Genomic DNA, 42,896 nt, shown 5'->3' with positions numbered 1-42,896 from the left:
CCTCTCCCACTGAACGCGGGCGAGGGGGAGCCAACAAATCGAAAAGCCACGCGCCCGTGGCCCTACTTGGCATCACCACCAATCGAAAAGCCCCTCGCCCATCGGATGGGAGAGGGGTTGGGGTGAGGGGATCAATCAGTCGTTAACACAATGAACCATTACAACTAAACCACTAAATGCGCTTTACAAAGCTACATTAAGGAGTATTCAACGATGAATGAAGCTGTGATTGTTGCTGGTGCGCGAACCGCCGTCGGCAAATCCAAGCGCGGGATGTTTCGCAATAGTCGGCCTGACGATTTGGCAGCGGCAGCGATTAAAGCTGTGGTTGAACAAGCTCCAGGCCTCGACCCACGCGAAATCGAAGATTTGATTTTGGGTTGCGCGATGCCTGAGGGCGAGCAAGGCTTGAATATTGCACGGATTGCCGCGCTGCGCGCTGGCTTGCCAATTGATGTGCCAGCCCAAACCGTCAATCGTTTTTGTGCTTCGGGCTTGCAAACGATTGCCCTCGGCGCAGAACGGATTATGGCAGGTGGCGCTGATGTGATTATCGCTGGCGGCGCTGAATCGATGAGTATGGTGCCAATGTCGGGCAATAAATTTGCCCCCAACCCATGGATGGCCGAGCACTATCCAGAAATTTACATCAACATGGGTCTGACCGCCGAAAACGTCGCCCGTAAATTCAACATCAGTCGCGAAGATGCAGATGCTTTTTCGTATCGCTCGCACATGAAAGCAATCGATGCAATTCAAGCAGGCCGCTTTGCTGATGAAATCGTGCCGGTTGATGTTGAGTTTGCCGAAGCTGAAGCAGGCGGCGCGATCAAGCGCAGCAATGCGACGGTCAAGGTCGATGAAGGCCCACGCCGCGACACCAGCTTGGAAGGCTTGGCCAAATTGCGGCCTGTGTTCCATGTCAAAGGCACAGTAACCGCTGGCAATTCATCGCAGACCAGCGATGGTGCTGCAGCAGTGCTGTTGATGAACCGCCAAAAAGCTGATGAACTTGGCCTCAAACCTTTGGCGCGCTTTATTGGCTTTGCAGTTGGTGGCGTTGGCCCAGAAGTTATGGGTATTGGACCAGTCGTGGCGATTCCCAAGGTTTTGAAAAAGACCGGCTTGAATCTGAGCGACATCGATTTGATCGAATTAAACGAAGCTTTTGGTGCACAAGCTTTGGCAGTGATTCGCGAGCTTGGGATCGACGAAAACAAAACCAACGTCAATGGTGGCGCAATCGCCTTAGGCCATCCACTCGGCTGTACCGGTGCAAAACTGACCGTTCAAATCATCAATGAACTTCGTCGCCGCAATGGCCGCTATGGTATGGTAACGATGTGCGTTGGTGGTGGCATGGGCGCTGCGGGCATTTTCGAGTTGTTGTAAGGCCTGAAACCACGAAGGACACGAAGAGCACTAAGTACGATTAACCAAATCTTCGTGAAACTTCGTGTCTTCGTGGTTAAAACAAGCCTAAAACTCCAACTCACGATAGCCAACTTGGCAGGGTGTACCAAAACTATAGGCTACCCGCCGCTGAGTCAATTCATACAAACCAGACCAAAGCGTGCTCGAAAACTCTTTATGACAACAGACCGGAATCTGATGATCGCTCATGGCTTGGGCGGTTTGCAGCCAAGGATCGCCCTGTTCATGACCGACAGCAGCACATAAAAAAGCTTCGCGCGCCTTGGAATCACTCAGCGGGCGACGGCCTTGCAACGGAATCAAATCGGGATAATTGAAGTGGTTGGTGGTTGCCAACAGCGTATCCGATTCTAAAACGCCGATTGGCTGGCCAGGATAGCACTCTAAACGGGCAAAATGGCCATGACGATCAGCAACAGTGTAGTTAAAGGATGAAAGCTGGGGCAATTCGCGAAACAAGCTAATTACTTCGGCGGTGCTGGTACATAAATCTAAAGCCAAACGCGGCAGCAGATGAAACGGCACGCCGGGCTGCAAATGCTCCTGCCGATCGGCCATAACTTTGTGCAAACCAACAAACAAGCCATGTTCGTTGATGCCATCGTAGCGACCGCCTACCAAGCCACCGTTCATACCAATATGCTTATAGCCGTAGCTGCTGTTGGTCGCAAGCAAATCGCGGGTTGGCATATTGATATAAAAATCATAATTGCGCCCAACGAATACTTGGCCGCTGGAATGTTGCCAGGCCATTGCTGAACAGGCTTGAGGCAAGGCTGCAGCCCGCAAAAACAAACTTCGTTCTGCTGGTGCATCAAACGCAGCAGCAAACGTCGCCAATTCATCCCACAAGGCCGAATGAGTATGCCGAATAATCGCCGCACATTCAGCCAAAAAAGCCAAATCATGCTCCCACGAGCTTGAGCGAAACGGCGATTTAACCCGTTGTAGCATACTCGCCAAATAGCGCCCAATCTCGCTTGGCAAGCCAATTAATTGCAGAAAACGATACATAGCAAGTATGAAGGATGAATTATGAAGGATGAATCGATACTGGACACATACATAGTTTAGCATGAAACGGATAAATTATGAGCCTCTTGAAATTTTATATCAAGCAAAAATATGTGTGTAGGCTATAATTCATCCCTCATCCTTCATAATTCATCCTTTTCTTCATCCTTAATCCCTCATACTTCATCCTTAATTTTAGGAGGTTTCCCCAATGGAACTCAACGAAGAGCTACGCATGTTGCGTGAAACCGTTCGCGATTTCGCCGTCAAGGAAATTAAGCCGATTGCTCGCGAGGTAGACGAAGCAGAGCGTGTGCCATTCGAAACGATTCGCAAAGCTGGCAGTTTAGGCTTGCTCGGTATTCCCTTCCCCGAGGAATTCGGCGGTGCTGACGCTGGGATCGTCGGCTATTGTATTTTGCAAGAAGAAATTAACCGCTATTGCGCCTCAACGGGCACAATTATTGGTGCACACGCTCAGCTATGTGGGATGTCGATTTTTCTTTCGGGCAACGATGAGCAAAAATCACGCTACCTCAGCAAACTCAATGAAGGCAAATTATTGGGTGCTTGGGCGCTCACCGAGCCAAATGCAGGCTCCGATGCTGCCAGCATTACCACCACCGCAACCCAAGATGGCGACGATTGGGTCATCAACGGCGGCAAAATGTGGATCACCAATGGCTCGTTTGCCGATGTGATTGTCGTGTTTGCTTCGACCAATCGCGAGCGCGGCGCACGCGGCGGCATCACGGCGTTTATTGTCGAAAAAGATTTCGCAGGCTTCAAAGTTGGCAAAGTCGAAGAAAAAATGGGCTTGCGCGCTTCGCATACCGCCTCGATTTTCTTTGAAAATTGCCGCGTACCAGCCAAAAACGTGCTTGGCGAAGTTGGGGCAGGCTTTGGCGTTGCTATGAAAACCCTCGATATTGGGCGCTGTGGCTTGGGCGCAAGTGCGCTTGGCTCGGCCAAAGAAGCCTACGATTTGGCCTTGCACTACAGCATTGAACGCCAACAATTTGGCCGCCCAATCGCCGATTTCCAAGCAATTCAGATTAAGCTCGCTGAAATGCGCACCAAAATCTATGCAATGGAGCAAATGGTTTATCACTGCGCGGCCTTGGTTGATGCCAAAAAACCAGCCACACTTGAATCATCGATGGTCAAGTTGTTCTGCACCGAAGCAGCTTCGCAAATTATCGACGAAGCAATTCAAATTTACGGCGGGATGGGCTTTAGCCGCGAAGTACCGCTCGAACGTATGTATCGCGATGCGCGGGTAACGCGGATTTTTGAAGGCACCAACGAAATTCAAAAATATGTGATTGCTGGTGAAGAACTCAAAAAACTGGGCCATAAAATCAAGATGTAGTAACGAAGCTTGTTGCTTGTAACGCTACAATGCCACCATGAATTAAACCATGGTGGCATTCTGTATTTAAACAAGTGAGTATAAGTATGGGTCAAAGATGGCAGTTGGGCTATGGATTACTATTTGTGCTGCTGGCTGGCTGTGGCGAAACTGCCAGCGTTGCATTTGCCGATCTTTGCCAGCAAGCCAATAATGGCCAGTACGTAAGAACGGAAGGCTATCTAGTGGTTGGTTCGTCTATTTTTTGCTCGAATATTGGAGCCAGCCAAATCCAATGTGAGCTTGAGTTTGTTGATGATCTGCGCAACGCCAAGCAGATTGCAGTGATGATAAATGAAGGGACTGGTAAGAATCAAATCGTAGTGCCAGAGAATTATAGCGCGGAGACCATTGTCATTCACGATGATTCGGGAGCGATTATCAAGCTCGGCGAAAAAGTACAGCTTGCTGGCGAAATAGTAATTAATAAAACAAATGTTTGCTTAATCGATACGAAAACGATCAAACGCTTACCATAATCAACGAACCAATGCCCAAATCAGTTGTTTATTGCAATCGTAGCTTGAAAAGTTATGATTTTTTGAGTTTGCTGCAACATTTGCTAACAAAGTCCGTAGATATATCCGAGCAGAAGCGAGTTCAGCAATGAATTTTCGCACTTACCCGCGCCATGGTTTTTGGCGCGGTAGTATTTTAAAGCACGTGATGCTTAACCAAGGCCGCAACTACGGCCAAAACCAGCGTTTCGGCAATTTCGCAGAGCGCGCCATAGGTATCGCCAGTGAGGCCGCCAAGTGAGCGCACCATCCAGCGGGCAATAATAATCGTTGCCACAATTACCACGCCAAAAATCAAGCCAGCCCACCACCAGAGCAAGCCAGCAGCAACCAAACCAGCGCAGATTGTCGCCCACCAAAAATCGCTGCGCCGCGTATGATCGTGGAATGTGCGCCCAAGCCCACCCTCAGCAGCAGGCGGAAACCAAAAAATGCCAATAATATCGACCCAACGGCCAAGCGTTGGCGCAACAATCAACGCCCGCCACGCAAGATCGCCACAGCCAAGCACAAATAGCCATTTCAGTAGCAAAATACTGATCAGCGCAATTGCCCCCATCGTGCCAATGCGGCTATCTTTCATAATTTCGAGTTTGCGCTCACGCGAACGCCAGCTAAACAGCGCATCGGCACTATCGGCAATGCCATCTAAATGCAAGCCGCTGGTGATTGCACCCCAGGTTAAAATTGCACACAAACTGCCAGTTGTTGCGCCCCACAGCCAAGTCGCGCCAAACCATGTTGCCGCCACCAAGCCACCAATCAGTGTGCCCGCCAAAGGAAAAGCGACCATCGAACGCACAAGCGCTTGTTCGCTCATTGCTGGTTTTCCAGGCACAGGCAAGATGGTGAGAAAGCGCAAGGCTTCGGCTAGGTGTTTAATCACCGTATCTCCTTGGTTAAACAGCAACGCAAGGCTTTATCGAACAACGATAAAACCTTGCGTCAAACAAAAACCTTAGGCTACTTCTTCGGAAACTGCGACGGGCAGCGCATTGCTGGCATAGGTACAATCCGGGTAGCGAGTGCACGAATAGAATGTTCGACCACCACGAGCACGTTTGGCAACCACTTTGCCCTCGCCACATTGCGGGCAAGTCGGCGCATCGTTGGGCGTTAGGCGCACAATCGAGCGGCAGGTTGGGTAGCCAGTACACGACAAGAATGGCCCGAATTTGCCCTCTTTTTGCACCATTGGACGATTACATTTGGGGCATTTTTCTTCGGTTGGCTTGGGCGGCGGAATTACCACAAAATCTTTGCCTTGAGCGCGCACCTTGCGAATGCCTTTGCAGGTTGGGTAGTTGTTACAGGCCAAGAACGGGCCAAAGCGACCTTTTTTGAGGCTCATTGGGTTGCCACATTCTGGGCAGGTAGTGTTGCCGAAGATTTCGGGCTGGGTGGCAATATGAATTCCACCTTCGCCATCACGCTCCAAATCGCCAGTCCAACTACATTCTGGATATTGCGAACAAGCCAAGAACTCGCCATTACGGCCCCATTTAATCACCAAATGATTGCTACATTGGGGACATGGCAGCTCGGTTTTGATTTCTTCGCGCTTGACATTGCGCATCTCGGTTTCGGCAGCATGCAAGCGCACAGCAAACGGATCGTAGAATTCGCGCAGCACAGGCACCCAACGGCGCTGGCCCTCGGCAATATCATCAAGCCGCTGTTCCATATCCGAGGTAAAGTTGTAATCGACAATATCTTTGAAGTGCTCAACCAGCAAATCGGTCACCACGCGGCCCAAGGTCGTTGGCATCAATTTCTTTTCAACCAACTCAACATACTCGCGAGCAACAATCGTCGAGATGGTTGGGGCGTAGGTTGATGGGCGGCCAATGCCTTCGCTTTCCATCTGCTTGACCAAGGTTGCCTCGGTATAGCGCGGCGGTGGCGTAGTAAAGTGTTGCTCGCCAAATAAATCGTGCAAATCGAGGGCTTGGCCTTCGTTGAGTTGCGGCAACAAAGCCTCTTTGTCTTCGTCCTCGTCACCTTCATCAAGGCTCACGTTATAGACCGCCAAGAAGCCATTGAATTTGAGCACCGAGCCAGTTGCGCGAAAGGTAAATGGCGCGCCAGCAGCGGTTTTGATGCCAACTCCAGCGCCAATATCGATGCTCGTGCTATCAAAAATTGCTGCTGCCATCTGCGAAGCCATAAAGCGCTTCCAAATCAAATCGTATAAGCGCAGCTCATCGCGGCCAATCGTGGCTTTTAATTGATCAGGTCGGCGCATAACGCTGGTTGGGCGAATTGCTTCGTGAGCTTCTTGTGCGCCTTTGGCCTTAGTTTTATAGATATTGGGTTTGGCTGGCGCATATTCTTTGCCATACAGCTCAGTAATTAAGCTGCGAGCCTCGTTTTGCGCATCGACCGCAACGTTGGTCGAGTCGGTACGCATATAGGTAATCAAGCCGACCGTGCCATCCTTGCCGCCAACATCAACCCCTTCATAGAGCTTTTGAGCCACTTGCATGGTGCGTTTGGAGCTAAAGCCAAGCTTGCGGCTGGCCTCTTGTTGCAAGGTACTGGTGATAAATGGTGGCGAAGGCGAGCGGCGTTTATCTTTACGCGTAATCGCCCCAACAATATAATTTGCGCCTTCCAAGGCATTCAACACAGCATCAGCATCGTCTTTGCTGGGAATCGCAAATTTATCGAGCTTTTTGCCATTGCGGGCGTGGAGAATTGCGCGAAAAATATCGTTTTTAGCCAGCTTTTTCAAGCCAGTTGGCGATAAATCGGCTTCGATCGTCCAATATTCTTTGGGTTCAAAGCCTTCGATTTCGCGTTCGCGCTCGACGACCATGCGCACAGCAACCGATTGAACGCGGCCTGCTGAAAGCCCACGCCGTACTTTGGCCCACAAAATTGGCGAAATTTTATAGCCAACTAAGCGATCGAGCACCCGCCGCGCTTGTTGGGCATCGACCAAGTTCGCATCGATTTCGCGGGGATTGCGAATTGCGCTTTGGATCGCTTCCTTGGTAATTTCATTAAAGGTAATCCGATAGACTGGCTTGCGTTTGCCAATATTGGCTGCCTGCAAAATATGCCAAGCAATTGCTTCGCCTTCGCGGTCGTGGTCGGTTGCGAGGTAAATTGCAGAAGCAGCTTTGATTTCGCGTTTCAAGTCGGCAATGAGCTTATCTTTGCCCGCGCTAATTTCATAGACCGGGGTAAAATCATTGTCAATATCAATGCCAATTTTACTCTTGGGCAAATCGCGCACATGGCCCATGCTCGCGGTGACGCGATAGCCAGCGCCCAGATATTTTTGAATCGTTTTTGCTTTAGCTGGCGACTCAACAATCACCAATTTAGTATCCATAGGGTTTTTCCTTAAAAGTTCACACTGTGCCACCAACCGACGCATTCGAAACGCGGCGAATCAGTTCAAAGTTGACGTGTACTGGAGCAGCGTCGCTTAGGTGGCCTCGTTGAGGCACGAGCGGGAATTCGTGCGGCGTGAAGTACAGTGCCACAACTATCCACTTCTGTCAATATAGCGCATAGCGAAAGTATGAAGGATGAGGGATGAAGGATGAAAGCCGATAACCCAACGCCCGATCCCCGATCCCCAGACCCTGGTCCCTACAATTTGCCTTCTGCCTTTTGCCTTTTACCTTCATGCTTATGTTCTATGTGTATTGGATCATTCCCTCACCCCCAGCCCCTCGCCCACTGAACGCGGGCGAGGGGAGCACCGGTTTTTACCGACGCGTTGCGCAAGAACCACGATGTTAAAGCCCCTCGCCCGCCGCGTGGGAGAGGGGTTGGGGTGAGGGGATCAAGCTGCCTTTAACGCAATGAACCAGTACACATAGCCGATAGCCCAACGCCCGATCCCCAATCCCTGATCCCTGATCCTTACAATTTGACTTTTGATTTTTGACTTTTACCTTCATGCTTATGTTCTCTGTTCTCTGTTCTATGCTCTCTGTTCTTTTTTGATTTTTGCCTTTTGCCTTCTGACTTTCGCCTTGCATTGCCTTGAGCTACAATAATCGGCTATAATCCATCTAGAAACATTGCTGTACTTCGCTATGCTCACTCCCTAATCTCAACCGCGATCGATCCAACCTCCAATTCGCTAGGCTTGCAATGAGGATTCACTATGAAAGAAGTTGTCTGTATCACGCTCGGTCGTTCGCGGCGTGACTTTAGCTTTACAACAACGCTGTTGGGCGAAGAAATACGGGTGCGCCGCATTGGAGCCGATGGCGATGTCGAACGGGTCAAGCAGTTGATTCGCGAGCACGATGGCAAGGTCGATGCAATTGCGCTTGGTGGGGTGATTGCTGATTTTCGGGTTGGCAAGGCCAGCTATCAACACAACCAAGCTTATACGATTGTCAATCAAGCTCGCACCACCCCCACCGCCGACGGCGTGCTACTCAAATCGACGCTCGAACGCTGGACGGTTGCCCAAGCTGTGGCCCGCGAGCCTGGCCGCTTCAATTATCGGCGGGTTTTGGTTTTTTCGGGCATCGAACGCTATTCCTTGGCCGAATCGCTGAGCAACTATAACGTCGATTTACGCTTTGCCGACCCCAAGGTGCATTATGGTTTGCCGTTTACGCTTAGCTCGCTGAGCCAATTGGAGCGCTACGCCAAATTTGCCATGCCCGATTTGGCCAAAAAGCCTTATCGGCGGATTCACCCAATTGGCAAGGGCGCAACCCACGATAGCCGACTGGAAAAAGATTGCGCATGGGCCGATGTGTTGGCTGGTGATTTTGCCTTCATTCGGCGTTACGCTCCCCAAGATTTGCGTGGCCGCACGATTTTGACCGACGATCCCTCGCCTGCTGAGATTGAAGATTTGCGCCAACGCGGAGCACATACCTTAATTACGCTTACGCCAAAAATTAGCGAAGAGCATCCGTTTGTTTCGGCAGATGTGCTTGAGGCCATGATTTTGGCCGTAACTGGCAAGCGCGAGCTTGATGAAGCAACCGTTTTGCAAATTACCGCCGATGCCAATTGGGAACCGCACATTCAGCGCCTGACCAACGATGAAGAATTAGAAAAATTTGCCTTTGTGATTCACCCGCTCTCGACCAAATTTATCTATAAAGATCCGCGCTTCAAAGTGCTCAAATATGTGCCGCAGCGCTTGGTCGAACGCGCTATGGCCCATTTGCCACCAATGTATCTTTCGAAGATGAAGGGCATCAAATCGACGGGCACGGGCAAAGAGATTGAGGGCATTTTGCTGACCTTGGGCGCTACGCCACGCGAATTAATGCGCCGCCCAACGGCATTTACCTATCGCCGCTTGATCAAAGCAGCGCGCATGGCCGAACGCATGGGCGCAAAGCTGATGGGATTGGGCGCATTTACCTCGGTGGTTGGCGATGCAGGCATCACAGTGGCCCAAAAATCCGATATTGGGATTACCTCGGGCAACTCGCTGACCGTCGCCGCAACCCTTGAAGCCGCCAAACAAGCAGTTATTCTGATGGGCGGGCGGGTTGATCAAGGCACTGCTGTCGTGATTGGGGCAACTGGCTCGATTGGCGCGGTTTGCTCGCGCTTGCTGGCCCAAGCCATTGGCGATGTGGTGCTCATTGCACCACGGCCTGAGCGCTTGATTGCCTTGAAAAAGCAAATTGAGGCCGAAACGCCCAACGCCAAAGTGACGATTGCCACCAAAGCTGATGATTATGTTGGCAGCGCCGACTTAATTGTTACTACCACGACCGCCCTCAATACCAAAATTGTCGATATTGAACGCCTAAAACCTGGCGCGGTGGTCTGCGATGTGGCCCGTCCACCAGACATCAAAGAAGAAGATGCAGCCAAACGCCCAGATGTGTTGGTGATCGAATCGGGCGAAATTACTTTGCCCGGCGAGGTTGATTTTGGCTTTGATATTGGCTTGCCAGCAGGCACGGCCTATGCTTGTCTCTCGGAGACAGCACTCTTGGCGCTTGATGGCAAGTTCGACGATTACACCCTTGGCCGCAACATCGAAATGGATCGCGTCAAGGAAATGTATCGTTTATTCAAAAAGCATGGGCTTAAATTAGCTGGTTTGCGCACCTTCGACGAGTATGTAACGCCCGAAATGGTGGCTGAAAAACGCCGTTTGGCCGATCAGCGGCGCAGAGATTTGGGCTTGCCAGTAACCACCGAGGCAGAAACCCTAACCAGCGAAATGCCACTCGAAGTTGGTGGCAGCAGATAACGACCGTCAACGGCGTAGGCATTGAGCTTGCGCCGTTGCTTTTTTCGCTGTAACACTCGCTGGCTAGCAGCGTATGGGTTTTGCTTGAAACAAGCATCTACTAGCGAGAGATTGATGATGCAAGCATGTACCTATTGTGGCGGCAATGTCCCCGACGATTGGGAAGAGTGTATAACCTGCGGCTGGCTGCGCGATGGCTCGTTGGCGCTGCCGCTTGAGCCTGCCAAATGTCCCTATTGCGGCGATGAAGTACCTGAAGATTGGGAAGAATGCCCAAGCTGTGGCTGGCTCCGTGATGGCTCGTTGGGAATAGCCCTGCCAGAACCGCCACCGCCAAGCGTGCGCCAATTAATCTGCTTGCGCTGTCAGGCCCAAATGACCTTTTTGGGCTTCAAGCAATTTCGCGAAAGCTCAAACTCGATGGATATTTTGCAAGGTCGCTTTGGCTCGTTTCGCCACGATTATCAAATTTTGGAATTACATGGCTGTGGCTATTGTGGCTATGCAGAATTGGCCTTGCCGCATATTGGTAGCTAAGGTTCGTTCACCCCAACCCCTCTAACGTGGCATGGGCAAGTGACTTTAATGCGGTGGTTTTGGCCTGATTCTTTAAATCGCCAATCGTGTTCCCCCTCGCCCGCGTTCAGTGGGTGAGGGGGCTAGGGGGTGAGGGAATTGCAACAGTGTAGTTATTGTGGCGCTGACGTTGCTGACAATTGGGAAGAGTGTACAACTTGTGGCTGGCTGCGCGATGGCTCGTTGGCCTTGGCTAGCCCAATTGGCGAGCGCCAAGTCGACTGCTTGCGCTGCGAGACGGCGCTTGAATTTCGTGGCGTAAAGTATTTCCACGAAGGTTTATCCTTAACTGGAGCCTTGGTGGGCGCAGTTGGCAACTTCATCAAGCGCGAACGGCTGGAAATGTATGTTTGCCCGCAGTGTGGCCGCTGCGAATTATTTGAGCCTGAGCTAGGCCGCTAACGCAACAATCGACAGCTTGCGGCGTATAAACCCATAGCGAACCACAACAGGAGGAACTACTATGGGCTTATTTGATGGATTAATGGGCAACGCTTCGGAAGTCGATCCGCAGGCAGCGCAACGCGATTTTGCCCAACTACTGGCGTGGGGCGAACAAGTTCAACGAGCCTATCAACTCATTCGCGATTTCTTTATTTTTACCGATAAACGCTTGATTTTGGTCGATAAACAGGGCATTACTGGCAGCAAAGTTGAATATCATTCGATTCCCTATCGCAGTATCACCCACTTTAGCATCGAAACCGCTGGCCATTTTGATCTCGATGCCGAGTTGAAAATTTGGATTTCGGGCAATCCTGTGCCGATTCAAAAACAATTCAATAGCCGCATCAATATTTATCAGTTGCAAGCTGTTTTGGCTGCCTTTGTTGCTCGTTAAATAAAAATAGCTCGCATGAAAAAATCATGCGAGCTGTATTTTAATTTATTCGGCGTGAAACTCCAATACATACAAGCCATAGTTAAAATCGCTGACATAGACATATTGATCGCGCACTTGCACGCCCCACAAATTGACACTTGGCGAATTGCCGTTTGGCCACGCCGCAACCTCTTTTGGCTGGCTAGGATCGCTAATATCGAGCATGCGCAAGCCATCGCGATACCACGAAGCATACAAATATTGGCCTTGAACCTCGGAATTATGCACAGTTGGGTTGGTAGCACGCTTCGCATCAATTGAATTTGGCGTGTTATAACGGCCAATTTCAACTGGCTTGCTCGGATCGCTCAGATCAAAGAATTGAATTGCCCCGCCACCATCAAAATACTGTTCGATTGTTGCCTTAGCCTCAGGTTGGCTCAGCAAGGCCGCAGCGGTCGTGCTGCTCAGCAAATACATCGGCAGATTAAAATCAGTGATCAAATCAACATCATCACCAAATGCTAACTCCTGATAAGGCTTGTTGGCGTAGATCAACAAGCCTGCTGCCTTGCCATTTTGAGCCACGATAAACTTACGCTCAATCGAACAGCCCGCCATTTCGATCAATACAAAGCGACCAGCAAAATCGGGATAGTCGGCCTTCGGATCGCATGCTTGCTCAAGCACCACAAACTCGGTACTCAAGGGAGCAGCAAGCTTTTCACCAAAAGGCAACGAATGGGCGTAAGCTGGCTCGGCAAGTGCTGGGTGGCTAATTTTGACTTGGGCCTTGCTAAAATCTTCGTTATTCAAGGCCAAGAATTGCCCGTCATTCCAATCGACAACCGAGTGAGCATCGCCCTCGGCGAGCGCTGGATAGGGCGTTTGGCCAAGGTAGACTGGTTGGGTCGGGTCTTGAATATCCAAGATAATCACGCCTGCATCCCAATATGAGAGATAGGCGCGTTGGCTATTGCTGCTGGCCCGCACGCTATGCAAAAAGATTCCAGGAAAATTACCACGCGCTAGGTCGGCATAATCAAGCATTTGCCAATCAGGCTTTTGATCAATGCCCCAGCGGCTGAGCTTAGTTGGTTTGCTTGGCGTGCTCAAATCGACAATCCACAATTCAGCCCGATGTTCAACTCTAGGGGTTGAGCCAAACAAGTTGTTGGTTGGCGCTGCAAGCAAGGCCAAGGCTTGGCCACTTGCGTTAACGGTCAGATCAAGCTCATGCACGCCGAGGGTGGTTGCAAAACGAGCCAATTCGACTGGTTTGCTTGGATCGGTAATATCCAAAATTTGAATGCCTGGCTTGGTTTCGCCGCTGCACGGCTGCATGCCCACAATTGCAATATCCTGCTCGCCAATCCGCGCCATATCCATATCTTCGAGCGACACATTTTTGACCACCGGCGAGTAGCCAGCAACTTCTGGCTGGCGCGGATCGCTCACATCAATTATGGTAATCCGATTTTCGAGTTGGCATGAACCTGGCTGCATGCCCAACAAAATCAAATCGTTGTAAAGCGTAAGATCGGCGTGACGACCCTCGGTCGGCGGCTTGAGCCGCAATCCGCCAACTTGCTCAAAGTGCGGGCCGCTGATAATTGGCGTTGCGGTGGCAGCTGGACGCGGCGTTTTAGTCGGATTTTGATTTGGACTATCTTTATCACTGCGTGTTGGCAGCACAGTTGGTTTATTGGCAAGCTCAGTTGGCGTAGCAGGAGTGGCATTTTGGCTGGCGCAGGCAGCGATCAAGCTTAGGCAGACTGCCAAACCAAAGCAGCGCGATAGACGTTGAAACAACATTTGTTCTCCTCTCAGCATAGTTTTTATGCGTGGCTTGCTGGTTGTTGGCGCATAAATTGAAAAATCGTGCGAATAAATTTAACTGGTTCCTCGAACGGTGGGCAATGGCCGCTGCGTTCGAAGTGAATCAAGGTGGATTGCGGCAAGTGTTCGTGCAAATATTCGCCAACTTTGCCTGGGTAAAGCCAGCTTTGCGCGCCATAGCACAACAGAATTGGCACATCCATCGTTGCCAACAAATCACGATAATCACGATCGGCCATATCTTCAGCCAAAGGCAAAAGCGCTTTGGGATCGTAGTTGCGACGATAGGGCGAGGTAAACCAGGTGGCAAAGCGTAATAGCGCGCGATTGGGATGCACAACCCCCATTGCAAAGCGGCGCAACACCCGGCGTTGTTGGCTTTCAAACAATTGGCGCATACTGGTGATATGGTCGGCGGTGTAAGCCCCGAACAAACCCATGGTCCATTCTGTGCTGGTTTGCATACATGGGGTCTGATCAACTAAGACAATACTTTTGAGATTATCGACCCCAAACTGGCGCACATATTCAAAGGTCGTCAAACCGCCCATCGACCAACCAACGATTGTTGGTTTTTCAAGTTTGAGGTGCTCGATTAATTGATGCAAATCTTGGGCTAGGCGGGCAATGGTCAGCGAGCCTTGGCCTGGAGTGCGCCCATGGCCCCGCAGGTCGATTGCGATACAGCGATACCAACGGCGCAGCGCTGTGGTGATGCCAACCCAGTGTGAACCTGCGCTTGTCCAGCCATGAATAAAGATAATTGCTGGCTTTTGGCCGCCAGTGTCAGTGTAAAAGATCGGGTTTTGATCATCGGCTAAAAAGCTTGACATAGCATCCTCCATAGTTTAGGGGTGTTTCGCGGCCAGCAAGATCGATTTGTGACGTTATTTGACACAACTGTCAGCTATACTCATCTCAAAACCAAGCGGGTCGTGATAGTAAACGCTGGGATGAGTATTAACGATTGAACTGGAGTACAAACGATGGAACAGGAAGCTTTAGTAACCCGCACCTACCGCGCTGCAATTCGCTCTGGAGATGATTATATAACGATTGAAGAGACAATTGCACTCCCTCCAACGGCTGATGATGCAGCAATCAGTCAAGCTGTCGAAACCGGCTGGCGCATCTTTCGCGCTCAACAAGCAGCGGTCGAGGCCCAAATTAATGCCTTGCGTGATGCTCACCCTGCGATCAATACGCCACGCATCGCCGACCCCGATTCGCCTGCGAGCGAAAAACAACGCTCGTACTTAGAGTATTTGATCAACGCCTTGGCAATTAACGATGGTCAGATGCAAGCAACCTTGCAAGAACACAATGCAAGCTACGAAACCCTGACCAAAGGCCAAGCCTCGGAAATTATCGATGGCTTGAAGCAGCAATTAGATCAGAAGCCAGCAACCAACCAAGCGAGCGCTACGGCTCCGGTCGCTGCTAGCCCAAGTGCCAACAGCACCAGCAACATGCTCGAATCGACGGCAAGCGAGCCACCAGCCAGCACCCGCCAATTGGCAGCGCTGCAACGGGTCGCCGGTCAGCAAGGCGTTGATCTGAACGTTGAAATTCGGCAACGCTTTGGCGCGCAACAGCTTGATGATCTTTCGGTCAACGAAGCAGGCGCATTGTTGCAAGAACTGCAACAACGCAGCTTACGCCGCTAAAAGTCCTAGAGCTGGCTAGCCCGTGCACTAGCAAAAATAATGACTATTGGCTAGCCAAAAATTCACAATCTGCGTCTCTAACTATGGGCAACTGAGTAAGTACACTAAACCAGAGGAGTTTCAAATGAACGTTAAAGGAACCGTAAATCGAGTTGAATTGATCGGCTGGCTGGGCGGCGAACCAACCCAACGCTTTTTGCCATCGGGTGTTGGGGTCTGCGATTTCAATGTGGCGACCAAGCGCTTTGGCAGCAAAGACGAACAAGGTGAGCAAACCTTCGACACCGAATGGACGACGATCGAAGCCTGGAATGGGCTTGGCGATATTTGCCAAGATCGCTTGCACAAAGGCAGTCGGGTTCGAGTAGTTGGCAGCTTGCACACCCGCTCGTGGGAAGACAAAGACAGTGGTCAGCGCCGCTCCAAAACCGTCGTCCGCGCCGATGAAGTCTTGTTTCTCGATAGCTACGGCAACGACGAATAAGCCTAAAAAGCCAAAGCCCTCAGCAAATTTGCTGAGGGCTTTGATCTTTGGAGCCGCATGTCGGACTTGAACCGACGACCTACCACTTACAAGGCGGTTGCTCTACCAACTGAGCTAATGCGGCTTAACGCGAATTATTATACGCATGAATCGTGGTTTGGTCAAGATACCACAAAAGAACATAGAACATAGATGGAATCGTTCATTGCGTTAACGACGACTTGATCCCCTCACCCCAACCCCTCTCCCACGTGGCGGGCGAGGGGCTTTAACACCTTGGTTTTACCGCAATTCTTCATTCAAAATGGCGGCTCCCCCTCGCCCGCGTTCAGTGGGCGAGGGGGCTGGGGGGTGAGGGAACATGGTTGCTAACCCAATGTACCATTACACCTACTCACTGGCTCCTCGACCCTTGAGCCAGTAGCCAAACGACTAGAAAATTTATACAATCAGCCAACTAGCGTGCTTAACGGAGGCAGGGTATGAAACGAACTCCAGTTGATTCATCAAATTTGGCTTCGGTTGGCTATGACCCTACAGACCAAACCTTAGAGATTGAATTTAACAATCGCTCGATCTATCAGTACTCAAATGTTCCTGAAGAGGTTTATGCTGAACTGATGAGCGCAGATTCCCATGGACGCTACTTCAATCACAATATCAAAGGTGCGTATCCGTATCGTCAAGTTTCGCGCTAAACAGCAACAGGGCTGGCAATTGCCAGCCCTGCTTTGTTTTTGAGTGACTATTTGAATCGCCTAGACATCCAAGTTTTTCACGTCGGCGGCGTGGGTTTGGATAAAGCGTTTGCGCGGCAAGACAATTTCACCCATCAACATCGAGAAGGTTTCGTCAGCAGCCAGAGCATCTTCAATCGTCACCTGCAAAATCATGCGATTGCCAGGATTGAGCGTCGTGTCCCACAATTGGTCGGGGTTCATTTCGCCAAGCCCTTTAAAGCGCTGAACGATGACTTTGGTGCCAGCTGGCAATGAACGAATATATTCATCGCGGGTTGCTTCATCGTAGACGTATTTATAGGCCTTGCCATGTTGCACCCGGAACAATGGTGGTTGGGCAACATACAAGTGGCCATTGGTGATCAAATCACGCATATGGCGGAAGAAGAAGGTCAGCAACAAGGTGCGGATGTGACTTCCATCCACATCAGCATCGGTATTGTGAGCATACAAACCACCAGTGCCACACAAGAAGTTTTCGTCTTCTTCGACCGAGAAGTCGTAGACAAACTCGCCAGTTGGGGCTAGTTCTTCAACCGCTAAGACTTCTAAGCCAACCATATCGTCGCTAATTGGCGTGAAGGCTTGGGCTTTGGTCGTTGGTTTAGCCAAATGAGCTTCGACTTTGGCGGCCAGATGATGGCGTTGCCATACGCTGCGCAATTGTTCTAGCTGTTGCTTGCCACTAATTGCAATGTTGTAGTAGTCGTGCACAGTTTGAATTGGTACATCGGCTGGTAAGTTGGGCTTGATGTTGCTCACGCCAGCAAAAATACCAAGTTGGCCAAACACATAGAGCAAGCCATCTTTGAGTTCTGGCGAGTTGGTTGTCATGCTAATGGAGCTATCGCTGAGCGTGCCATCACCAAGGAAATAGCCTTCGAGATAGCTGCGTTGTAAATCGCTGCTCAAGCTAAAGAGCATATCGGGCACTTGTTTTTGATGAGCAACAGCACCCAAGCCCAAAGCACGAATCAAGCAGGCGGCCAAAACGCTATGGAAGTAGCATTTGATTCCGCCATTATCGGGCGATTGATAGAAACGTGGCGTTTCACCAAAAAGCTGTTCAATCGTGGTTTTTAGCTCAGCGAAGAAGGCTGCATCTTTTTGACCTAACGACAAACTAACTTGATGTTTGCTCAAGGAACCTTCGGCAGTAAACCAGCCCAAGAACCACAGCAATTCTGGCGTGATTGCCAACATACGTGGGAAGGCTCGATCGTCGTGGGCTTGCGGCACAAGCTCAACATCACGATCAAGCAAATCTAGCTCATCGTTGTTGAAACTAGCAAAAGCTTTGTAGTTACTGACTTCACGCCAGCGTGCGTTGCCACTGCTATCATCTTGCAACAACAAACGCTCGATCTTCGAAGGTACCAACTCATAGCTGATTGGTTCTTCCCAGCCAATCGTTGCCAAGTAGTTATCGAATTGCGATTGAATAGGCCGCAGCATGCCACGTTCCCATTGGCTAATCGTAATTGCTTGCTTCACCCCAAGCCGTTGGGCAACCATTTTTTGGCTTAAGCCATGGGCTTGGCGATATTCAACCAAACGTTCCCACGCAGCAGTATGCAAGCTGATGCGGGCTTCGTTCCATTGCTCAGGCTGCGAAACATTGTTTAACACTCGCTGAGCAGCAATTGAGCGCACGCTTTCGCCCCGCAGATAAAGATTATCAATCAAGCCTGCTTCAGCAAACAACTTGATCAGGTCGATTTCGCGAGGTTGGATTGCTGGCCGGGGAATCCGACGGCTGGCAACCAATTGATCACCAAGTTTGATCTGATTGCCTTTTTTCAAGACTGGCTGGCCATTTTCAAGCACAAACACGCTATGCGAGGCAGTTACTTTGACCGAACGACCATAGCGCGTGCTAAGTTTGTACATTGGCTCGTGGTTAGCGTGGCGCATCACTGCTTTGAGTGGGCGGAAGCGCGCAAGATTGCGTTTTTGGTCGAAGCTAATTACTTCGTACTCGCTTGCCTGGCGTTGGCCTGCAATACATTGATCGATAAATTCGCCAATGCGCACAAATTCAGTATGGCCTTGACCATTGCGAATGAGGGTTGGTTCATCGCCAGCAACGCTCATAATCAATATGCGATGGTATCGTAAGCGCGAAATATCGAATGTTTCGCCGATACCAGTGCCAAGTGCAGTAATTAATGCACGAACTTCGTTATTGGCAAGCATTTTATCCAAACGTGATTTTTCGACGTTCAGAATTTTACCGCGCAAAGGCAAAATTGCTTGGAACCGCCGATCACGGCCTTGCTTAGCGCTTCCACCGGCGCTATCACCTTCGACGATGAAGATTTCGCAGTGGGCTGGCTCTTTATCTGAGCAGTCGGCGAGCTTGCCGGGCAAGGCAAAGCCTTCGAGTGCGCCTTTGCGTTGCACCAAATCGCGGGCCTTGCGCGCTGCATCACGGGCACGTGAGGCCAAGAGTGATTTTTCGATAATTCGGCGAGCTTCGTTGGGATTTTCATCCAAAAAGCCCGAAAGTGCTTCATTCAGCACCGTTTCGACTGCGGTTTTGGCTTCTGGCGTGGCCAACTTCGATTTAGTTTGGCTTTCGAATTGTGGGCGGAACAGTTTGATGCTGATAATTGCGGTCAAACCTTCGCGCACATCTTCGCCAGAAAGCGTATCACCTTCTTTGAGCAAGCCTTTGCTGCGGCCATAGGCGTTGATAGTACGGGTTAGGGCTGCGCGATAGCCAGTAACGTGCGTGCCACCATCGGGATTAGCAATGTTATTGGTAAAGGCCAAGAGATTTTCGTTAAAATCGCCAGTGTATTGCATAGCAATTTCAACATTAACATTTTCATGGGGTTTTTCAACATAGAACGGTTGCGCGAGCAATGGGCCTTTTTCGCGGGTCAGATGACGCACGAACGAGACAATCCCACCATCGAAATAGTAGGTTACTTCGCGATCGTTGTTATAATCGACCAGTTTGAAGCGCAGGCTCTTGTTGAGGTAGGCCATATCGCGCAAACGGTTCGACAAGGTGCGATAGTTGAATTCGACGGTGGTAAATAATTGGGCATCTGGTTTGAAGATAATCGTCGTACCAGTGCCTTCAGCATCGCCAACCTGGTGAACTGGCGCTTGAGGCATGCCGAGGCGAAAATCTTGGGCCCACAATTTACCATCGCGTTTAACTTCGGCGCGCAGGAATTCGGAAACCGCGTTAACTGCCGAAACCCCGACCCCGTGCAAACCACCTGAGACTTTATAGCCTTGCGAGCCTTTGAATTTACCGCCAGCGTGCAGCTCGGTCAGCACAATTTCGAGTGCTGACCGACCTTCGACGGGGTGAATATCGGTAGGAATCCCGCGCCCATTATCGACGACAGCAATTGAACCGTCAGTGCGCATTTCGACGATAATCGTATCGCAGTAGCCAGCCAAAGCCTCGTCAACCGAGTTATCGACAACTTCATAGACCAAGTGATGCAAGGCCGATGTGTCTTGGCCACCGAGATACATCCCCATGTTTTCGCGTACTGCTTCCAAGCCGCGCAACATTTGAATCTGAGCGGCATCGTATGTACTCTGATTAGGATTTGTCGCCATCGAATCGAACCTCACTTTTGTGTTAGGGCAACAGGAAAACGGTGGGCAAGTGAGCCAACACGTTCGTTATAAAAGACTAATTTGGCTGCTTGTAAACTACAGCTGAGCAACCCAAACAGGGCGCTTGCTGCAAGAATGCTGATCATGTTGGTGGCTAGGGGCCGCAGCAAAAAGGCCGTCCCATGAATCAAAACCCCGCTAGCCAGAATTAGCGGCAGGGCTTCGCGTGGTTGTTGACGCACCAAGTTGTAGCTCTGATAGAGCGCAATCAAGGCAGATTGTTGACCAAGCATAATTGCTGCAGGCGCAAGGCTAGCATAGACCCAGAGGGCAATGAGCACCATGCCAAAGGCGGCAAGCACCAATTGCGCCCCAAACGCGCTGGCAGAGAGCAAAAAGCTCGCAGCAACCACTGCCGGGATGCCAAATAACAAGCCTAAGCCAACGATAATCATGCTCAGTTTGGCTAAGTTCCAGAGCTGTTTGGGCAGAGCAGACCATGCAGGCTGCGCCTGATCGAGATTGCGCCCCAGCCAGAACAAAACGATTGTGCTGAAGCCAAGCCCAAGCACATTCAACCCAAGCACCAAGAGCAAGGTCAACCAGCCATCGAACAGCCATGGCGCGCCGCTATGCAGCGAGGGCGAGCCAGCGCCGCTAAACAAACTTGGCACAAGGTAGGTTCCGACTGCGCTCGAACGCAAATCGACAGTTTGCAACAGCTCGTTGGCCTGCGCCCAAAGTTGTTGGCCTTGCGCACGGCTAAATCGATTGACCACGCTGCTAATGCTGGCAAGCCAACGATTAGGCGCTAACGCTGGCATTAATGTCAGCCAGAGGTCAAGCAAAATGGGTATTAAAATAACCCAAGGTGCGCGACGAACGATGCGAAATCCTTGGCTTAGACGTTCCGGAAGATTACGCCGTTGTGGCTCTTGGGCTTGTGGTTGTAAACGTCTATTCATGGCTTTATTATACCACAAAAGCCCTATTCTAACATAATATTTTAGCACAAAATTTCTATATTTAGAACATAGAGCAAAGAGCATTGAACATAGAATTGAAAGCTAGTTTATAGCCACAGATTGCACAGATTATTGTTGATTATGTCCTCCTAGCCCAAAGCCAATAGCCCATAGCCATCATTGCTCTGCGCCGCTGGGTTAAAATTACGAGTCATAAGGGCTTTTTTAACCACGAAGAACACGAAGAGCACGAAGGTTTCGTTTTTAGCCACGAATTGCACCAATTGCACGAACAATATTCCGAATATAGAGGTAGTTTTTTTAACCACGAAGAACACGAAGAGCACGAAGGTTTCGTTTTTTTGCCCCAGATTCCACAGATTGGTTTGATTCTTGACTTCATCCTTCATCCCTCATCCTTCATCCTTCATCCCTCATCCTTCATCCTTGTTCTATGCTCTATGTTCTATGTTCTTTCCCCTATGCTACAATAGCGCTCACGACCAACGGAGGCCCTATGTCGCTGCTTGCTTTTCATCAACTTGAAACCCCTGAACGCCGTTTGTTGCAACGCCCGCCATGGCGCTATGGCCTGACAATTGGCTTGACGCTGCTTGGTGCCGCGGCCATGATTTTGTGGAGCGCGACGTTTGAAGGCCAAGTAGCGCAAGGGATTGTGACCGAGGTTGGTTCTTGGGTGCTGTTTACGGCTGTTTTTTGTGGGCTGGCTTGGTTTCGCCAGCCGCGCGCCAAACGCCGGACAGCCATACTATTTGGTTTTTGGGCAGCGGTGGCAATTGGGGTCAATGCTGCGGCCAAACATGGCTTAACCCAGCATTTTCTGGCCGCAGGCTTGGGCGATTCGCCGCGCTTGTATTGGGCTGGCTTATTTTTTATTCCCCCAATCTTACTGCTTTGGTATTCGCAACGCGATCAACAATTGCAACAGCATGGCTTGCACCTGCGCAAATGGCGCGATCAAGTGTTGCTTGGTTTGTTGGCAGGGGTGTTCATTGCGCTGCATTTTTTATCAACAGTGCGCTTTAGTGGCATCGTTGGCCTCAGCATCAAGCCTTGGCAATATATGTTTTGGTCGTTGGGCTTCGAAGTTTTTCAATCGCTCGGCGAAGAATTATTTTTTCGCGGCGTGATCTTGCGTTCGTTGCAAACGATCTATAAGCTCAATTTTTGGCTCGCTACTGCCGTCACCACGCTTGCTAATTTGAGCATTTACTTAATTCGCAGCCAATGGCAAAATCCAATTCAAATGGTGGGCGTGGTGATTTATTTGTCGATGATGTCGATTGCCGCCTCGCTCTTATTTCGCCGCTATCAAAGCGTCGTGCCAGGCTATCTGTGTAATATTGTGTTTAGTTTTAGTGCGATTTTACGCTGATGAATCGTGCCCACCGCCAGCGTGATGTGATTAGCATCAGCCTTTTGCTCTTGGCCATTACAATTGTGATGTACCTTGGCGAAGGGCGTTGGGCGGCTGCGCCTGCCTTGCGCTACCTCTATTTGATTCCAATTGCTCATGCCGCGATGGGTTTTGGCGTGATGGGCAGCATGGCGGTGGCGATTTTGGCCGATCTGCTGTTTGCGCCGCTCGTCGCAACTTCATTAGCCAAATATGGAATGTTGGGCGCGCCAACAATCGAGATTATTGTGACCTTGGTTTTGATGCCGGTCTTGGCCTATTTTGCTGGCAGTGGTTGGGGTCGGCTAAGTCGCCAGCGCGAGCTATATCAATTTTTAAGCCGCATGGGCGATTTATTTGGCCGTTCGCTGCCACGCGATCAACTGCTTGGCGAGATTTTACAACAGGGCGGCACGTTGATTGATGCCCAAGCTGGCGAGATTATTTTGCTTGAACAAGGCCAAGCGCGAATTGCCGCTAGTTGGGGCTTTGAAGCCCAAGCCACCGCCGCCTACCAAACCAGCTTGGCTGCCTATATTCTCAAACGCAACGAACCTTGGTCGGCGACCAGCCTCGAAAATAACAGCGATTTTCAGCGGGTTGGCTTTGGCCAGCGCATCGATGCCGCCTTAGCCGTGCCGCTGCGCTTAGAAGGCAAGCCAATCGGCTTATTGGCCTTCTACAATCGGCTTGGCGGCTTTAGCAAACAAGAGCAAGCCACCGTTGAAGCCATGGGCAGCAAAGTCGAAGTTGTGTTGGAGAACTTCCGCCAAATTGAGGAGCGCTCAGAGCGTGCTCGCTTGCAACGGGAGTTTGATTTGGCAGCTGAGGTGCAGCAACGCTTTTTGCCCCAGCAATTGCCAGCAATCAGCGGCTACGAAATTGCTGGCTTTACCCAACCAGCCCGTGAAGTTGGCGGCGATTTCTTTAATGTCATCGATTTGGCCGATGATCGTTGGTATCTTGGGGTTGGCGATGTTTCGGGCAAAGGTGTGGTTGGGGCGTTTTTTATGGCCATCGCCATGAGCGTGATCGATTTATATTTGCACGACAGCCCGCCCAGTAACCAATTGGGCCTTGCCAATCGGCTTAATCCGCTGTTTTATCGGCGCATGGCCCAGCAAAAAATCAATACTGGCTTAGCCTACGCCATGCTGGATGCCAAAACTGGCCAGCTGCAATTGGGCAATGCAGGCTTGATTTCGCCCTTGCATGTGCGCAAAGACGGCCAATGCGAGTATCTGGATTTGAGTGGCTTTCCCTTGGGCGCGGTTGCCAATGCTCAATACACTGAAGCAGCCTTGGAGCTTCAGCCTGGCGAGAGCTTAATTTTCGTCAGCGATGGCGTGGTTGAGGCTGCCAACAGCGAGCGTGAATTGTTTGGCCTGAATCGGCTGCGCAATTTAATTAGTATGCTCAGCCAACGCTCAGCAGCGCAGTTAGTCAGCGAAATTATGAGCGCTGCCAACCATTGGAGCGACGGCCAATATCAAGACGATATGACCGTCGTCGTGTTGCGCCGCAACTAAGCGTCGCGATCTTCTTGCAACGCCCGTTGTAATTCCTCGATTAAGCCCAATGGCGCTAAGCGCACGCCTAGCAAATTACTGACTTCCGCCGGATCGGCATTTAACACTTCGTCGATGCTGCGGAAGTGTTCGGCCAAGGCTTGGGCCAAACGCTCGCTCACAAATTCGTAGCGCAGAAAATCGGCTGCACTCAGGCGACTGGCTGCTTGGGCCAGATTCAGTTCCTGCAAAGCACCACGCAACGCATCACCCCGCACGCCTAAATCGTAGACCGCATCAATCGCTGGAATTGCCAAGCGATCAGCTTCGCCAGCACGCAAGGCGATAATTGGTACATTCGGGGCAAGCGCCCAAACTGCGCCCAACGCCAACAAACTCGCTTGGGCTGGCTCACTGGCATCAACTACAATACATGCCGCCTGTTGCAGGCTCTGCAAACTATGCTCAGTCAACGAAAGCGCCGCGTCAATCCCAACAACACGCAAGAAAAATGGTGCGCTCTCCAGCACAGAACGCAATTCTTGATTAACTTGGGCATTGCCAAGCGTGTTAATCAACAAGGCATAGGGCGCAACGGTTGATTGGGGCAGATCGATCGCGCCAGTCGTGCCCGTAATTGCATTCATCAAAGCGCTTGCCACCCGATTGTTAGCATCGAAAATTTGCTTAGCATGTTCGGGCTTGACGATGCGTTGCGCGCCTTGAGCACTTAACATCAGCGCATTATTGTAGAGAAAAATCAATACATCGCGCATTTGGGGGTCGCTGTAGTGATTTAATGTTGCTACTTGATTAATCACTGGATTGCGCGCATTCAAATAGAGCATGCCTTTGTTGGCAGAACTTTTGCGCTCAGCTTTGCGCTCATCGAGCATCGCCCGCAGCAATTGCTTAATCGATTGGCTTAAATTTGGGTCTGCCAAGAGCGTATCAACTTGTTCGGTTGTTTCGGAGTTTTCGGCGAAAATCAAAACCGCTGGAATCGATTCGGGCAGATATTGCGCAACTTGGGCTTGCACGCCCATTTCGGCGTAGCGTTCTTCAAGTTCCAGCCAACGCTCATCTTTATTGGTCAGCGCCTCGAAGATAAAATCGCCACCAACATCTAAGCGCCGCAGGCCAATATTTTCGGTTAGCTCAGCGTAACGGCGCAAAAACGGCTCATCGGGAAAATATTGAGCATCGATCACCCGCAACCCTTTGGCCGCAAATAACACCGCATGTTGGCCAATCCCGCCAGGCGTGGTGAAATAGAACAACAGCCGTTGATGCGGATCGTCGCTGTTGATGCCGCTGCGCGAAAGTTGCGATTGCTCAAAATAGCGTGGCAAATTCATGCGCCCTGCATCGGTATCAAACAGCACAATATCTTTGATGCGAGCAAACAGTTCGTCGGAAATTAATGCCCACGATTTAATCACCCGATTGTGCTGGGTAACGATCTCGCGGAACAAGCGTTGATCGTTGAGCGCCAGTTGCTCAAGATAATTGAGAATCACTTGGCCAAGCGTGCGCTGCACCCGCTCGAAATATTCATCACGGCGCAAAGCCTCGCGCGAAGTGGTTTCGCGCAAATTGGGGCTTTCGACTACACCTTTGACGAACTTGGCCCACTCTGGCAGCAGGCTGCGCTCGCCACGACAAACAAACATACGCCGCACATAGACAATCAAATCGCCATGTTCGCGCACATTCAAATAGGGCTGTTTGGGAATAAACAGCACCCCGCCAAGCTTGAAAGCCCCGTTATCTTCCTCGACATTCAGCGGAATTACTGCCAACACCGATTCGCTTGGATATAGCTCGTTCAAATAGCGAATATAGTCGCTTTCGCTGGCATCGCTATGCCATGGCGCTTGCATCACATTGACTGGGCGTGGCGATGGGTCGAGGTAAATCGGCACGCTGAGCAAATCGGCAAATAAGCGAATCAGCCGACTCAGCTCATCTTCGCGCAGCAAATGCACTTGGCCTGGTTTGATTGCAACCGTGACGGTTGTGCCAGCAGTGGCGCGGGTGGTTTGGCCCATACGATACGATTGCTCGCCAGTACATTCCCACCAAACCGCCGCCTCGCCTTCGCTGCGAAACGAACGGGTCACAAACTCAATGCGCTCGCCAATGATAAACGCGGCCAGCATGCCCAAGCCAAAGCGTCCAATCAAGCGCTCGGCCAAACTGCGCTCGCCAAGCGCTTCAAGCCGCGAGCGCACAGCATCGGTGTTGCTTGCGCCAATCACCGAGAGAAACTGCTCGACTTCGGCCTCGGTCATGCCTGTGCCGTTATCTTCAATCGTCAGGCTGCGGCCAAATGGGTCGTAGCGCACATGAATTTCGGGCAACGGCGCGTTGGGATCATCGGCCTGACGCACGAGGCATGTATCGTGGGCATTTTGCAGCAACTCACGAATTGCCACATGCGGATCGGCGTATAAACTTTCGCCAAGCGTGCGAATCACGCCAGGCACATTAATTGTCATTTGACCTTGGCGAATTCCATGAGGTCGTTGCATACCAACTCCTTAGCCTTGAGTAAGCGCCAGTTCTAGCAGCGACATTTGGGAGTTTTGCACTGCCTCGCCTAGCTCGGGGGTCAGTTCGATGCCGCTAGAAAGCAAGGCATAGCCCCACAAGGCGCGAACGACAGTTGCCCAGCGTTGATCGCTCGGTTGGCCATCGCGCAATTGCTGAACCAGTGGATTGAGCGTGTTGAGACACAGCACATAATCATCGCTGCGCTTGCGCCCCACCGATTGGACGAAATTGAGCAGGCTTCCACTACCTTTCAACAGGCTATCCACAACTTGTTCACGTTTATAATCACTATCACGCATCGCCAAAGCCGCCAAATTAGTTGGCTCGAAGCGCGTGGCATAGACCTGCATGCCCAATTGTGCGCAGTGTTGTTCAAGTTTGCGCCATTGGGAGTCAGTTTCGGCTTCGAGCAATTCGGCGATGCCAGCGGTTAGTGGCTGGAAACTTACGCCATGGCGCGCTGCACAATATTTTTTCAGAAATTTTTCTTCGATTAAATTAATGTGCAGCACTGGCACGCCGCGTGCGCCGACAATCGCTCGTTGCTGGGCACTGGGCGGCAAATCGTTGAGCACATAAAAAATTGTGCGTTCGCCAGCAGCGCGCACTGGAATCCGCTCAAGATAGCGGCTCAAGGTAATTGGGCCAAGATCGCTCTCGAAGGTCAGCAAATCGGCAACTGCGGCGAAAAATTGACTATCATTCACCGCTGCTTGCTTGATGCCGCTATTATATTGTTTGACTACTTGCAAAAACGTGGCTGGCTCGCGCTGGGCCAAACGAATTAAGAACGAACGTACAGCGTCGGCCAAGGCTTCGCGCAAGGCCCGATAGTTGGGCCGATCGATCATAAAGCCTTCGCGGCTGGCAACCAATTCGAGCAACGGCGCATCGATAATCCCACAGACAAACGTCGCCCAATCGGGCAACAATTGCAGATCTTCGCAAACATACATGCGCCGCTGAAACACATCGAGCTTGCGCGGGCGAATTTTTAGGGCTGCTGAACTTGGCATAATTGCCAAAACCCCGCTACATTCTGCATTGTGCTGCTTGATGGCGATTGGCTCAACTGCCAAAGGCACCGAGCCAAAGCGATGCTTCACATAGTCGATATATTCATGTTCCGATCCATCCAAATGCCATGGTCCGTTCATGCGATTGATTGGACGCGCATCGTCGCCAAGATAAACCGGAAATTGAATAAAATCGGCATAGCGAATAATCGTTGAGCGCAAGGTGCTTTCATCAAGCAAATTGTAGAAGGCTGGCTCCAACTCAATCGTGACCGTAGTCCCGATAGTTTGGCGCGTGCCAAGCTCAAGGCTATAATCGGCGCTACCTTGCGAGCGCCACAACACCGCTTGGTCGCTGCCTTCGGCCAAGGTATCGACGGTTACTTGCTGGCCAATCACAAAGGTCGAGAGAAAGCCAATCCCAAATTGACCAATTAACATTTGGGCAGCGTTCTGATCGGCGGTTGAAAATTTGACTTGGCGGGTTTGGCTGGCCCCAATTGTGGCTAAATAGCGCACCACATCGTCGCGGGCCATACCAGTGCCATTATCTTCAACAATTAACAAGCGTTGGTTTGGCTCGATGCGCACATGAATTGCTGGCTTAAACAGCGCTTGTTGGGCAATCCGCCGCACACACGAATCGCTGGCATTCTGAATTAGCTCACGAATCGCAACATGCGGATCGCTATACAAATTTTCAGCCAGTAAACGAATGAGATGTTCAAAATCAACCTGAAATGTTCCAGTACTCATCACTCAGCGCTTTCCGATTAGACGATCAAACCATGAGCCTTGTTTGTTGGTGGCGGTGGGCGCTGATTGTTTTTTAGTCAGCGTTTCGATCCATTCGCGGGCTTCTTTCAGCCGATGCTCAAGCTGTTGGGTTTGGGCAAAATGATAGGCTTCGTTGGCAAAATACCAGGCTTCATCGCTGCGATTCAATTTATACAAGGCCCGCACATTAGCTAACAACGCCCAAGCCTCATCGCGAGCGTGCAAGCGTTGTCGTGCCAAGGCCAGCGCTTCGCGGGCAAACTCCAAGGCCTGTTCGCCCATCTCTAATTGTAGGGCAATTTCGGCGCGCCACATGGTCGCATCTTGATGATCGTTGGCGCAATCGTAGGCTAAAGCGGTGGCAACATTTTCGCTAAATAAATTAAACGCTTCTTGCAAATTGCCTTGTTGATAGTGGAGATGGGCCAAATAGCGCCGCGCCAGCACAACCCAAGCTGGGTTGCCCTCGCGCTGAGCATACTCAAACGAGAGCAAGCCATAGCGCAAAGCATCGGCATGTTCTTCCCGCTGCGAATGCAGGCGTTGCAGCACGCGATAAAAGACATAGCGGTAGAAATCGGCGGAGTAGGTATCGTGGCGAATGATGCTCAAGCCTTGTTGGGCATAGCTCAGGGCATCATCATACTCTTGCATGGTCATGGCGTTGCCAGCAAGCAAGCGTAAACAATCGAGTTGCCAAGCGCTGGTATTGCGGGCTTCGGCTTGGTGCAAACAATCGAGCAACAAGGCCTTGATTTCGGGCCAACGACCTTTGAGATCGAGGTCAATCAACGCACTACACAGCCGAATCGTGGCGACTAATTCATAGTGTGGCTCGTTCAGCTGCCGCGCACGCGCCAACATGGTGGTTGCCAACTCTAAGGCCTGCTGACTTTGGTCCAAGTTCATTAGGGCTGCGGTGAGCTTTTGGTAGCACAGCAATTCATTATCGCTATCGGCTTCCTGCCGCGCGACGACAATTCCCTGCTCCAACAAACTCGCAGCGCTGCGAAACTGGCCTTGCCGAAAAAGCTGAGTTGCTTGATTACAAAGATCGGCGGCGTATCCCATCGCACCAACCTCCCGCCATTGGACAACCTAAGACCAGCATGCTTGGGGCGCGTGCTGGCCTCATTGTCGGTTTAGTATTGAATTTGGGCGTAATATGGCCGATCGCCAAGTTTTTCGCGCCCACCTAAAAAGGTCAATTCAATTAAAAATGCTGCCTCAACCACCTCGGCCCCAAGCTGATTGAGCAAATCGCAGGCCGCGACGACGGTTCCGCCAGTCGCCAAAAGATCGTCGATCACAACCACGCGATCGCCAGCTTGCAAGGCATCATGGTGAATTTCCAAGCGATTGGTACCATATTCCAAGCTATAATCAACGCCGATGGTTTGGGCAGGCAATTTGCCTGGCTTACGAATTGGCACAAAGCCAATTCCCAAACGCAACGCTAATGGCGCGCCAAAAATAAAGCCCCGCGATTCAATGCCGACAATCGCTTGCAATTGCTGGTTGGCATAGCGCTGAGCAAAGTGCTCAATTGCTGCATCGAAGGCTGCTGCATTGCCCAACAACGGCGTAATATCTTTAAATTGAATCCCTGGAATTGGAAAATCGGGGATATTGCGAACAAACTGGGTTAAATCGAGGCTCATTCAATAATTTCCTTGGCCGCACCCGGCCCAGCTTCAATATAACGACGAGCAGCTGCCACCAATTGGGTTAGCCGACCATCAACAATTTTGCGCCATTCAGCTGATTCTTGATCAGTTAATGCGCCACCGCCATAATGCAACTCCATGGCCAGCTCCCAGCCACGGCGTAAAGCAAATTTTTCGATAATCGCTTGGCGATCTTCGGGCCAGCGCTTGATATAGCGTTGAAAGGCAGTTACTAATTTTTTGGAGCCATCAGCGTTGAGTGCGGGCAAGTCGAAATAGTTATTATTGGCATCTTCCGGCGCAGGGCTTTTGGCGCTCGAAAAGTAAATTGTTTGGGTAGTAAAACAATAGCGTGCCTGACCTGCCTTCTCATAATCGCCGGGATTGCTGGCAATTGCCCCAATCAACATGCGATCAGTGATTGTCATAGGCTACTCCTGTCTGGATTGTGCTATAGCGAGTCTAGCATAGCCAACACGCCATCGCAAGTTGCTCAGCATGCTGCCCGAATCGTTATAGCTTCGGCTACTAGCGCAGTACGAACCGCTTGGGCAAAAGCGAGCGCTTGCGGCGTATCGCTATGCAAGCACAAACTTTGCACGGTTAACCTGATTGGTACATTAGTATAACTTGGAAATGGCATGCCTTTGGCAAGCGCTAAAGCCTGTTGGAGTGCCACCGTCTGGTCATGATGCACGGCCCCTGGTAATGTGCGCGAACGTAATTGACCATCATGTTCATAGGCTCGGTCGATAAAGCCTTCGGCGATTGTCTGCACGCCTGCCGTTGCCGCCTGTTCAAGCAACAAGCTGCCAGCTAAGCCCATCAAGGCAAGCGTTGGGTCGAGTTGCTTGATGCTGGTGATCAGCAATTGAGCTAAGTCGGAATCAACCGCAGCTTGATTATATAAAGCACCATGCGGTTTAACATAGCGTACCTTAGTCCCCTGCTGGGCTGCCAAATGTTGTAACTGCGTAATTTGCGCAATTATGCTGGCCTGTAGTAGGCTTGGCTCAAGCGCAATCACCACCCGCCCAAATTGTGCTCGATCAGGGTAGCTTGGGTGCGCGCCAATGCAAACAGCATGCTGTTGGGCCAAACGCAAGGCTGTGCGCATGCTCTGCTCATCGCCAGCATGGCCGCCACAGGCAATATTACACGACGAAAGCAGTGGCATCAACTGGGCATCAAACGCGCTGCCTTCGCCCAAGTCTGCATTGAGATCGATGTTCATGCCAGCCAATCTTCTGCTAGTGCTTTGGCCCGCAAGCGTCCCGCCAAATTCGAGCGCACCAGATTGCTATCCACACCTTTCGATGGCAGCCAAAAACGGGTTTCGACAATCAGGCCATCGGCTTTAACCGCCGTAATCAGCACTTCGGCGGCTGGTTTTTCCAGCACATGCTCGGTGGTGCGGGCAATTTCAGTTAAGGCTTGTAGAATTGGCGCAAAATCAACATCACGCTTCAGCGTTAATTCAACACTATGGCGGCGTTGCACGTAGCGGGTCAAATTGGTGATTGTGCCAGTGTAAATCGTGGCGTTTGGCACCATTACCTCGCGACCATCAGCAGTGCGCATGGTCGTGGCCCGTACTGCAATATCGGTCACAGTGCCTTCATCATTGCCAATTAAAATCCGATCGCCAACTCGAAACGGGCGCTGAAACAACAACAAAATTCCCGCCGCTAAGTTTTTAGTGATGTCTTGCAGCGCAAAACCGATGATTAAGCCGCTCACGCCTAAGCCAGCCACAAACGAGAGCGCTAGCTGGCCCCAACCCATCACCAGCAACACAATCACCAAGCCAGCGACGATCACTAAAATGCGCACCAAACGCAAAATCAAGCTTTCGGCTTCGCTCGGTAGCTCAACTCGCTTCAATACGCGATTGGTCGCACCGTTGGCCAGCCGAATGCCATAGCGCAAAGTTAATAAGATGACGATTGCAGCCAGCACCCGTGGCAGCACCCGAATCGCAAACTCCTGAGCTTGCTGCCCCCATAGATTCCAATCCATAGACGATCCTCATACTTGGCTTATTGCGGTTTGGTTGAGTAGAGAATCGAGCCATTCGAGGCCCGAATAGTGATGTTTTTGTAGCCAACATCAGTTAACAAACGCCCAAGCTCCTCGCTCGCTTGCTGTTGCGATTGCGAGAGAATGCCTTTTTCAAGCGCATCTTGACGAACTTGCTCACGCAGCGTATTTTGGGCTTCGATGGTCATGTCGGCAATTTCATGGGAACAACCAGGCAACCACTTGGGCGTATCTTGGGCGATCAGCCGACTATTTTGGGTATCAAGCTCGTTGCTCAGGAGTTCAGCATCAGGCAACACAATTTCGACGGTCGCTTGATCGGGGTAGCCATCGTTGCTGACGATTAAGCGTTCTTCGCTAATTTTGCTCAAATCGATGCCTGCTTGCACATTGAAATAACCAAGATAGGTAATTTCTTCTGTGCATGCACCAAGCAAGCCATGTTCGCGAATAATTGTCGTATCTTTGGTGAAGTTCATCGAGAGGGTTGAGAGTTTAGATTGACGGCGGATTGCTTGGAGTACGGTCATACCTGGTTTAATCGTTGAGGTTGGTTGGGCCATTATGCCATCAATGCCAAATGATGGCGATAGAAACGCATAGCCAACCACACCAATCAGCGCCAACACCAATACCAACATAAGCGTCGTCCGAATTCGCATAGGGTTATCCTCCCCACTATGAAATAGCCTTACGCGCAGTTATAGTAGCCGAGATTAAGCCAAAAAACAAAAGAAGCGTTCCACAGATTGTGGAACGCTTCTTGCTTTGATAATGTTTATGGAACAGCAACTAGCGATAAGGCCGCAGCGCGCCGTAATAGTGATTGAGCCAGTAGCTGCTGTAGATGCTGACTGCACCAACACCCGAAGCGGGAGTCATTGCATTGACCATAATGCCATCGCCAACGTAAATCCCTACGTGAGTGATGCCAGGGCCAGCAGTGCCAGCGTAGAACAACAAGTCGCCTGGTTGCAAGTTGCTCATGCTGCCAATGAAGGTGCCATAGGCGCTGCTATATTGGCCAGCAGCACTGTGAGGCAAGCTCACGCCAACTTGACGATACAAATACTTGGTCAAGCCGCTGCAATCGAAGCCGCCACTTGGGCTTTCGCCACCCCAGCGATAGCTGTAGCCAACATAGGCCCACGCCATCGAGGCAACATCACCACTTGCCGTACCGCCGCCACCGCCACCGCCGCCACCAGCAGGTTGTTGAGGCTTGGCGGGGTTGCTCTTTTTAGGAGCAGGTGCAACCGGCAGTGAAGGAACGTTATCGGTAAATGGCACCCGACGGAACACAAAGTTGCTCACATCAACCAGATCTTGTGAGATCCAGCCTTTGGTGCCTTTGGCTGTTTCGACTTTGACCCATTCTTTGTAACGAGCCAACAAGCCTAATTCAGCGCCTTTGCTCAGTTTACCCAATGAATCGAACTTGGTGCTTGGGCCAGAGCGAAGGTTTACGCCTTCGTCAGTTGCCCAACCAACCAAGGCTGGGTTGGCTGATGGAATCGATTCGGCTTCGGCGATGCGTTCGGCAACGCCAGCTTCAAGATTCAAGAATTCTGCTGAAACCCAACCAACAGTGCCTTCGCCAGTTTCAATTTGATACCAGCCTTGGTAGCGGGCCAACAATGAAACTTGGTTATCAAGGCCCAGCTTCTTCATACTGATGTAGTCAGTACCGGGGCCATCACGCAAGTTCAAATTGTCTTGGGTGATTTTGCCCACTTTGGCTGGTGGTGGAGTTGGCACATTTGGTGCATCGGGCAAAGCATCGATCACTGCTTGATCTAAATCGACCAAATCAGCGGCGAGCCAGCCTTCTTGGCCACCTTCGGTGCGCACTTGCACCCAATCGGCGTGGCGAGCCACAACCTTTACCTTGGTGCCAGAATCTAATTTATCTAAGCGATCGAATTCAGTGCTAGGGCCATTGCGCAAATTGGCAATATCGCCGCTAATAACTGCTTCGGGATAGGTCGGATTATTATTGACAGGTCGGCCTACGGGAATAACCAACGAATCATCAAAGTCTGGGCTGCTAATTGGCCCATCGCCAACACCTGGATCAGGCGTGGCCTCTGAATCATTGAGGGCTGTCAATGGTGCTGGTTCGTTACGGTGGGTCATGGTCATCAAACCAAGCGCTGGCCGAACTTGGCGTTCAGCAGTTGGCGATGCACTGACCAGAATTGCTGTATCGACCTGAGGCGTGGTGGCATTTTTGTTAACCACTAAACCAACAGGCAACAGCGAAAGCACCATGAGATGAAGTAGGTAGCGACGTGGAGCTTTACGCAGGTACGATGGAACCGCACGAAGTGCAGAAACAGAACGGGCATTTACGCGTTGGCGTAAACCGGTCGTTCGTAAAAGCGAATTTTCGTTGTTCACAGCCCGCTGCTGGAAGTCTTGGAGATCATGATCTTCTTGGATCAGATCATTCGAGGACTTAGCATCTTGCATGCAGCTGTAACCTCCCTATTATCGAACGCGGCTTAATGATATCGCGCTGACAATTAAATAATTAACGTTTATGCATCGTGCAATGCCGAAAGGGAAGTTAACATATTTGTTCCATGTTTGCAAATCTCAGCTATTTTTCAGACTCCTCGCTTAAGCTTTTCAGCTGCTTGTCAGATAGGGCTTTTAGCCCATTCCAAAGCCATAAATCAGCTGATTTTCAGTCAATTTAGAACATATTTTCTTGAAAGTGGATGAGAAAACTCTAATCATTATGTGATGTTAAGCACAAAGTTGACCATAATTTCGTTGTAAAATTAAGCTCATTTTTACCAATTTTCGTAACTTTATTAATATTATTTAACTACAATATGCAGCTTTTTGGCCCCATGCTCAGCGGAAAAAGTGGCAATTTAAAGGATTTAGGGCTATCTAATCATCCAAACGTGATCATGAACTAGGCTTTCTCATAAACCTTAATCATCTGGGCTGCAAAGCTATGCCAATTAAATTGGCTGGCCCGTTGCAAACCACGTTGGCGATATTCGGTATTTAATGCTTGATCATTTAACATGCGCAGCATTGCCATGGCCCATGCTTCGGTATCGTGCGGCGGCAGCAAAATGCCAGCTTCGCCAACGATTTCGGGCATGCTACTGGTATTTGAAGAAATAACTGGCGTGCCACAACTCATCGCTTCTAATGGTGGCAAGCCAAATCCTTCATAAGTCGAAGGCCAAACAAATGCACTTGCGCCAGCAAAGAGCGCCGCATTTTCTGCATTCGATACGCGACCAGTAAAAATAATATCGGCAGCTAAATCTTCATCGAGGATTGTGGTTTCTAAAGCAGGGAAAAATGCTGAATTTACTTTGGGGCGGTTGCCAGCAATCACTAATTTAATTGGTTGCTCGATGCGGCGACGCACGCGGCCAAATGCACGCAACAGCGTCGTGAGATTTTTACGCACATCAAAGCCGCCAATATAATAAAAATAAGGCTGGGTAATATTAAAGCGTTGCAAGGTTTGGCTAATTTGCGCTTCGCTCTGCGGTTGATAATCAGGAGCAACGCCTTCATAAATCGTATGCACTTGTAAGGCGTTGACCTTCAAAATATCAATAATATCATCACGAGTATGGTCGGAGACTGCGACTAATTGACGGCAACGGCGCACAGCGCTGGTTGCTAGCGCCGTGTATGCCCGCATCACCATCGAGCCACGATAAACCGGCAAAATTAATGGAATCAGATCGTGCACCGTGACCACGGTTGGCACTAATTGGCGGCGTGGCGGCGCATAATAAGGCACGTGCAACATATCAACCGCCAAACGCAAGGCAGCGCGGGGCAACTCAATTTGCTCATACCAGATTTTGGCCAATTTTGGGTGCAGCTTATCGAATGGAGTTGGCACCAAATCGACCGCAATATGCGGAATTTGGGGAATTTCGGCATGGGTGTAGGCGGGCAAGAAAAGCACATATTCATGCTGAGGCCCAACGTGGGGCAAATGTTCAATTAAATGGCGTAAATATTGGCCGCTGCCCACCATTGGTTCTGCCCAGAACGTGCCACTAATCCCAATCCGCACAATAAATACTCCCATTGCTGCTAGCGATCAGGCTGCATTATACCAGTGCTCAGGCTGATTGCTGCTATTGGCCAAACATCGCCACAACCCAGGTGATCAGAAAAATCGAGAGAATGGTTGGAATCGCCGTAATTAATGGAAAAATACTTTGTAGCACTTGAAAGCTCGCCCGTTTGCCAGTGCTCAATTTGGCAGCGTCATTCGGATGAAGTTCCCACGTTTTGCCTTTAAAGCGCTCGCTGCGCCGAATTTCGACCTGCCAACGCTGGCTTAGCCATTGGCCAAAAAACCAATTTTCGCTGGTCCGAACCCCGCGCAACCACCACAACACATTCCCCGCCAAAATTAAGGCAGTTAAGAATAATTGGCTGCCATTCATCAGCATGCTCCTAAAAAACCAAGGCAGTGGTCGCTTAGACCACTGCCACGTCCAAGTTTATTTATAACCCATGCGAAGTGCGCCATCCAAGCGAATGGTCTCGCCGTTTAACATTGGGTTTTCGAGAATATGCTGGGCCAGCATGGCAAACTCAGTAGGGTCGCCCAAGCGCGGCGGGAAGGGCACTTGAGCGGCTAAAGTTTGGCGCGCTGGTTCTGGCAAGCCAGCCAGCAACGGCGTATCAAACGTGCCTGGGGCAATCGTCATGACCCGAATGCCATGGCGAGCCAATTCGCGAGCAGCAGGCAAAGTTAGGCCAACAATCGCACCCTTCGAGGCACTATAAGCCACTTGGCCAATTTGGCCATCGAAGGCAGCAATCGAAGCAGTGTTGATAATGACCCCACGTTCGCCAGCGACGTTTGGCTCGTTTTGGCTGATGCGTTCAGCGCCCAAGCGCAGCGCATTAAACACCCCATTTAAGTTAACTTGCATGACTCGATTGAATGATTCCAGGCTATGCACACCATTGCGGCCCAGAATTTTCTCGGCACTGCCAACGCCAGCGCAGCTAATAACTGCTTGCAAACGGCCATTAATCGCAATCGCTTGATCCAAAGCGGCAGCCAGCGAGGCTTCATCGGTTACATCGCAAGCCACAAATTGGGCATTTGCGCCTAATTCATTGGCCAATGCCGTCCCAACCTCTGCATTGCGATCGGCAATCACGACCTTGGCTCCAGCGCTATGCAAGCGGCGCACGGTCGCGCCACCCAAGCCCGAAGCTCCACCAGTCACGACCACACTCAAAGCTTGAATTTCCATTGTGGTTCCTTATTTAATGGGGGATCAGGGTTCAGGGATGAGGGATCAGTTTTTTTAACCACCAAGGACACGAAGAGCACAAAGAGCATCCATCTATTTCTTTGATTATTCTGCTATGTTCTATGTGTACTGATTCATTGCGTTAACCACCGCCTGATCCCCTCACCCCAACCCCTCTCCCACCAGCGAGGCGAGGGGGAACCGCTGAATCAGGGCTCCCCTCGCCCGCGTTCAGTGGGAGAGGGGCTGGGGGTGAGGGCATATACCTGATTGCCAACCCAATGAACTATTACATCTATGTTCTACCAATCCCCGACACCCAACAACCAATCCCCGATCTATACTCGCTCAATAATGGTGGCGGTTGCTTGGCCATGGCCGATGCACATCACTTGCAGGCCAAATTGAGCATCGCGGCGTTCGAGTTCGTTGAGCATTTTGCTCATCAACACTGCACCAGTTGCGCCCAAGGGATGGCCATGGGCAATCGCGCCGCCATTGGGATTGACCCGATTTGGATCAAGCTTGAATTCGCGCAACCATGCCAACACCACCGAAGCAAACGCCTCGTTAATTTCCACCAGATCAATATCGTTGATGCTCAAGCCTGCTTTGGCAAGCGCTTTGTGAGTTGCAGGAATCACTTCGAGCAACTGCATGCGTGGATCGCCAGCGGCAACGACGCGCGCACGGAATTTGGCACGCGGCTTGAAGCCATCCGCAAGGGCTTGTTCACGTTCGCCAATTAATACCACCGCAGCGCCATCGGAAATTTGGCTAGCATTAGCGGCAGTAACCACGCCATCGGCGCGAAACACTGTTCTGAGCGTGCCCATTTTGGCGCGATCAGCCTCGAAGCGAATGCCTTCATCGTAGATCAATTCGTGGGCATTGCCAGCTTTATCGCTGCCAACAATTGGCGCAATTTGGCTGCTAAACCAACCAGCTTTGGTGGCGGCGGCGGCACGCTGATGGCTCTCGAAACTCCAATCATCAAGCTCAGTGCGCGACAATTGATATTTCTCGGCAATCAATTCGGCGGATTCGCCTTGATGCACCAGCTGATGTTTTTCGTTAATTGCAGGATTGAAGGTGGCAAAATCGCCAGTTACATCGCTAAACATGGGCACGCGGCTCATCGATTCGACACCGCCTGCAATGACGTAATTTGCATCGCCTGCGGCAACCGCTTGCGAGCCAAAATGAATCGCCTGTTGCGCTGAGCCACACATGCGGTTGAGCGTAACGGCAGGCACCGTAATTGGTAAATTTGAAAGCATCACACCCAAACGGCCAATATTTGCGCCTTGTTCACCAGTGTTGGTAACGCAACCAGTCACTACATCTTCAATTAAGCTTGGGTCGATTCCAGTGCGTTCAATCAGGGCATTGAGCACATGAGCATACAAAACATCGGGGCGCACGTCGCGCAAGCTGCCCTGTTGGCGACCAATCGGCGTGCGAACTGCATCAATTAACACTGCTTCAGCCACGAGGCTACCTCCTTGGAGCTACTGACCACCTGTGTTATCAGCGAGTATAGCAGATTCTAGCGCGAGGATTAGATTCCCTTGCCCCAACCCCTCGCCCGTGGCGCAGGCGAGGGGCTTTTTCGCTCTGTGGTGGTTTCGTGATTTTTGGTGGTTCCCCCTCGCCCGCGTTCAATGGGCGAGGGGGCTCTTACAAGAGTAGGTTTTAAGATCCCCTCACCCCAGCCCCCTCTCCCGTGGCGCGGGCCAGGGGCTTTAACCCTCTGGTTCTCCCGCAACTCCTTGGCGAAAAACGTTGGCTCCCCCTCGCCCGCGTTTTCGTGAACGAGTGGGAACCACGGAGTCGGTGCTCCCCCTCTCCCGCGTTCAGTGGGAGAGGGGGCTGGGGGGTGAGGGAAATCCATTCAGCAACGGCTATGTTCTATGTTCTTTGCTCTATGTTCTTTGCTTTATGCTTTCGATTTAGCAATCCGTTCGATGCCGCCCATGTATGGCCGCAGCACTTCGGGAATCGTCACGCTACCATCGGCATTTTGGTAATTTTCGAGAATTGCGATAATCACCCGTGGCAAGGCCAAGCCCGAACCATTCAGCGTATGCACAAACTCTGGTTTTGCCCCAGCTTCTGGGCGGTAGCGAATATTGGCGCGCCGCGATTGATAATCGCCAAACAGGCCACACGACGAAACTTCAAGCCATTCGTTCATGCCAGGTGCCCACATCTCCAAATCGTACTTGACGGTCGCAGTGCCCAAATCGGCGGTGCACAATTGCAACAAACGATAGGGAATATTCAAGCCTTTGCAGACATCTTCGGCATTGCTAATCAGCGAGAACAGCTCATCGTAGCTAGTAGCAGGCTCGACCAATTTAACCATTTCGACCTTATCGAATTGATACAGCCGCTTGATGCCACGGACATCGCGTCCGGCGCTCATTTGCTCGTTGCGGAAACATGGCGTGTGGGCAACGTAGCGCAATGGCAATTGAGCTTTATCCAAAATTTCTTCGCGATGCAAGTTGGTTACTGGCACTTCGGCGGTTGGAATCAGCCATAAATCGGTATCTTCGATGTGAAAAATGGTATCGGCAAATTTGGGCAAGTTGCCAGTGCCAACCATTGCATCGGCTTTCACCAAATAGGGCACGGCCAATTCGGTATAGCCATGCTGATCGACGTGCATATCGATCATCCAGCTAATCAAGGCCCGTTGCAAGCGCACGCCCAAGCCCTTCATCACGAAAAAGCGGGTTCCGCTCATGCGCACGCCACGCTCGAAATCGAGAATTCCTAGCTCTTCGCCAAGCTCCCAATGTGGCTTCACTGCAAAATCGGCTTCTTTGATGGTGCCTTCGACGCGGACCACCACATTATCGTGTTCATCCTTGCCAACAGGCACTTCGGGCAACGGCAAGTTGGGCAAATCGAGCATCAAATTATTAAGTTCAAGATCAATTGCGTTGGCTTGGGCATCAAGCTCGCTAATTTGATCGCCAACCAGTTTCATAGCCGCAATTTTCGCATCACGTTCGGCTTTATCTTTAGTGCGGGCAACATCTTTCGAGCCAGCGTTGCGCTCGGCCTTGAGCCGTTCAACTTCGGTAATCGCCTCACGCCGTTTCACATCCAAGTCGAGCACTTGATCGACTAAGCCTGGATCGCGGCCAACTTTGGCAAAACCTTCACGCACAACATCGGACTGTTCACGAAATAAACGAATATCAAGCATGCTGAAACTCCTTGAATAACTATGCCTCGATTGAGGCAGGAACTTGATCTAATGCTTCAATTGCCACAACAATTCCTGGCCGAATTACGCCAAATGCCACATAGAAGCGATAGGCTTGCTCGGGCTTAGGCAGCGTTTTGCTATGTTGATCGTTGAGCAAAAACATATATAAACTATCGCGGTGCAAGGTGGCCGAAACGGCTTCAGAGCGATGCACCTTAACCTGATTAACACTGCCTTCGATCGTTTCGACTTTGGCTTTTTTCAAGCGCTGGCGAGCTAAAGCACCATTAATTGCGCTGATTAATGGAAACAAAGCAATTGCCAAAGGAACCCAAAATTGCCAAGAATTGGTGCGTTGGGTCAGGGCAAAAACCAGAAAGAACCCACCAAAGGCCAAGCGAATCCAAATATCAAAAATCGAAATTTTCAAAATGCGCTTGATTTGATCAGGGTGCAACTCGCCACGGCGATTGCTTTGCAGCTCGGCCTTGATGCCCCAAACCAGATCACTCGTTTGTTGCGGAGCAATTTGGGCGTTGTGTTCGAGAATTTTGGTTAGTGCTTCGCCGCTGGGGCGTTTGGATTGACGCTTGCTCATGCTGTTTCGACCGCCACAATAATGCCCATCCGTGAAACGCCTTTGGCGACGTAAATTGTATAGTTTTGGCCGATGGTAAGCGGCTGATCGCCTAATTTGGCTAACAGCGCATACGAGCGTTTGTTGATCACCAACTCCGATTCAAACATCGCAAAGGGCACTGGGCGAATTTTTTCTAGCTGGCCGGTAATTGCCTGCACAACCCCAGTCTTGAGCGCAGCTTGGCTTTGGCGGCGCGTCCAAGCGTTGAAAAGCAGCACCGCGCCTAAAGCCACCACCACCCAGCCCAGCACATCGGCGCGCGATATGCCAACCCCCATCAAGGCTAAGCCAATAAACACCATCGGCAAAAATGGCACACGAAAGGCGCGCATTGCTTGGAGCTGGTGTTGTTGGTCGGGGGCAAGTCGGCCTTCGCGATTATGGATTAAATCGGCTGCATCGCCACGAATAATCATAAAGGTTCCTCTGGTTCTGGCTCATTCAGCGCTTCTGCAACCAAGCCTCGTTGGGGCTGGGGAATTGCGCTCAATGTGCTATAGATGATTGTTTCAATTTCGTACAGGCGGCGTTGACCGCGCCGCAAGACTGCAAATTCAAGCACTTGGTGGCTGCCTTGATGCAGAATTGCTTGGCGAATCCAGCTTTGCAGCACACCTTCACAATGCGGACAGATCGATTTAAGTTCGCCGCTTTCGCTACTAGCTTGGGCAACCGAGGCCAAAAAAGCTGGCATTTTGCTAATATCAGGCAGCGCATGACTAAAATTACATTGTTTACAGCGCACCACAATCGATTCTTGGTCTGGTTGGGCAAATTGGGTGCTGATTGGGCGTTCTTTGGCTGGGTTGAGCAAATCGTATGATGGTTGTTGCATGCCGCCACCCCAGGCCAAACGGCTAAAAATCCAGAGAATAATGACCAACGCAATAATGCTACCGAAGGTAACTAAGCCGACTTCCCATGACATATAAAACCTCAAACGCTTGGTTGCGCAAACATTTCGCCAATTAAAAACGCCCCTCGTCCCTAGAGAAGGACGAAGAGCGTAAAACTCTCGTGGTGCCACCTTCGTTCGTCGTTGCATGCAACAACCTCGAAAAGCTTGCTAACGGAAGCAACCCGAACGCGGGGCGTTAAGACTCAGAAATTGGATAGTTTGGCAATGTTCGCCGCAATCGCAGCAGCTGCGGCTCTCTGAAGAACAAAAATACCCAAACCACGGATTTCGTCAACGTCAATAGGCCCATTATACCACGAAGCCTCAGCAGCCCGTGAGGCTTATTGGCGATGCTGGTTCCGCCAAAAGACCGATTCGATTGATCCACGAAGAGCACGAATGACACGAAGGAGGGGAACCGCGAAGACCGCGAAGATCGCGAAGCGCAAAACTACGAAGCTTTATTTTTAGCCACGAATTCCACGAATTGCACGAACAATGTTCCGCTAGCCAAAAGCCACATTTCCTCTGCGCCGCTGCGTTAAAAATATTGAACCGCGAAGACCGCGAAGATCGCGAAGCGCAAAACTACGAAGCTTTATTTTTAGCCACGAATTCCACGAATTGCA

At 50.9% G+C, this 42,896-nt stretch carries 37 protein-coding genes and 1 tRNA gene; 12 read left to right on the top strand and 26 right to left on the bottom strand.

Going from position 1 to position 42,896, the window contains the following annotated elements; genetic code table 11:
* Positions 1-213: 213 nt before the first annotated feature.
* On the top strand, positions 214-1,392 hold the full coding sequence (locus tag ACFMKP_RS21095) for an acetyl-CoA C-acyltransferase (protein WP_382294814.1): 1,179 nt from the start codon (positions 214-216) through the stop codon (positions 1,390-1,392).
* A gap of 87 nt (positions 1,393-1,479) precedes the next feature.
* Here the strand turns inward: ACFMKP_RS21095 and ACFMKP_RS21090 are convergent, their stop codons facing one another.
* Positions 1,480-2,448 (bottom strand): C45 family autoproteolytic acyltransferase/hydolase, encoded by a 969-nt coding sequence (locus ACFMKP_RS21090; RefSeq protein ID WP_382294813.1) that lies wholly within the window; start codon positions 2,446-2,448, stop codon positions 1,480-1,482.
* Between the two features lie 211 nt (positions 2,449-2,659).
* Between ACFMKP_RS21090 and ACFMKP_RS21085 the strand changes: the two genes are divergently transcribed.
* Together ACFMKP_RS21085 and ACFMKP_RS21080 are read left to right on the top strand one after the other, a co-directional pair.
* Positions 2,660-3,820, top strand: coding sequence for an acyl-CoA dehydrogenase family protein (locus tag ACFMKP_RS21085; protein WP_382294811.1), 1,161 nt, complete (start codon positions 2,660-2,662; stop codon positions 3,818-3,820).
* Between the two features lie 125 nt (positions 3,821-3,945).
* Positions 3,946-4,338: a hypothetical protein gene (locus ACFMKP_RS21080; protein WP_382294809.1), complete on the top strand. Its 393-nt coding sequence runs from the start codon at positions 3,946-3,948 to the stop codon at positions 4,336-4,338.
* A 175-nt stretch (positions 4,339-4,513) separates the two neighbouring features.
* Here ACFMKP_RS21080 and cobS read toward each other — a convergent pair whose 3' ends face one another.
* Together cobS and topA are read right to left on the bottom strand one after the other, a co-directional pair.
* Complete coding sequence (gene cobS / locus ACFMKP_RS21075; RefSeq protein WP_382294807.1) at positions 4,514-5,263, bottom strand: adenosylcobinamide-GDP ribazoletransferase; 750 nt, start codon at positions 5,261-5,263, stop codon at positions 4,514-4,516.
* A gap of 72 nt (positions 5,264-5,335) precedes the next feature.
* Complete coding sequence (topA, locus tag ACFMKP_RS21070; protein ID WP_382294805.1) at positions 5,336-7,717, bottom strand: type I DNA topoisomerase; 2,382 nt, start codon at positions 7,715-7,717, stop codon at positions 5,336-5,338.
* 786 nt (positions 7,718-8,503) lie between these two features.
* On the opposite strand from topA, the gene ACFMKP_RS21065 reads away from it, so the two are divergent.
* The 4 genes from ACFMKP_RS21065 to ACFMKP_RS21050 all read left to right on the top strand — a co-directional run bounded on the left by ACFMKP_RS21065 (position 8,504) and on the right by ACFMKP_RS21050 (position 11,996).
* Positions 8,504-10,579, top strand: coding sequence for a serine carboxypeptidase (locus ACFMKP_RS21065; RefSeq protein WP_382294803.1), 2,076 nt, complete (start codon positions 8,504-8,506; stop codon positions 10,577-10,579).
* A gap of 114 nt (positions 10,580-10,693) precedes the next feature.
* Entirely contained in the window at positions 10,694-11,116 is a 423-nt protein-coding gene (locus ACFMKP_RS21060) for a zinc ribbon domain-containing protein (RefSeq protein WP_382294801.1), read from the top strand.
* Positions 11,117-11,254: 138 nt separating this feature from the next.
* Entirely contained in the window at positions 11,255-11,557 is a 303-nt protein-coding gene (locus ACFMKP_RS21055; RefSeq protein WP_382294799.1) for a hypothetical protein, read from the top strand.
* A 61-nt stretch (positions 11,558-11,618) separates the two neighbouring features.
* Entirely contained in the window at positions 11,619-11,996 is a 378-nt protein-coding gene (locus ACFMKP_RS21050; protein WP_012191890.1) for a PH domain-containing protein, read from the top strand.
* Positions 11,997-12,041: 45 nt separating this feature from the next.
* Here ACFMKP_RS21050 and ACFMKP_RS21045 read toward each other — a convergent pair whose 3' ends face one another.
* Positions 12,042-13,793, bottom strand: a complete 1,752-nt coding sequence (locus ACFMKP_RS21045) for a PA domain-containing protein (protein ID WP_382294796.1) — start codon at positions 13,791-13,793, stop codon at positions 12,042-12,044.
* 23 nt (positions 13,794-13,816) lie between these two features.
* Positions 13,817-14,650: an alpha/beta fold hydrolase gene (locus ACFMKP_RS21040; protein ID WP_204753983.1), complete on the bottom strand. Its 834-nt coding sequence runs from the start codon at positions 14,648-14,650 to the stop codon at positions 13,817-13,819.
* Between the two features lie 153 nt (positions 14,651-14,803).
* On the opposite strand from ACFMKP_RS21040, the gene ACFMKP_RS21035 reads away from it, so the two are divergent.
* Together ACFMKP_RS21035 and ACFMKP_RS21030 are read left to right on the top strand one after the other, a co-directional pair.
* Positions 14,804-15,484: a hypothetical protein gene (locus ACFMKP_RS21035; protein ID WP_382294794.1), complete on the top strand. Its 681-nt coding sequence runs from the start codon at positions 14,804-14,806 to the stop codon at positions 15,482-15,484.
* A 124-nt stretch (positions 15,485-15,608) separates the two neighbouring features.
* Positions 15,609-15,968: a single-stranded DNA-binding protein gene (locus tag ACFMKP_RS21030; protein WP_110519544.1), complete on the top strand. Its 360-nt coding sequence runs from the start codon at positions 15,609-15,611 to the stop codon at positions 15,966-15,968.
* Positions 15,969-16,016: 48 nt separating this feature from the next.
* Here ACFMKP_RS21030 and ACFMKP_RS21025 read toward each other — a convergent pair.
* Positions 16,017-16,092 (bottom strand) — tRNA-Thr (locus ACFMKP_RS21025).
* Between the two features lie 358 nt (positions 16,093-16,450).
* Here ACFMKP_RS21025 and ACFMKP_RS21020 point away from each other — a divergent pair.
* Entirely contained in the window at positions 16,451-16,666 is a 216-nt protein-coding gene (locus tag ACFMKP_RS21020) for a KTSC domain-containing protein (protein WP_382294791.1), read from the top strand.
* 60 nt (positions 16,667-16,726) lie between these two features.
* Here the strand turns inward: ACFMKP_RS21020 and ACFMKP_RS21015 are convergent, their stop codons facing one another.
* From ACFMKP_RS21015 to ACFMKP_RS21005, 3 genes are all read right to left on the bottom strand, one after another.
* On the bottom strand, positions 16,727-20,293 hold the full coding sequence (locus tag ACFMKP_RS21015) for an ATP-binding protein (RefSeq protein WP_382294789.1): 3,567 nt from the start codon (positions 20,291-20,293) through the stop codon (positions 16,727-16,729).
* A gap of 11 nt (positions 20,294-20,304) precedes the next feature.
* The gene (locus ACFMKP_RS21010; protein WP_382294787.1) at positions 20,305-21,258 is read right to left on the bottom strand and encodes a hypothetical protein; all 954 of its coding nucleotides are present in this window, start codon (positions 21,256-21,258) and stop codon (positions 20,305-20,307) included.
* Positions 21,259-21,407: 149 nt separating this feature from the next.
* Positions 21,408-21,668, bottom strand: coding sequence for a hypothetical protein (locus tag ACFMKP_RS21005; protein WP_382294785.1), 261 nt, complete (start codon positions 21,666-21,668; stop codon positions 21,408-21,410).
* Positions 21,669-21,775: 107 nt separating this feature from the next.
* Here ACFMKP_RS21005 and ACFMKP_RS21000 point away from each other — a divergent pair, with 107 nt between their 5' ends.
* On the top strand, positions 21,776-22,654 hold the full coding sequence (locus ACFMKP_RS21000; RefSeq protein WP_382294783.1) for a type II CAAX prenyl endopeptidase Rce1 family protein: 879 nt from the start codon (positions 21,776-21,778) through the stop codon (positions 22,652-22,654).
* Positions 22,654-24,204: a PP2C family protein-serine/threonine phosphatase gene (locus ACFMKP_RS20995; RefSeq protein WP_382294781.1), complete on the top strand. Its 1,551-nt coding sequence runs from the start codon at positions 22,654-22,656 to the stop codon at positions 24,202-24,204. Before ACFMKP_RS21000 ends, ACFMKP_RS20995 begins: the two co-directional genes overlap by 1 nt.
* Here ACFMKP_RS20995 and ACFMKP_RS20990 read toward each other — a convergent pair.
* From ACFMKP_RS20990 to ACFMKP_RS20910, 17 genes are all read right to left on the bottom strand, one after another.
* Positions 24,201-26,717: an ATP-binding protein gene (locus ACFMKP_RS20990; protein WP_382294779.1), complete on the bottom strand. Its 2,517-nt coding sequence runs from the start codon at positions 26,715-26,717 to the stop codon at positions 24,201-24,203. The two genes, ACFMKP_RS20995 and ACFMKP_RS20990, sit on opposite strands and share 4 nt — an antisense overlap.
* Positions 26,718-26,726: 9 nt before the next feature.
* Entirely contained in the window at positions 26,727-28,511 is a 1,785-nt protein-coding gene (locus tag ACFMKP_RS20985) for an ATP-binding protein (protein ID WP_382294777.1), read from the bottom strand.
* Between the two features lie 3 nt (positions 28,512-28,514).
* Positions 28,515-29,603 (bottom strand): hypothetical protein, encoded by a 1,089-nt coding sequence (locus ACFMKP_RS20980; protein ID WP_382294775.1) that lies wholly within the window; start codon positions 29,601-29,603, stop codon positions 28,515-28,517.
* Positions 29,604-29,674: 71 nt separating this feature from the next.
* The gene (locus ACFMKP_RS20975; protein ID WP_204754014.1) at positions 29,675-30,193 is read right to left on the bottom strand and encodes an adenine phosphoribosyltransferase; all 519 of its coding nucleotides are present in this window, start codon (positions 30,191-30,193) and stop codon (positions 29,675-29,677) included.
* The gene (locus ACFMKP_RS20970; RefSeq protein WP_012191904.1) at positions 30,190-30,627 is read right to left on the bottom strand and encodes a hypothetical protein; all 438 of its coding nucleotides are present in this window, start codon (positions 30,625-30,627) and stop codon (positions 30,190-30,192) included. The genes ACFMKP_RS20975 and ACFMKP_RS20970 overlap by 4 nt, the downstream gene beginning before the upstream one ends.
* A gap of 65 nt (positions 30,628-30,692) precedes the next feature.
* Positions 30,693-31,433 (bottom strand): 5-oxoprolinase subunit PxpA, encoded by a 741-nt coding sequence (gene pxpA, locus ACFMKP_RS20965; RefSeq protein WP_382294772.1) that lies wholly within the window; start codon positions 31,431-31,433, stop codon positions 30,693-30,695.
* On the bottom strand, positions 31,430-32,218 hold the full coding sequence (locus ACFMKP_RS20960) for a mechanosensitive ion channel family protein (RefSeq protein ID WP_382294770.1): 789 nt from the start codon (positions 32,216-32,218) through the stop codon (positions 31,430-31,432). Before ACFMKP_RS20960 ends, pxpA begins: the two co-directional genes overlap by 4 nt.
* Before the next feature lie 20 nt (positions 32,219-32,238).
* Positions 32,239-32,901, bottom strand: coding sequence for a DUF4230 domain-containing protein (locus tag ACFMKP_RS20955; RefSeq protein ID WP_382294768.1), 663 nt, complete (start codon positions 32,899-32,901; stop codon positions 32,239-32,241).
* Between the two features lie 130 nt (positions 32,902-33,031).
* Complete coding sequence (locus ACFMKP_RS20950) at positions 33,032-34,711, bottom strand: SH3 domain-containing protein (RefSeq protein WP_382294766.1); 1,680 nt, start codon at positions 34,709-34,711, stop codon at positions 33,032-33,034.
* Between the two features lie 454 nt (positions 34,712-35,165).
* Entirely contained in the window at positions 35,166-36,302 is a 1,137-nt protein-coding gene (locus tag ACFMKP_RS20945; protein WP_382294764.1) for a glycosyltransferase family 4 protein, read from the bottom strand.
* A gap of 64 nt (positions 36,303-36,366) precedes the next feature.
* Positions 36,367-36,681: a hypothetical protein gene (locus tag ACFMKP_RS20940; protein ID WP_382294762.1), complete on the bottom strand. Its 315-nt coding sequence runs from the start codon at positions 36,679-36,681 to the stop codon at positions 36,367-36,369.
* A 57-nt stretch (positions 36,682-36,738) separates the two neighbouring features.
* Entirely contained in the window at positions 36,739-37,506 is a 768-nt protein-coding gene (locus tag ACFMKP_RS20935) for a 3-hydroxyacyl-CoA dehydrogenase (RefSeq protein WP_382294760.1), read from the bottom strand.
* Between the two features lie 338 nt (positions 37,507-37,844).
* On the bottom strand, positions 37,845-38,999 hold the full coding sequence (locus ACFMKP_RS20930; RefSeq protein ID WP_382294759.1) for a thiolase family protein: 1,155 nt from the start codon (positions 38,997-38,999) through the stop codon (positions 37,845-37,847).
* A 446-nt stretch (positions 39,000-39,445) separates the two neighbouring features.
* The gene (gene serS / locus ACFMKP_RS20925) at positions 39,446-40,726 is read right to left on the bottom strand and encodes a serine--tRNA ligase (protein WP_382294757.1); all 1,281 of its coding nucleotides are present in this window, start codon (positions 40,724-40,726) and stop codon (positions 39,446-39,448) included.
* Between the two features lie 19 nt (positions 40,727-40,745).
* The gene (locus ACFMKP_RS20920; RefSeq protein ID WP_382294755.1) at positions 40,746-41,327 is read right to left on the bottom strand and encodes a hypothetical protein; all 582 of its coding nucleotides are present in this window, start codon (positions 41,325-41,327) and stop codon (positions 40,746-40,748) included.
* Positions 41,324-41,785 (bottom strand): hypothetical protein, encoded by a 462-nt coding sequence (locus ACFMKP_RS20915; protein ID WP_382294753.1) that lies wholly within the window; start codon positions 41,783-41,785, stop codon positions 41,324-41,326. Before ACFMKP_RS20915 ends, ACFMKP_RS20920 begins: the two co-directional genes overlap by 4 nt.
* Complete coding sequence (locus ACFMKP_RS20910) at positions 41,782-42,297, bottom strand: hypothetical protein (protein WP_382294751.1); 516 nt, start codon at positions 42,295-42,297, stop codon at positions 41,782-41,784. The genes ACFMKP_RS20915 and ACFMKP_RS20910 overlap by 4 nt, the downstream gene beginning before the upstream one ends.
* Between the last annotated feature and the right edge of the window lie 599 nt (positions 42,298-42,896).

The organism is Herpetosiphon sp. NSE202, from assembly GCF_042688385.1.
Taxonomy (GTDB): domain Bacteria; phylum Chloroflexota; class Chloroflexia; order Chloroflexales; family Herpetosiphonaceae; genus Herpetosiphon.
The sequence above is the reverse complement of the archived record's forward strand: the minus strand, read 5'-3'. Positions and strand labels throughout refer to the sequence as shown.

Bases quoted from the DNA above. Each gene is read 5' to 3' on its own strand.
- ACFMKP_RS20920 (WP_382294755.1), bottom strand. From the start codon at position 41,327: ATGAGCAAGCGTCAATCCAAACGCCCCAGCGGCGAAGCACTAACCAAA.
- ACFMKP_RS20980 (WP_382294775.1), bottom strand. From the start codon at position 29,603: ATGGGATACGCCGCCGATCTTTGTAATCAAGCAACTCAGCTTTTTCGG.
- ACFMKP_RS21010 (WP_382294787.1), bottom strand. From the start codon at position 21,258: ATGAATAGACGTTTACAACCACAAGCCCAAGAGCCACAACGGCGTAAT.
- ACFMKP_RS20995 (WP_382294781.1), top strand. From the start codon at position 22,654: ATGAATCGTGCCCACCGCCAGCGTGATGTGATTAGCATCAGCCTTTTG.
- ACFMKP_RS20910 (WP_382294751.1), bottom strand. From the start codon at position 42,297: ATGTCATGGGAAGTCGGCTTAGTTACCTTCGGTAGCATTATTGCGTTG.
- ACFMKP_RS21005 (WP_382294785.1), bottom strand. From the start codon at position 21,668: ATGAAGGATGAAGTCAAGAATCAAACCAATCTGTGGAATCTGGGGCAA.
- ACFMKP_RS20935 (WP_382294760.1), bottom strand. From the start codon at position 37,506: ATGGAAATTCAAGCTTTGAGTGTGGTCGTGACTGGTGGAGCTTCGGGC.
- topA (WP_382294805.1), bottom strand. From the start codon at position 7,717: ATGGATACTAAATTGGTGATTGTTGAGTCGCCAGCTAAAGCAAAAACG.
- ACFMKP_RS21060 (WP_382294801.1), top strand. From the start codon at position 10,694: ATGATGCAAGCATGTACCTATTGTGGCGGCAATGTCCCCGACGATTGG.
- ACFMKP_RS20990 (WP_382294779.1), bottom strand. From the start codon at position 26,717: ATGCAACGACCTCATGGAATTCGCCAAGGTCAAATGACAATTAATGTG.
- ACFMKP_RS21035 (WP_382294794.1), top strand. From the start codon at position 14,804: ATGGAACAGGAAGCTTTAGTAACCCGCACCTACCGCGCTGCAATTCGC.
- ACFMKP_RS21050 (WP_012191890.1), top strand. From the start codon at position 11,619: ATGGGCTTATTTGATGGATTAATGGGCAACGCTTCGGAAGTCGATCCG.
- ACFMKP_RS21095 (WP_382294814.1), top strand. From the start codon at position 214: ATGAATGAAGCTGTGATTGTTGCTGGTGCGCGAACCGCCGTCGGCAAA.
- ACFMKP_RS20960 (WP_382294770.1), bottom strand. From the start codon at position 32,218: ATGGATTGGAATCTATGGGGGCAGCAAGCTCAGGAGTTTGCGATTCGG.
- ACFMKP_RS20985 (WP_382294777.1), bottom strand. From the start codon at position 28,511: ATGAGTACTGGAACATTTCAGGTTGATTTTGAACATCTCATTCGTTTA.
- ACFMKP_RS20955 (WP_382294768.1), bottom strand. From the start codon at position 32,901: ATGCGAATTCGGACGACGCTTATGTTGGTATTGGTGTTGGCGCTGATT.
- ACFMKP_RS21045 (WP_382294796.1), bottom strand. From the start codon at position 13,793: ATGTTGTTTCAACGTCTATCGCGCTGCTTTGGTTTGGCAGTCTGCCTA.
- ACFMKP_RS21090 (WP_382294813.1), bottom strand. From the start codon at position 2,448: ATGTATCGTTTTCTGCAATTAATTGGCTTGCCAAGCGAGATTGGGCGC.
- ACFMKP_RS21000 (WP_382294783.1), top strand. From the start codon at position 21,776: ATGTCGCTGCTTGCTTTTCATCAACTTGAAACCCCTGAACGCCGTTTG.
- ACFMKP_RS20970 (WP_012191904.1), bottom strand. From the start codon at position 30,627: ATGACAATCACTGATCGCATGTTGATTGGGGCAATTGCCAGCAATCCC.
- ACFMKP_RS21040 (WP_204753983.1), bottom strand. From the start codon at position 14,650: ATGTCAAGCTTTTTAGCCGATGATCAAAACCCGATCTTTTACACTGAC.
- pxpA (WP_382294772.1), bottom strand. From the start codon at position 31,433: ATGAACATCGATCTCAATGCAGACTTGGGCGAAGGCAGCGCGTTTGAT.
- ACFMKP_RS21030 (WP_110519544.1), top strand. From the start codon at position 15,609: ATGAACGTTAAAGGAACCGTAAATCGAGTTGAATTGATCGGCTGGCTG.
- ACFMKP_RS20950 (WP_382294766.1), bottom strand. From the start codon at position 34,711: ATGCAAGATGCTAAGTCCTCGAATGATCTGATCCAAGAAGATCATGAT.
- ACFMKP_RS21065 (WP_382294803.1), top strand. From the start codon at position 8,504: ATGAAAGAAGTTGTCTGTATCACGCTCGGTCGTTCGCGGCGTGACTTT.
- ACFMKP_RS20940 (WP_382294762.1), bottom strand. From the start codon at position 36,681: ATGAATGGCAGCCAATTATTCTTAACTGCCTTAATTTTGGCGGGGAAT.
- ACFMKP_RS20915 (WP_382294753.1), bottom strand. From the start codon at position 41,785: ATGATTATTCGTGGCGATGCAGCCGATTTAATCCATAATCGCGAAGGC.
- ACFMKP_RS21015 (WP_382294789.1), bottom strand. From the start codon at position 20,293: ATGGCGACAAATCCTAATCAGAGTACATACGATGCCGCTCAGATTCAA.
- ACFMKP_RS21085 (WP_382294811.1), top strand. From the start codon at position 2,660: ATGGAACTCAACGAAGAGCTACGCATGTTGCGTGAAACCGTTCGCGAT.
- ACFMKP_RS20975 (WP_204754014.1), bottom strand. From the start codon at position 30,193: ATGAGCCTCGATTTAACCCAGTTTGTTCGCAATATCCCCGATTTTCCA.
- ACFMKP_RS21020 (WP_382294791.1), top strand. From the start codon at position 16,451: ATGAAACGAACTCCAGTTGATTCATCAAATTTGGCTTCGGTTGGCTAT.
- serS (WP_382294757.1), bottom strand. From the start codon at position 40,726: ATGCTTGATATTCGTTTATTTCGTGAACAGTCCGATGTTGTGCGTGAA.